Annotated in this window: 56 protein-coding genes (2 of these 56 running past the window's edge); 28 read left to right on the forward strand and 28 right to left on the reverse strand. The window is 67.5% G+C overall.

Annotated elements, in window-relative coordinates:
• The 6 genes from ACO07Z_RS01520 to ACO07Z_RS01545 all read right to left on the reverse strand — a co-directional run.
• Positions 1-761, reverse strand: partial view of a sugar-binding transcriptional regulator gene (locus ACO07Z_RS01520; RefSeq protein WP_421697088.1) — the 5' portion only. It extends 214 nt beyond the left edge of the window; the window shows 761 of its 975 coding nt (coding positions 1-761); it begins with the start codon at positions 759-761; the stop codon falls past the left edge of the window.
• 10 nt (positions 762-771) lie between these two features.
• Positions 772-1,686 (reverse strand): sugar phosphate isomerase/epimerase family protein, encoded by a 915-nt coding sequence (locus ACO07Z_RS01525; RefSeq protein ID WP_421697089.1) that lies wholly within the window; start codon positions 1,684-1,686, stop codon positions 772-774.
• Positions 1,683-2,501 (reverse strand): carbohydrate ABC transporter permease, encoded by an 819-nt coding sequence (locus ACO07Z_RS01530; protein WP_421697090.1) that lies wholly within the window; start codon positions 2,499-2,501, stop codon positions 1,683-1,685. The genes ACO07Z_RS01525 and ACO07Z_RS01530 overlap by 4 nt, the downstream gene beginning before the upstream one ends.
• Positions 2,501-3,418: a carbohydrate ABC transporter permease gene (locus ACO07Z_RS01535; RefSeq protein WP_421697091.1), complete on the reverse strand. Its 918-nt coding sequence runs from the start codon at positions 3,416-3,418 to the stop codon at positions 2,501-2,503. The genes ACO07Z_RS01530 and ACO07Z_RS01535 overlap by 1 nt, the downstream gene beginning before the upstream one ends.
• 43 nt (positions 3,419-3,461) lie before the next feature.
• Positions 3,462-4,016 carry an SIS domain-containing protein gene (locus ACO07Z_RS01540; RefSeq protein ID WP_421697092.1) on the reverse strand — a complete coding sequence of 185 codons (555 nt, stop codon included), beginning with the start codon at positions 4,014-4,016 and terminating at the stop codon, positions 3,462-3,464.
• Positions 4,017-4,299: 283 nt separating this feature from the next.
• Positions 4,300-5,649, reverse strand: coding sequence for an ABC transporter substrate-binding protein (locus ACO07Z_RS01545; protein ID WP_421697093.1), 1,350 nt, complete (start codon positions 5,647-5,649; stop codon positions 4,300-4,302).
• Between the two features lie 324 nt (positions 5,650-5,973).
• Here ACO07Z_RS01545 and ACO07Z_RS01550 point away from each other — a divergent pair, with 324 nt between their 5' ends.
• Together ACO07Z_RS01550 and choX are read left to right on the forward strand one after the other, a co-directional pair.
• On the forward strand, positions 5,974-6,750 hold the full coding sequence (locus ACO07Z_RS01550; RefSeq protein ID WP_421697860.1) for an inositol monophosphatase family protein: 777 nt from the start codon (positions 5,974-5,976) through the stop codon (positions 6,748-6,750).
• 133 nt (positions 6,751-6,883) lie between these two features.
• Positions 6,884-7,828: a choline ABC transporter substrate-binding protein gene (gene choX, locus ACO07Z_RS01555; RefSeq protein WP_421697094.1), complete on the forward strand. Its 945-nt coding sequence runs from the start codon at positions 6,884-6,886 to the stop codon at positions 7,826-7,828.
• On the opposite strand, the gene ACO07Z_RS01560 is transcribed toward choX, so the two are convergent.
• Complete coding sequence (locus ACO07Z_RS01560) at positions 7,829-8,794, reverse strand: GlxA family transcriptional regulator (RefSeq protein ID WP_421697095.1); 966 nt, start codon at positions 8,792-8,794, stop codon at positions 7,829-7,831.
• A gap of 92 nt (positions 8,795-8,886) precedes the next feature.
• On the opposite strand from ACO07Z_RS01560, the gene ACO07Z_RS01565 reads away from it, so the two are divergent.
• The 3 genes from ACO07Z_RS01565 to ACO07Z_RS01575 all read left to right on the forward strand — a co-directional run bounded on the left by ACO07Z_RS01565 (position 8,887) and on the right by ACO07Z_RS01575 (position 11,673).
• On the forward strand, positions 8,887-9,789 hold the full coding sequence (locus ACO07Z_RS01565; protein ID WP_421697096.1) for a 3-keto-5-aminohexanoate cleavage protein: 903 nt from the start codon (positions 8,887-8,889) through the stop codon (positions 9,787-9,789).
• A gap of 10 nt (positions 9,790-9,799) precedes the next feature.
• Positions 9,800-11,317, forward strand: a complete 1,518-nt coding sequence (locus tag ACO07Z_RS01570; RefSeq protein ID WP_421697097.1) for a carnitine 3-dehydrogenase — start codon at positions 9,800-9,802, stop codon at positions 11,315-11,317.
• Positions 11,318-11,421: 104 nt separating this feature from the next.
• Positions 11,422-11,673 (forward strand): GlsB/YeaQ/YmgE family stress response membrane protein, encoded by a 252-nt coding sequence (locus tag ACO07Z_RS01575; protein WP_244377614.1) that lies wholly within the window; start codon positions 11,422-11,424, stop codon positions 11,671-11,673.
• A gap of 60 nt (positions 11,674-11,733) precedes the next feature.
• Here ACO07Z_RS01575 and nikR read toward each other — a convergent pair whose 3' ends face one another.
• Entirely contained in the window at positions 11,734-12,207 is a 474-nt protein-coding gene (gene nikR / locus ACO07Z_RS01580; protein ID WP_421697098.1) for a nickel-responsive transcriptional regulator NikR, read from the reverse strand.
• 199 nt (positions 12,208-12,406) lie between these two features.
• Between nikR and ACO07Z_RS01585 the strand changes: the two genes are divergently transcribed.
• The 8 genes from ACO07Z_RS01585 to ACO07Z_RS01620 all read left to right on the forward strand — a co-directional run bounded on the left by ACO07Z_RS01585 (position 12,407) and on the right by ACO07Z_RS01620 (position 18,308).
• Positions 12,407-13,147, forward strand: a complete 741-nt coding sequence (locus tag ACO07Z_RS01585; protein ID WP_421697861.1) for a DUF4198 domain-containing protein — start codon at positions 12,407-12,409, stop codon at positions 13,145-13,147.
• Positions 13,148-13,151: 4 nt separating this feature from the next.
• Entirely contained in the window at positions 13,152-13,766 is a 615-nt protein-coding gene (gene cbiM / locus ACO07Z_RS01590) for a cobalt transporter CbiM (protein ID WP_421697099.1), read from the forward strand.
• The gene (locus tag ACO07Z_RS01595) at positions 13,763-14,314 is read left to right on the forward strand and encodes a cobalamin biosynthesis protein CbiL (protein WP_421697100.1); all 552 of its coding nucleotides are present in this window, start codon (positions 13,763-13,765) and stop codon (positions 14,312-14,314) included. Before cbiM ends, ACO07Z_RS01595 begins: the two co-directional genes overlap by 4 nt.
• On the forward strand, positions 14,311-15,036 hold the full coding sequence (cbiQ, locus tag ACO07Z_RS01600) for a cobalt ECF transporter T component CbiQ (RefSeq protein ID WP_421697101.1): 726 nt from the start codon (positions 14,311-14,313) through the stop codon (positions 15,034-15,036). Before ACO07Z_RS01595 ends, cbiQ begins: the two co-directional genes overlap by 4 nt.
• On the forward strand, positions 15,033-15,749 hold the full coding sequence (locus tag ACO07Z_RS01605) for an energy-coupling factor ABC transporter ATP-binding protein (protein WP_421697102.1): 717 nt from the start codon (positions 15,033-15,035) through the stop codon (positions 15,747-15,749). Before cbiQ ends, ACO07Z_RS01605 begins: the two co-directional genes overlap by 4 nt.
• 210 nt (positions 15,750-15,959) lie before the next feature.
• On the forward strand, positions 15,960-17,387 hold the full coding sequence (hydA, locus tag ACO07Z_RS01610) for a dihydropyrimidinase (RefSeq protein WP_421697103.1): 1,428 nt from the start codon (positions 15,960-15,962) through the stop codon (positions 17,385-17,387).
• 58 nt (positions 17,388-17,445) lie between these two features.
• Positions 17,446-17,970, forward strand: coding sequence for an ureidoglycolate lyase (locus ACO07Z_RS01615; RefSeq protein WP_421697104.1), 525 nt, complete (start codon positions 17,446-17,448; stop codon positions 17,968-17,970).
• Positions 17,971-18,041: 71 nt separating this feature from the next.
• Complete coding sequence (locus tag ACO07Z_RS01620; protein WP_421697105.1) at positions 18,042-18,308, forward strand: hypothetical protein; 267 nt, start codon at positions 18,042-18,044, stop codon at positions 18,306-18,308.
• A 76-nt stretch (positions 18,309-18,384) separates the two neighbouring features.
• Here ACO07Z_RS01620 and ACO07Z_RS01625 read toward each other — a convergent pair whose 3' ends face one another.
• Positions 18,385-18,942, reverse strand: a complete 558-nt coding sequence (locus tag ACO07Z_RS01625; RefSeq protein ID WP_421697106.1) for an AAA family ATPase — start codon at positions 18,940-18,942, stop codon at positions 18,385-18,387.
• A 14-nt stretch (positions 18,943-18,956) separates the two neighbouring features.
• Entirely contained in the window at positions 18,957-20,240 is a 1,284-nt protein-coding gene (locus ACO07Z_RS01630) for a PAS domain S-box protein (RefSeq protein WP_421697107.1), read from the reverse strand.
• A gap of 69 nt (positions 20,241-20,309) precedes the next feature.
• Between ACO07Z_RS01630 and ACO07Z_RS01635 the strand changes: the two genes are divergently transcribed.
• The 6 genes from ACO07Z_RS01635 (at position 20,310) to ACO07Z_RS01660 (ending at position 25,033) form a co-directional block, all read left to right on the forward strand.
• Positions 20,310-20,759 carry an RrF2 family transcriptional regulator gene (locus tag ACO07Z_RS01635; RefSeq protein ID WP_421697108.1) on the forward strand — a complete coding sequence of 150 codons (450 nt, stop codon included), beginning with the start codon at positions 20,310-20,312 and terminating at the stop codon, positions 20,757-20,759.
• Between the two features lie 105 nt (positions 20,760-20,864).
• Positions 20,865-21,920: an HPP family protein gene (locus ACO07Z_RS01640; protein ID WP_421697109.1), complete on the forward strand. Its 1,056-nt coding sequence runs from the start codon at positions 20,865-20,867 to the stop codon at positions 21,918-21,920.
• A gap of 170 nt (positions 21,921-22,090) precedes the next feature.
• Positions 22,091-23,260: a zinc-dependent alcohol dehydrogenase gene (locus tag ACO07Z_RS01645; protein ID WP_421697110.1), complete on the forward strand. Its 1,170-nt coding sequence runs from the start codon at positions 22,091-22,093 to the stop codon at positions 23,258-23,260.
• A gap of 11 nt (positions 23,261-23,271) precedes the next feature.
• Positions 23,272-24,066, forward strand: a complete 795-nt coding sequence (locus ACO07Z_RS01650) for an SDR family NAD(P)-dependent oxidoreductase (RefSeq protein WP_421697111.1) — start codon at positions 23,272-23,274, stop codon at positions 24,064-24,066.
• Positions 24,063-24,533 (forward strand): hypothetical protein, encoded by a 471-nt coding sequence (locus tag ACO07Z_RS01655; protein ID WP_421697112.1) that lies wholly within the window; start codon positions 24,063-24,065, stop codon positions 24,531-24,533. Before ACO07Z_RS01650 ends, ACO07Z_RS01655 begins: the two co-directional genes overlap by 4 nt.
• Positions 24,530-25,033, forward strand: a complete 504-nt coding sequence (locus tag ACO07Z_RS01660) for a hypothetical protein (protein ID WP_421697113.1) — start codon at positions 24,530-24,532, stop codon at positions 25,031-25,033. Before ACO07Z_RS01655 ends, ACO07Z_RS01660 begins: the two co-directional genes overlap by 4 nt.
• A gap of 17 nt (positions 25,034-25,050) precedes the next feature.
• On the opposite strand, the gene ACO07Z_RS01665 is transcribed toward ACO07Z_RS01660, so the two are convergent.
• The 4 genes from ACO07Z_RS01665 to ACO07Z_RS01680 form a co-directional block, all read right to left on the reverse strand.
• Positions 25,051-25,530 (reverse strand): DUF2269 family protein, encoded by a 480-nt coding sequence (locus ACO07Z_RS01665; protein ID WP_421697114.1) that lies wholly within the window; start codon positions 25,528-25,530, stop codon positions 25,051-25,053.
• Positions 25,530-26,822 carry an SDR family oxidoreductase gene (locus ACO07Z_RS01670; protein ID WP_421697115.1) on the reverse strand — a complete coding sequence of 431 codons (1,293 nt, stop codon included), beginning with the start codon at positions 26,820-26,822 and terminating at the stop codon, positions 25,530-25,532. Before ACO07Z_RS01670 ends, ACO07Z_RS01665 begins: the two co-directional genes overlap by 1 nt.
• Before the next feature lie 44 nt (positions 26,823-26,866).
• Positions 26,867-27,409: a DUF4142 domain-containing protein gene (locus ACO07Z_RS01675; protein ID WP_421697116.1), complete on the reverse strand. Its 543-nt coding sequence runs from the start codon at positions 27,407-27,409 to the stop codon at positions 26,867-26,869.
• 280 nt (positions 27,410-27,689) lie between these two features.
• Entirely contained in the window at positions 27,690-28,787 is a 1,098-nt protein-coding gene (locus tag ACO07Z_RS01680) for a DNA topoisomerase IB (RefSeq protein WP_421697117.1), read from the reverse strand.
• 114 nt (positions 28,788-28,901) lie between these two features.
• On the opposite strand from ACO07Z_RS01680, the gene ACO07Z_RS01685 reads away from it, so the two are divergent.
• Positions 28,902-29,228 (forward strand): DUF2934 domain-containing protein, encoded by a 327-nt coding sequence (locus ACO07Z_RS01685; protein ID WP_421697118.1) that lies wholly within the window; start codon positions 28,902-28,904, stop codon positions 29,226-29,228.
• Positions 29,229-29,278: 50 nt separating this feature from the next.
• On the opposite strand, the gene ACO07Z_RS01690 is transcribed toward ACO07Z_RS01685, so the two are convergent.
• From ACO07Z_RS01690 to ACO07Z_RS01705, 4 genes are all read right to left on the reverse strand, one after another.
• Positions 29,279-30,157: a manganese catalase family protein gene (locus ACO07Z_RS01690; protein WP_421697119.1), complete on the reverse strand. Its 879-nt coding sequence runs from the start codon at positions 30,155-30,157 to the stop codon at positions 29,279-29,281.
• A gap of 304 nt (positions 30,158-30,461) precedes the next feature.
• Entirely contained in the window at positions 30,462-31,268 is an 807-nt protein-coding gene (locus tag ACO07Z_RS01695; protein ID WP_244377581.1) for a DeoR/GlpR family DNA-binding transcription regulator, read from the reverse strand.
• Positions 31,269-31,404: 136 nt separating this feature from the next.
• The gene (locus tag ACO07Z_RS01700; RefSeq protein ID WP_421697120.1) at positions 31,405-34,803 is read right to left on the reverse strand and encodes an autotransporter domain-containing protein; all 3,399 of its coding nucleotides are present in this window, start codon (positions 34,801-34,803) and stop codon (positions 31,405-31,407) included.
• Between the two features lie 524 nt (positions 34,804-35,327).
• Positions 35,328-36,395 (reverse strand): GlxA family transcriptional regulator, encoded by a 1,068-nt coding sequence (locus tag ACO07Z_RS01705; protein ID WP_421697121.1) that lies wholly within the window; start codon positions 36,393-36,395, stop codon positions 35,328-35,330.
• 250 nt (positions 36,396-36,645) lie between these two features.
• Here ACO07Z_RS01705 and ACO07Z_RS01710 point away from each other — a divergent pair, with 250 nt between their 5' ends.
• The 8 genes from ACO07Z_RS01710 (at position 36,646) to ACO07Z_RS01745 (ending at position 44,454) form a co-directional block, all read left to right on the forward strand.
• Positions 36,646-37,608, forward strand: coding sequence for a dihydrodipicolinate synthase family protein (locus ACO07Z_RS01710; protein WP_421697122.1), 963 nt, complete (start codon positions 36,646-36,648; stop codon positions 37,606-37,608).
• Between the two features lie 8 nt (positions 37,609-37,616).
• Complete coding sequence (locus ACO07Z_RS01715) at positions 37,617-37,913, forward strand: UxaA family hydrolase (protein WP_421697123.1); 297 nt, start codon at positions 37,617-37,619, stop codon at positions 37,911-37,913.
• The gene (locus tag ACO07Z_RS01720) at positions 37,906-39,129 is read left to right on the forward strand and encodes a UxaA family hydrolase (RefSeq protein WP_421697124.1); all 1,224 of its coding nucleotides are present in this window, start codon (positions 37,906-37,908) and stop codon (positions 39,127-39,129) included. Before ACO07Z_RS01715 ends, ACO07Z_RS01720 begins: the two co-directional genes overlap by 8 nt.
• Positions 39,130-39,179: 50 nt before the next feature.
• On the forward strand, positions 39,180-40,190 hold the full coding sequence (locus ACO07Z_RS01725; protein ID WP_421697125.1) for an ABC transporter substrate-binding protein: 1,011 nt from the start codon (positions 39,180-39,182) through the stop codon (positions 40,188-40,190).
• A gap of 71 nt (positions 40,191-40,261) precedes the next feature.
• Positions 40,262-41,029: an ABC transporter ATP-binding protein gene (locus tag ACO07Z_RS01730; protein ID WP_421697126.1), complete on the forward strand. Its 768-nt coding sequence runs from the start codon at positions 40,262-40,264 to the stop codon at positions 41,027-41,029.
• Entirely contained in the window at positions 41,010-41,849 is an 840-nt protein-coding gene (locus ACO07Z_RS01735; protein WP_421697127.1) for an ABC transporter permease, read from the forward strand. The genes ACO07Z_RS01730 and ACO07Z_RS01735 overlap by 20 nt, the downstream gene beginning before the upstream one ends.
• Positions 41,850-41,873: 24 nt before the next feature.
• The gene (locus tag ACO07Z_RS01740; protein WP_421697128.1) at positions 41,874-42,926 is read left to right on the forward strand and encodes an Ldh family oxidoreductase; all 1,053 of its coding nucleotides are present in this window, start codon (positions 41,874-41,876) and stop codon (positions 42,924-42,926) included.
• Between the two features lie 28 nt (positions 42,927-42,954).
• Positions 42,955-44,454, forward strand: a complete 1,500-nt coding sequence (locus ACO07Z_RS01745) for an aldehyde dehydrogenase (protein WP_421697129.1) — start codon at positions 42,955-42,957, stop codon at positions 44,452-44,454.
• Positions 44,455-44,527: 73 nt separating this feature from the next.
• Here the strand turns inward: ACO07Z_RS01745 and ACO07Z_RS01750 are convergent, their stop codons facing one another.
• The 10 genes from ACO07Z_RS01750 to ACO07Z_RS01795 all read right to left on the reverse strand — a co-directional run.
• Positions 44,528-45,364 (reverse strand): sulfite exporter TauE/SafE family protein, encoded by an 837-nt coding sequence (locus ACO07Z_RS01750; protein ID WP_421697130.1) that lies wholly within the window; start codon positions 45,362-45,364, stop codon positions 44,528-44,530.
• Between the two features lie 49 nt (positions 45,365-45,413).
• Entirely contained in the window at positions 45,414-46,415 is a 1,002-nt protein-coding gene (gene dusA / locus ACO07Z_RS01755) for a tRNA dihydrouridine(20/20a) synthase DusA (protein ID WP_421697131.1), read from the reverse strand.
• A 539-nt stretch (positions 46,416-46,954) separates the two neighbouring features.
• The gene (locus tag ACO07Z_RS01760; protein WP_421697132.1) at positions 46,955-47,926 is read right to left on the reverse strand and encodes a carbohydrate kinase family protein; all 972 of its coding nucleotides are present in this window, start codon (positions 47,924-47,926) and stop codon (positions 46,955-46,957) included.
• Positions 47,927-47,992: 66 nt separating this feature from the next.
• Complete coding sequence (locus ACO07Z_RS01765) at positions 47,993-49,624, reverse strand: Na/Pi cotransporter family protein (RefSeq protein WP_421697133.1); 1,632 nt, start codon at positions 49,622-49,624, stop codon at positions 47,993-47,995.
• A 58-nt stretch (positions 49,625-49,682) separates the two neighbouring features.
• Complete coding sequence (locus ACO07Z_RS01770; RefSeq protein WP_421697134.1) at positions 49,683-50,351, reverse strand: HAD family hydrolase; 669 nt, start codon at positions 50,349-50,351, stop codon at positions 49,683-49,685.
• Positions 50,352-50,366: 15 nt separating this feature from the next.
• Complete coding sequence (locus tag ACO07Z_RS01775; protein WP_421697135.1) at positions 50,367-51,206, reverse strand: phosphodiesterase; 840 nt, start codon at positions 51,204-51,206, stop codon at positions 50,367-50,369.
• A 66-nt stretch (positions 51,207-51,272) separates the two neighbouring features.
• The gene (locus tag ACO07Z_RS01780; protein ID WP_421697136.1) at positions 51,273-52,553 is read right to left on the reverse strand and encodes an ABC transporter substrate-binding protein; all 1,281 of its coding nucleotides are present in this window, start codon (positions 52,551-52,553) and stop codon (positions 51,273-51,275) included.
• Between the two features lie 88 nt (positions 52,554-52,641).
• On the reverse strand, positions 52,642-53,457 hold the full coding sequence (locus tag ACO07Z_RS01785; protein WP_421697137.1) for a carbohydrate ABC transporter permease: 816 nt from the start codon (positions 53,455-53,457) through the stop codon (positions 52,642-52,644).
• A gap of 23 nt (positions 53,458-53,480) precedes the next feature.
• Positions 53,481-54,398 carry a carbohydrate ABC transporter permease gene (locus ACO07Z_RS01790; protein WP_421697138.1) on the reverse strand — a complete coding sequence of 306 codons (918 nt, stop codon included), beginning with the start codon at positions 54,396-54,398 and terminating at the stop codon, positions 53,481-53,483.
• Positions 54,398-55,282, reverse strand: the 3' portion of a protein-coding gene (locus ACO07Z_RS01795; RefSeq protein ID WP_421697139.1) for an ABC transporter ATP-binding protein. Its footprint extends 369 nt past the window's final position; only the last 885 of its 1,254 coding nucleotides appear in the window; its start codon lies beyond the right edge, outside the window — the gene reads right to left on this strand; its stop codon occupies positions 54,398-54,400. Before ACO07Z_RS01795 ends, ACO07Z_RS01790 begins: the two co-directional genes overlap by 1 nt.

Below are 55,282 nucleotides of genomic sequence, written 5' to 3' on the forward strand. Positions count from 1 at the left end.
CCGAGCAGGTCGCCTACCGCCCCGGCCGCCCGCAGGCTGTCGATGTTCTCGGAGACGGTCTGTGTCTGCACCAACAGGGAGCGGGTCGTCATGTCGCCGCAGGAGAGCAGCGCCACGTCGACCGTCCGCGCCCGGCGCATGGTCTCGCTGATCCCGTGGTGCGAGAGCAGCATGGTGCGGCTCTCCGGGGTGGGGAAATAGAGCGGGGCGGCGAGATAGTAGCATTCGGCCGAAATGGCGCGGGCATAGCCGGTGGCGACCTCGAAGGTGCTGGAGCCCGAGCCGCGCGTGAGCCCGCCCATGACCGAGGTCACCCAGCTCTCCGTCATCGGCCGGGCGGTGACGCGCTTCAGCCCGGCGGCGAGCGTCTTGCCCCAGCCGACACCGAGGCCCATGCCGTTCTCCAGCAGCGTGTCGAGCATGCCGCCGGCGGCTTCGCCGATGACGCGCTGCTGTTCGGCCTCGTCAGGCAGGGCAGGGACCACGGTGACCTGTTCCAGTCCATACTGCGCTTTCAGCTTCTGCTCGGCCTCGATGCAATCGGCCATGGGCAGGCGGATATCGATGAACACCGACCCGTCCGAGCGCACCTGGCCGAGGATCTTGTTGGTGCGCAGGCGCGTGAGGCCGAGCTGATCGGCGATCTCCTGCTGAGTCAGGCCGCCGATGAAATAGAGCCAGGCGACCCGCGCACGGATCTGCGCCGCCTCCATCTCCTGCGTGCCCACCGGCCTGCCGCGCTCGCGCCCGCCCCCGTTCATCACCCGTGCCTTATGCCAGAGCGTGCTTGAGGCGCGCGCAACTGGTCTCCAGCGCGGCGAGGATGGTGCGGCTGTCTTCTTCGAAGGGGTAGAACACTTCGAGTAACACCGGGCAGGTGTCGGTGCCGGTGCGGCGCAGCAGGGCGGCGGCCTCCACCGGATCGACCTTGCCGGGCACGGTGAAGTCCCAATGGCGGTCGAAGGCGAAGTCGGTCTGCTGGATGTGAACCGCGGTGGTGACGTCGGCGAGGTCCCGCAGCCAGGTTTCCATGCCGTCTGCCACGTCGCCATAGAGCGGCGCGAAGGTGGCGTGGCCCCAGTCGATGCAGAGGCGCCATGGCACCGCGCTGTCGGCCACGTCGTTCATCATCTGCCGGGCTTGGGCGATGGTCCACGGCCATTCGCGGCGCAGCGGCGTCGGCTCGACATAGAGCTCGCTCAGGCCCTCGGCGGCGGCGCGTTCGCCGAGCCGGTGCATGCGGGTGACGAGTTCGGCATAGTCGGCCGGATCGAGCGCCGCAGCCTCGGCTCCGTCCAGCCTCGCCGGCAGGGCGCCGAGAGGGCCGCCGACGCGGGGAATGCCCGCCAGCGCGGCGAAGCGATAGGCGCGGCCGAGCCAGTATTCGGCGTAGTTGCGCACCGCGGGATCGGGATGCAGCAGCTGGTTGAAGCTGTAATGGGCGAGGCCGATGAAGGCGCTGTGGATGGTGATGCCCGCCGCCTCCGCCGCGCGCCGCACCTCGGCGGCGTGGCGGTCGACGATGGCATCCGGCCACATCGGGTCGACCAGATCGAACGAGAACTGGACGAGGTCGAGGCCGAGCCGCTCGCGCACCACGCCCGTCCACAGTTCGGGCGTCACCCAGCGCTTGGTGCAGAAGCCGAGATTGATGCCGAAGCGGATCGGCGCCTGGGTCCCGTTCACTTGGTCGCTCCCATGGTCAGGCCGCGCACCATGTGCCGCGAGACGATGAGCGCGAAAATGGTGACGGGCAGGACGATGACGGTGCCGGTGGCCATGATCTTACCCCAGGGCAGCTCATAGCCGGACATGAAGCTGGTGGCGACGACCGGGGCGGTCTGCACGGCGCGGCGCGTCAGCACCAGCGCATAGAGCAGCTCGTTCCAGGAAAAGATGAAGGAGAAGATCGCCGACACCGCGATGCCCGGCGCGCCGAGCGGCAGATAGATCTTGCGGAAGATGGTGAACTGGCTCGCCCCGTCGAGCCGCGCCGCCTGTTCGAGGTCCGCCGGGATCGACTTGAACTGATCGGTGACGATCCACACCACGATCGGCAACTGGAAGGTGAGATAGATCAGGATCAGCACGAGATGCGTGTCGAGCAGCCCGGTCTGGATCGCCAGCAGATAGACCGGCAGCGCCAGGACGATGGGGCTGATCATGCGGTTGGAGATGAACCAGAACCACAAATCCGACTTGCCGCGGAACTCGTAGCGGGCGAGCGCGAAGGCCGCCGGGGCGCCGAGGACGACGGCGAGCAGGGTGGAGCAGGTCGCCACGATCAGCGAATTGATGATCGCGCCGCTGACCTTCGTGTCGGCGAAGATCTCCGCATAGTTCTGCAGCGTCGGGGTGAAGAACCACACCGGCGGCGAGGACAGGATGTCGGCCTGCGTCTTGAAGCTCGCCGACACCATCCAGAAGAACGGAAACAGCGTGAAGATGACAACGGCGGTCAGGCCGAGGGCGTGAAGCAGCTTGCCGGACGAGATACGCATCAGTGAACCTCGCGGTAGAGCAGGCGGATGTACAGCCGGCTGATGATGATGGTGAGGATCAGCAAGAGGATCGCCTGCGCCGACGCGGTGCCGAGATCGAAGATGCGGAAGCCCACGCGCTGGATGTAGATGGAGATGAGGTCGGTGGCCGAGCCCGGGCCGCCGCGCGTCATCACGAACACCATGTCGAACAGCTTCAGCACATCGGCCGAGCGCAGGATCATCACCGCGGTGAGGCCGGGCAGCAGATAGGGCAACTGCACATGGCGCAGCAAAGCAAGCTTTGACGAGGTTTCCAGCCGCGCCGCCTCCTCGATTTCGCCCGGCACCATGGAGAGGCCGGCGAGGAAGATGAGCGCGCAGAACGGCGTCCACTGCCACACATCCATGATGACGATGGCGGCGAAGGCGCCGTCGGGGGTGGAGAGCCAGTCGATGGGGCCAAGCCCCACAACGCTCAGCGCCTGGTTAGCCACACCAAAGTCTCGATTGAAGATGAGTCGCCCGATGAGGCCGACCACGGCATAGGTCGTGGCCAGTGGGACGACCAGTGTGACCCGCGCGAGCGATTTGAGCAGGCCCATGCCGGGCTTGTGCAGCAGCAGGGCGATGGCGAGGCCGAGCACCACCTGGATCGGCAGCACGGTGACGTAGAACTTGGCGGTGAGAAACAGCGAGGACCAGAAGGTGCTGTCGGTCAGCACGTTCACATAGTTCTCGAAGCCGATGAAGGGAAAGCCCTCGCGCGGCCGGGTGATGTTGTAGCGCCGGAACGAGGTCACCAGCGCGAAGATCGTGGGGTAGATGCCGATCACGAACAGCGTCAGCACGGCGGGCGCCAGGAACCAGAGCGGCGTCCAGCGTCCATAGCCCCGGTTGGGCCGGCGTTGTGCGGGGGATGTCGCGGTGTCGCTCATGGCGTCTTCCTGTGGTGCCTACCGGGAGAGGGGAGCCCCCCGGTCACTCCAGATTCGTATGGTTGGCGCGCATCTGCGCCGGGGTCACGCCGAGCCGGTCGCGCAGGCCGAGGATCAGGATCTCGAACAGCACATAGAGCGCGCCCTCATAGAGCGAGCCCATCGGCAGAACCGAGGTCGCGGCCGCGCCCTGGTCGCTGGCCATGGTCTGCGCGGGAACGGTGAGCACCCGGTCGGCGCGGGCGGCGGCGGCCCCGCCCGCCTCGGCGGTGACAACCAGCGTGCGGGCACCGGCCGCGCGCGCCTCGCCCATCAGCGCGGCGACGGTGGAGAAGTCCCCCGGCCCGGCGGACACTACCAGCACGTCGCCGCGGCCGACCGGCGGCGTGGTCATGTCGCCCACCACGGCCGCCTTGAGGCCGAGATGGAACAGGCGCATGGCGAGACCCTTGATCTGCAACCCTTCGCGGCCGACGCCGTAAAGCGCGATGCGGCTGGCGCCGGCCAGTTCCGCGATGGCGCCGTCCAGCTCGTCGGCGCTGACCTGATCGAGGCAGGCGCGGATCTCATCCAGGGCGCGGGCGTGAAGCGTGGTCATGGCATTGGCTTTCGCAAGGCTTGAGAGCCCGACATTCTTCCGAGCAACGTCATCCTGAGGTGCCCGGCGGCAGCCGGGCCTCGAAGGATATTCATCCCGGCGGGCCAGAAGGGTCATCCTTCGAGGCTCGCTACGCTCGCACCTCAGGATGACGCCGCTTCCGGCAAAACGCTTGGGGGATGGCGATGCGCGGGGCAAAGGGGGGGCGGATGCCGCTTCGCGGGTTGCAGCATCCGCCCGGAGGCCGGCGGCGCGGGAGAGAGGCCCCGCCGCCGGCTTCAACTCACTGCAGCAGCTTCTTCTTGCCGTCGTAATAGCCGTCCTTGCCGAGAATGGCCTCCATGCGGGTGCCGATCTCCTTGGAACCGCCCTCGACGGTAACTTCACCCAGCATCATCTTGGAGCCCCACTCGGCGACGATCTCGGAGATCGCCGGCCAGGCCGGGAAACGGGGACGATACTCGGGAACGCCGGCCTGCCAGGAGGCGACCATCGGCTCGACGAACTTGTACTTCGCCTTGATCTCCGGGTCGTTATAGACCGCCATGCGGCCCGACACGCCGCCCGCCTCGACATAGGCCTTGGCGATGGCTTCGGAGGTCGCCCACTGGATGAACAGCCAGGTGGCCTTCTGCTGCTCGGGGGTCGCCTGCGAAGCGACGGCGAGCGAGAAGCCGCCCAGCGCGGGCAGGCGGCCGGCCGGGCCGGCAGGCTCCGGCGCCACGGCGAGGCAATCGCCGAGCTTGGAGGTCGCGGGGTCGGCGAGGGTGGAATAGAAGGCCGACCATTCGGTGATCATCGCCACCTGGCCCTGCGCCAGCGCATTGACGGCCTCGGCATGGTCGAAGGAAACGACGCCCGGCGGCTGATACTTGAGCAGGTCCTGACGGAACTGCAGGCCGGCCTGGCTCTCCTTGCTCATCAGGTTGGACTTGAACTCCTTGTTGAGGAGCGAGCCGCCAAAGGGCCAGAGGAAGCGCATGAAGCTGTCCGCCGACTGGGTCTCGCCGCGGCGCGACTGCAGGGCGTAGGCGTACTGGTTCTTCGACTTGTCGGTGAGCTTGGGACCGTAAACGGTCATCACCTCTTCCCAGGTCGCCGGCGGCTTGTCGAAGCCCGCTTCCTTGAGCTTGCAGGAATTATAGAACAGCAGGCCGGAATAATTGTCGAAGGGCAGGCCGTAGACCGTGCCGCCCCAGGAGCCGAACGCTTCGAGCAGCAGCGGGAAGAAGCCGTCGAGCTTCAGGTTCGGGTCGGTGATCGCCTTGTCCTTGGCGAGTTCCTCGACCGGCACCAGCCAGCCATTCTCGGCGAATTCGCCGATCCACACGAGATCGACCAGCGCCATGGTGAGGTCGCCGCGCGAGGTGAAGTTCAGCACTTCCTTCTCGCGGGTGTTCTCATAGGGGACGATTTCGTAATTGACCTTGATGCCCGTCTTCTTCTCGAACTCGGGCAGCAGCTTGATGATGGCGCGGTAGCCCGGGCGGTCGAGGAAGATGCCGTTGACTTCGGTGCCCTTCAGAGGCTTGGCCGCCTCTTCGAGCCAATCGGCCATCGCCGCGACGGGCATGGCCGCCGTTGCCGCCGCAAGGGCGACGACGCTGGCGCAGATTCTCAATGCACGCTTCATGGTTTCCTCCTGAAATGGCGCAGCGCCACGGTTTAGGGCGAGGCCGGCATGCGGGACGGTTCAACCGTCTCTCGTCTTGGCGGCGGGGCGGGCCGTTACCGGCGCTGCCTTCCTCCGCGGAAATGCCGGACGGGCCGGCCTCAACCTTGCACCGGCACTTATCGTGAAGCCCGGCGACGGCGACGGGGGTAAAGCCATCGACGACGAAAGCGATACATTTGTAATCTGGAATATGCAATAGCATCGAGATCGGGCAAGGTGGCCGATGCGTGGCAGTCAACAAGCGTGGAGACGTGCAGAATGGCAGCGGAGCATGACGACGGAATGGACCCGCTCCACGCCCGGCACGCCCTCGCCGAGGCCTTGGCGCGCAAGGCGGGCGCGCGGGCGCGCGGCTTCTTCCTGCAGCGCGACACCCTGCATCCGGAGCTGAAATCCGCCTCGCAGGACCTCGTCAGCGAGGCCGACCGCAGCATCGAAGCGTGGCTGCGCAAGGCGATTCGCCGGCGCTTCCCGCAGGACGGCATTGTCGGCGAGGAAGAAGCGGCGAGCGCGGGCACCTCCGGCTTTGTCTGGGTCATCGACCCGATCGACGGCACGATGCCCTTCCTTGTCGGCCAGCCCAACTGGACGGTGTCGATCGGGCTCGCCCGCGACGGGGAGGCGGTAGCCGGCGTGATCTATGCGCCGATGCTGCGCGAGCTGTACTCGGCCGTTCGCGGCGGCGGCGCCCGGCTCAACGGGCGGGTGCTGACGATGAACCCGGACTGGACGGTGGCCTCCACCACCACCGGCTTCGGCGCCACGCAGAAGGCGCCGGCGCCCGAGGTGGGCGCCTTCGTCGAGGCGCTGTACCGCGCCGGTGGCGTGCTGTTCCGCGTCGGTTCCGGGGCGCTGATGCTGGCCTATGTGGCGGCGAACCGGCTGGCGGGCTATTACGACCCGACGCTGCATTGCTGGGACTGCTGGGCCGGCATGGTGCTGGTGCGCGAGGCCGGCGGCCTCGTGACCTTCGAGGGCGATTTCACCCGGCCGGGGGCGCTGTGGGCGGGCAATGCGACGGTGCATGCGGAACTGAGGCAGCTGAGCGGGCGCGACTAGGCATCCGGGAGGGGCTTCGGCTGCGCATTCGGTCATCTCAGCTTCGAGCACGGTCAATCAGCCGGCGGCTCCGGCGATAGGCTTTCCCCTGCGGTGCCGGTCCTGCGGCAGATCGCCAACAGAGGGAACAGCCATGATCTCACGCCTGCTCGTGACATGCGTCGCCTTGTCCGCCACGCTCATCTCCTCCTCCGCCTTCGCTGCCGACCCCGCTTCCTGCGCCAAGCCGCGCTTCTCCGATGTCGGCTGGACCGACATCACCGCCACCACGGCGGTCGCGAATGAGTTGCTGATCCATCTCGGCTATCAGCCGAACGTCGCCGTGCTCTCCGTCGCCATCACCTTCAAGGCGCTGGAGAATGGCGACCGCGACATCTTCCTCGGCAACTGGATGCCGTTGCAGGAGCCGACGCAGGTGCCGCTGGTGAAAGCCGGCAAGGTCGAGGTGGCGGCGACCAATCTCGAAGGCGCGCGCATCGGCTTCGCCACCTCCAAGGCCGCCTATGAGGCTGGGCTGAAGACCTATGCCGACATCGCCAAGTTCAAGGACAAGCTGCAGGGCAAGATCTACGGCATCGAGGCCGGCAGCGGCGCCAACGCCACCATCTCCAAGATGATCGCCGACAATAGCTTCGGGCTGAAGGGCTTCGATCTCGTGGAATCCAGCGAGCAGGCGATGCTCACCCAGGTCGGCCATCGCATCAAGCAGGGCGAGCCGGTGGTGTTCTTCGGCTGGCGCCCGCACCCGATGAACGTCAACCTGCCGATCGCCTATCTCACCGACGGCAAGGACGTGTTCGGCCCCAATGATGGCGGCGCCACCGTGCTGACCCTCACGCGCCCGGGCTATTCGAAGGAATGCCCGAATGTCGGCAAGCTGCTCAAGAACCTCGTCTTCGACGTGGCGATGGAAGATCGGCTGATGAGCGACATTCTCGACAAGGGTATGCAGCCCGATGCTGCGGTGAAGGCGTGGATGAAGCAGAACCCGGCGGCGGTGGACACATGGCTCGCCGGTGTCACCACGCTCGACGGCAAGCCCGGCCTGCCGGCGGTGAAGAGCGGCCTCGGCCTCTGATCACAAGCGCTTCTGGCGCGCCACCGAGGGTGGCGCGCCGAACTGCCGCCGGAACGCCCGCGACAGCGAGGCGATGGCGGAGAAGCCCGTGCGCTCGGCAATGTCGGCAATGGGCAGATTGGTATCGAGCACCAGCCGCCGTGCCGCCTTCAGCCGCAGCGTGACGTAATAGGCGCCGGGCGACACGTTCACCGTCTTGACGAACAGCGTCTCCAGCCCCCGCGTCGACACCCCCACCCGCCGGGCGATGGCGGCGATGGTGAGCGGGCGGTCGATATGGGTCTCCATCATGCGGATGGCGTCCGCGACGCGCGGCTCGTGCTGGCGGATGCGCCCGAGCGAGACGATGGGCTGCACGTCCGAACCGGTGCGCACCTCCTCATAAATGTACAGGCTCGCCACATCGAGCGCGGTGGAATAGCCGTGCCGGGCGCGGATCAGCGCCAGCATGCAGTCGAGCGCCGGCGTCGCGCCGCCTGTCGTGAAGACAGGCTCGTCGATGACGAAGCGGTCCGGCTGCACGTCCGTCTCCGGGAAGCGGGCGGCGAAATCCTCCAGATCCTCCCAATGGGTGGTGGCGCGGCGCCCGTCGAGCAGCCCGGCGAAGCCCATGAGCCACGAGCCGGATTCGATGCCGCCCGTCGCCGCCGCGCGCTTGGCGCCGGCGCGGATCGCCTTGAGGATGGGCGGCGTGGCGAAGCGGGAGGCCTCGAACGCCGCCACCAGCAGCAGCACATCCTGCCGCGCGCCGGCATCGAACGCGCCCTCGACCGGGATCGGCAGGCCGCAACTGGCGGTGGGCATCGCGCCGTCCATCGACACCAGTTTCCAGCGGAACGCGGGCCGTCCCAGCACGCGATTGGCGCCGCGCATCGGGTCCAGTGTGGCCGCCAGTGAGAGCAGCGACAGGCCGGGAAACAGCAGCAGGGTCACGTCGAGCGGGTCGTCGGCGGGGGCAAAGATCATCGCTGCGCAGAATGGAAAATGGGTTGCGCAAATAGTTGCGTCACGACTTCGCTTTGCCGTCAAGCTCCCTTCATGAGTTCAGGAGCCTTCCCATGCCCTTGTCGATGAATCGCGATGTCTTCATCACCTGCGCCGTCACCGGCGCCGGCGACACCACCGGCCGCTCGTCGCATGTGCCGGTGACCCCGCAGGAGATCGCCGTGAGCGCGATCGACGCGGCCAAGGCCGGCGCGGCGGTGGTGCATTGCCATGTGCGCGATCCCGAGACCGGCGCCGCCTCCCGCCGCCTCGATCTCTACCGCGAAGTCACCGACCGCATCCGCGCGGCCGAGGTCGACGTGGTGCTGAACCTCACCGCCGGCATGGGCGGCGACCTCGTCTTCGGTAATGTCGAGGCGCCGTTTCCGCTGAACGAGAAGGCCACCGATATGGCCGGTGCCACCGAGCGCGTCGCCCATGTCGCGGACTGTCTTCCGGAGATCTGCACGCTCGATTGCGGCACGATGAACTTCAATCTCGGCGACTATGTCATGACCAACACGCCCTCCATGCTGCGCGAGATGGCGCGGCAGATGACGGCGCTGGGCGTGCGCCCCGAGATCGAAGCCTTCGACACCGGGCATTTGTGGTTCGCCAAGCAGCTGGCGGAGGAAGGGCTGATCGAGGACCCGGTGCTGATCCAGCTGTGCATGGGTATCCCTTGGGGCGCGCCGGACGACCTCAACACCTTCATGGCGATGGTCAACAATGTGCCCGCCAGCTGGACCTTCTCCGCCTTCTCCATCGGCCGCAACGCCATGGCCTATCCCGCCGCCGCCGTGCTGGCGGGCGGCAATGTGCGTGTCGGGCTGGAGGACAATCTCTATGCCGGCAAGGGCCAGCTCGCCACCAATGCCCAGCTGGTGGAAAAGGCCGCGAATGTGGTGACGAATATGGGCGCGCGGATCATCGGCCCGGCCGAGGTGCGTGAGAAGCTGAAGCTGGTGAAGCGCTGAGGAGATGCCGATGCCCGCCCTTGCTCCCATCTCCCGCGCCGCCTGCATCGGCGGCGGCGTTATCGGCGGCGGCTGGATCGCCCGCTTCCTGCTCGCCGGCATCGACGTGAGGGTGTTCGATCCGCATCCGGAGGCCGAGCGCATCGTCGCCGAGGTGCTGGCCAATGCCGAGCGCGCCTATGGCCTGCTCACCGGTGCGCCGCTGCCGAAGCGCGGCACGCTCACCTTCTGCGCCAGCCTGGCCGAGGCGGTGGCGGGGGCGGAATGGGTGCAGGAGAGCGTGCCCGAGCGGCTCGATCTCAAGCGCCGCGTGCTGGCGGAAATCGACGCCGCCGCGCCCGCCGACGCGCTCATCGGCTCCTCGACCTCCGGCCTCAAGCCGAGCGAGTTGCAGGCGGGGCTGTCCCATCCCGGCCGGCTGTTCGTCGCCCATCCCTACAACCCGGTCTATCTGCTGCCGCTGGTGGAGATCGTCGGCGGGGCGGAAACCGCGCCGGAAACGATCGAGCAGGCGAAGGCCGTTCTCGACGCCATCGGCATGAAGGGTGTGGTGATCGCCCGCGAGATCGAGGCCTTTGTCGGCGACCGGCTGCTGGAGGCGCTGTGGCGCGAGGCGCTATGGCTGATCAAGGACGACATTTGCGATGTCGAGACGCTGGACGACGTGATCCGCTATTCCTTCGGTCTGCGCTGGGCGCAGATGGGGCTGTTCCAGACCTACCGCATCGCCGGCGGAGAGGCCGGCATGCGCCATTTCCTCGCCCAGTTCGGCCCCTGCCTGCAATGGCCGTGGACCAAGCTGACGGATGTAGTCGATCTTGACGACGCGCTGGTCGAGAAGATTGGCGCGCAGTCCGACGCGCAGGCGGGCGGCCTCTCCATCCGCGAGCTGGAGCGCATCCGCGACGAGAACCTCGTCGGCATCGTGCAGGCGCTGAAGGCCAGCCGGGGCGGGGAGGGCTGGGGCGCGGGGCAACTGCTGAAGGACTTCGAGCAGCGGCTATGGGCGCTGGCGGGCACGCCGCCCGTTGCTATCGACCGTGCCGCGCCGCTCGAACTGCTGGAGACGCGGGTCTCGCCGGCCTGGCTCGACTATAATGGTCACATGACCGAGTTCCGCTATCTCCACGTCTTCGGCGACACGACGGACGCGTTCTTACGGCTCATCGGCGTCGATCTCGCCTATGTCGAAGGCGGGCACAGCTACTACACGGTGGAGACGCATCTGCGGCATCTCGACGAGGCGAAGCTGGGCGAGGCGCTGCTGTGCACCACGCAGATCCTCAGCACGGACGAGAAGCGCCTGCACCTGTTCCACCGGCTGTTCGCCGGCCCGGAGCGTCGCGAAGTCGCCACCGGCGAACACCTGCTGCTGCATGTCGACAGCAAGGCCGGCCGTGCCTGCCCGGCGCCGGCGTCGATCCTGGCAAAGCTGGGTGCGCTCGCCGCCGCCCATGCCGGGCTGCCCCGGCCCGTTGAGGCCGGCTGGGCGGTCGGCGCCAAGGCGCGGGCCACTGCGCCGGAGTGACACACGCGCGCTAAAAATACCGGCGCCGGCCGCGCCACGCCGGGAACGGCCCGCCGGCCCATGCGTTTTCTCAGCGTTCCAATCGGGGTTCTGGGAGAAATCGCATGGAAGACGCACAGATTGGCTGGATCGCCGCCATCATCATTGGCGGTCTGGCGGGGTGGATCGCTTCCGCCATCATGAAGACCGGCACCGGCATCTTCATGAACATCGTGCTCGGCATCATCGGCGCGGCGGTGGCGAGCTTCCTGTTCGGCCTGATTGGCGTCGGCTTCGGCGGCTGGATCGGCTACCTCGTCGCCGGCGTGCTCGGGGCGTGCATACTGATCGGGCTGGTGCGCGCGATACGAAACTGACGCGCGACGGCCCGTTCCTTCCGTGGAAGGCGCGCTCGCAAGGGCGCGCCTTTTGCGCATCTAGAACCCGCTTTTCACCCGCACATGGGTGTGCGCGTGCGGGGAGCCGTGGTTGTGGACGTGGTGCGACGTTTCCTCGGCCACGGGGATGAGGCTGAGCGCGCCGTGCATCACCCCGCGCTCCAGAAACAGAGCCTGCGCATAGGCGGCGATGTCCCCGACCTCGCCGCGCATGACCGTGACATCTATCGAGGTCGTGTGGTCGAGCGGCACGGAGAGGGCGGCCACCGTCTGGTCGTGCCGCTCCAGCCGCCCCTGCGGTACGCGCGCGGCGAGGTTGCGCACCGACTGGTCGATGGTGCAGCTGACGACGCCGAAACAGGCGGCGGCGTCCGGCCCGTCCGGCCGGGTGGACAGGCCCCGCCGTACCATGTCGCGTATGGCCTCCGAGCGGCTCGCCGCGCCGCTCTGCTCGATGAACGCATCCAGCTGCGCGGCCAGATCGTCGTCGATTGCGATGGTGATCCGCTGCATGGAAGCGCCCCTCCCGGTGCGCTGGAAGCTAGGTTATCACCTTGATTTTCGCAAGACTTTTCGGTTCTCGCCTATTTTTTGTGCTTGCCGCGCGTCGTTACGGCTGTATGATTTTTTATCCTTTTATTCATACAGGAGGTGCCGCGTGTCCGCCCCCCACCGTTCCGGCCTCATCGCCGCTCTGTTCGCCCTGCCGCTGATGGGGCTGCCGGCGCAGGCGCATTTCCAGGAGATCATCCCCTCCGCCGACGTGCTGCCCGAGGGCGGCGCGGTGAGCGTGGAGATGGTGTTCACCCATCCTGTCGAGGGTGGGCCTGTCATGGAGATGAAGAAGCCGGCAAAGCTGGGCGTGCTGGCCGGAGGCAAGGCGACCGATCTTCTCGGGCGGATCACCGAAAAGCCGGTGGACGGCAAGAGCGCCTGGACGCTGGCCTATGAGCTGAAGGAGCCGGGCGCGGCGATCTTCTATGTCGAGCCGCAGCCCTATTGGGAGCCTTCCGAGGGCAAGTATATCGTCCATTACGCCAAGGTGACGGTGGATTCCTACGCGTCCGGCGAGGGCTGGGACGCGCTGGTGGGCCTGCCGGTGGAAATCCAGCCGCTCACCCGGCCGACCGGGTTGTGGACCGGCAATGTCTTCACCGGCGTGGTGCTGAAGGGCGGCAAGCCGGTGCCCTTCGCCGAGGTCGAGGTCGAGTTTATCAATGATGGCACGGTGATCCCGCCCAACGACGCCTTCGTGACGCAGGTGATCAAGGCTGACGCCAACGGTACCTTCACCTACGCCATGCCGCGCGCCGGATGGTGGGGCTTCGCCGCGCTGCTGGAAGGCGACACCCCGATGACCTCGCCCGAGGGCAAGGAGGTGCCGGTGGAAGAGGGTGCGCTGATCTGGGTGAAGGCCACCGACATGGGCGGCGCCGCGGCGGGTGGAAAATAGGCGCATGGCGCATATCCCGGACGGCCTCCTTTCCGCACCCGTGCTCATCGGCGGCGGTTTCCTCGCCGCCGGCGGCGTGGCGCTGGGGCTGCGGCGGCTCGATGAGCGGATGATCCCGCGCACGGCGCTGCTGGCGGCGGCGTTCTTCGCGGGCTCGCTGGTAGCGGTGCCGGTGGGGCCGTCCAGCGTGCATCTGCTGCTGGCCGGGCTAATGGGGGTGATGCTCGGGCCCGCCACCTTTCTCGCCGTGCTGGTGGCCCTGTTGTTGCAGGCGCTGCTGTTCGGTTTCGGCGGGCTGACGACGCTGGGGGTGAACACGGTGAACATCGCGCTGCCGGGTGTGCTGTGCGGCATGGCGCTGGGGCCGGTAATCCGTTCCACGCCGCGCGCCTCGCTGCGCTTCGCCGCCGGGGCGGCGGCGGGAGCGCTGGCGGTGCTCGGCACCGGGGGCATGGTGGCGCTATCGCTGTGGCTATCGTCGAGCGATTTCGCCCCGGCGGCGCGCGTGGTCATCGCCACCTATCTGCCGCTCGCGCTGGTGGAGGCCTTCGTCACCGGCGCCGTGGTGTCCTTCCTCGCCCGCGTGCAGCCCGAGGCATTGAGGCCCGTCACGTCATGATCCGCCTGCTGCTGCCGCTCCTGCTGGTCCTGGCCTTCGCCGGCCCGGCGCAGGCGCATAAGCTGAAGGTCTTCGCCACGGTGGAGGGCGGGGAGGTGACGGGCTACGCCTTCTTTATCGGCGGCGGCCGCCCGGCCGGGGCGGTGTGGACGGCGAAGGACCCCGCCGGCACGGCGCTCGCCTCCGGGACGACGGACGGGGAGGGGCGCTTCGCCTTCCCCGTGCCGCAGCCGCCCGTCGATGCCACGGTGACGGTCGACACGCGCGAGGGTCATATCGCCGCCGCCACCCTGCCGGCGTCGCGTTTCGGTGGCGCGGCCGCTTTGGCTCCGCCGCCCGCGGACGGTCCGGCGCCGGCCGTGGAGGCGGAAGGCGAGGCCCGGCTGGCCGCGCTGGTCGAGGCGGCGGTGCAGCGGCAGGTGACGCCGCTGATGGAGCGGATCGAGCAGATGGACGACCGCCTGCGCATCTCCGATGTGATGTCCGGCATCTTCCTCATCCTCGGCCTCGCCGGCATGGCGCTGTGGGCGAAGGGTCGGCGGGCATGAAGATGGACGCCGCCGCGACCGGCGATCTGCGCCTGCGCCTCGTCGCGGCCTTCGTCCTCATTGCCTGCCTGTCGCAATTGCACCGGCTGCCCGTCGCGGTGGCGGCGCTGGCGGTGGTGGTCCTGGCGGTGGCGTGGTCCCGGCCGCCGGCGAAGCTGTGGCGGCGGCTGCTGCATGTGGAAGGCTTCCTGCTGCTGCTTTTCGCCACCTTGCCGTTCACCTTGCCGGGACACCCGCTTTTTTCGCTCGGCCCGCTCACCGCGAGCGTCGAGGGGGTGGCGCGCGCGGCGCTCATCGCCGCCAAGGTCTCGGCCTCGGTGCTGGTCCTTGTCGGCCTGCTCGGGGCGGTGGAGCCGGCCGGGCTCGGCGGCGCGCTGCGCGGGCTCTATGTGCCGGAGACGCTGGTGCGGCTGTTCGTGCTCACGGCGCGCTATCTGGGGCTCATCAGCGATGAGGGGCGCCGTCTCCTGGAAGCGATGCGGGTGCGCGGCTTCCGCCCGGGCTCAAACCGCCACAGCTGGCGCAGCTATGGCCATCTCGTCGGCATGTTGCTGGTGCGGGCACTGGCGCGGGCGCAGCGCGTGGAGGAGGCAATGCTGTGCCGGGGCTATGAGGGCCGCTTTCCGCGCCTCGCTCTGCCGCCGCCGACACGCCGCGACTGGGCAGGGGTAACCGCCGTGCTGGCCTTCGGGCTCGCCCTCACCCTGGCGGACCGGCTATGAGTGCGCTGCTTTCGCTTGAAGAGATCACCGTCGTCCGCGACGGCGCCGCTGTGCTCAGCCGGGTGAATCTCGCTTTGGCAGAGGGGGAGCGGCTCGCCATTGTCGGGCCGAACGGCGCGGGCAAGACCACGCTGCTGCGCACGCTGGTCGGGCTGGAGCGTCCGAGTGCCGGGCAGATCCGTCTGTTCGGTACGACCTGCCACCGCGAGCGCGACTTTCGAGCCCTGCGCCCGCGCGTCGGCTATCTCTTCCAGGACAGCGACGACCAGCTGTTCTGCCCGAGCGTGATCGAGGATGTCGCCTTCGGCCCGCTCAATCTCGGCTGCACCCAGGCGGAAGCGCTTCGACGCGCCGAGGAGGTGCTGGCAATGCTGGGCATCGCCGCGCTGGCGCCGCGCATCAGCCATCGGCTTTCCGGCGGCGAGAAGCGCCTCGTCTGCCTCGCCGGGCTGCTGGCGATGAAGCCGGACGTGCTGCTGCTCGACGAGCCTACCAACGGCGTCGACGCGGCGAACGGAAAGCGCCTGCGAGCGGCCTTGCACGCCTTCCCCGGCGCCATGCTGCTGGTGTCGCATGATGACGCCTTCATCGCCGAACTGGCGACGCGGGCGATGGCGATCGAGGGAGGGCGGTTGATTCCGGCCGCGCTGCACAGCCACCCGCATAGCCATACCCATTCGCACCCGCACATCCATCCCGGGGCCGAGAGCTAGGGAAGGATGGGGTGCTGGCGTACCCCTGCCTAACCGGGAGGCGGAGGCTGCCCCTAAACGAGCGGAAGCCGTGCCCTCCGGCCAAGGCGCGGGCGATGGGCACGCTATGGATCGCGTCGCGCCCTTTGCTGTCGGGAGGTGGTGCGTGACTTGCAGGCGGGGCGCCTGCCGGCGGAGCCGCGTCCCCCCAACCCAGCCAGCGAGGCGTCCATGCACGAATTCGACACGGTCATACGCGGAGGCACGGTGGTCACCGCCTCGGACACGGTGCGCGCCGATGTCGGCATCCGCGACGGGCGCATCGTGGCGGTGGCGGAAAGCCTCGCCGACGGCGCGAAGGTGATCGACGCGGCGGGACTGCTGGTCATGCCCGGCGGCATCGACAGCCATGTCCACCTCGCACAGCCGGCCTTTGGCGGCCCGGCCATGGCGGATGATTTCGAGAGCGGCACGCGCTCCGCCATTGCCGGCGGCAACACCACGGTGCTGCCCTTCGCGCTGCAGCCGCGTGGGGCGAGCCTGCGCCAGAGCGTGATGGAGTATCACAAGGAGGCCGAGGGCAAATGCTATTGCGACTACGGCTTCCACCTCATCATCTCCGATCCTTCGCCGAGCGTTCTTGGGCAGGAACTGCCGGCGCTGGTGGGCGATGGCTACACCTCGTTCAAGGTGTTCATGACCTATGACGATCTGGTGCTGAACGACCGCCAGCTGCTCGACGTGTTCGACTGCGCGCGTGGCTGCGGTGCCCTCGTCATGGTTCATTGCGAGGGCTATGACGCCATCCGCTTCATGACGCAGAAGCTGGAGGCGGCCGGCAAGACGGCGCCCTACTATCACGGCACTTCCCGTCCGCAGTCGGTGGAGCGCGAGGCCACCCACCGCGCCATCAGCCACGCCGAACTGACCGACGTGCCGATCATGGTGGTGCACGTTTCCGGGCGCGAGCCGATGGAGCAGATCCGCTGGGCGCAGCAGAAGGGGCTGAAGGTCTATGGCGAGACCTGCCCGCAATATGTGGCGCTGACCGCCGAAGACATGAAGGGCCTCAACATGGATGAGAGCGGCGGCAAATATGTCTGCTCGCCGCCGCCGCGCGACCACGCCAGCTGGGATGCGATCTGGGAGGGCATCCGCACCGGCGTGTTCCAGACCTTCTCCTCCGACCACTGCGCCTTCTTCTACGAGGGCGAGATGGGCAAGCTGAACCCGAAGGCGCGCACCTCGTTCCGCTGGGTGCCGAACGGCATTCCCGGCGTCGAGACGCGGCTGCAGATCCTGTTCTCGAAAGGCGTGGTGGAAGGACGGATCACGCTGAACGAGTTCGTCGCGCTCACCTCCACCAACCACGCGAAGATGTACGGCCTCTACCCGAAAAAGGGTTCCATCGCCCCCGGCTTCGACGCCGACATCGTGCTGTGGGACCCCAACCGAAAGGAGACGATCCGCCAGGAACTGATGCATCACGGCGCCGACTACACGCCCTATGAGGGCATGGCGGTGACGGGCTGGCCGGTCATGACCCTGCTGCGCGGCAAGGTGATGGCCGAGGACGGCCGCATTGTCGGGGAGCCCGGCGATGGTGGCTTCCTTAAGCGCGAACTCTCGCCCTATGCCGTGCCGGCCGGGGGAGCCTGAACGTGCGGGCGCTCGGAGATGAGCCCGGCAGGGCAGGGGTGCAGTCTGTGAGGCAGGCGTGAACAACAACAGCGAGACTGAGCCGTGGCGGACGCTAGCCGCGGTCGCCGCTACCACGGCGCTTTTCCATCCCTACGGCCACCTCGTCGCTGCCGGCGGCGACGAGCCGCGCTCGGCGAATGCCGGCACGGCGCGGCGCCACGACATTACCCCGTTCGAGACCGACACGCGCTCGGGAAGCCGGCTGATCGCCTCGCTGTTCGAGACGGCGCCGCAGGCGCTGCCGCTCACGGTGAGGCTGTTGGAGCGCCATGCGTTTTCGCAGCAGGCCATCGTCGCCATGCAGGGGGAGAGTTTCGTCCTCGCCGTCGCTCTGGACGACGGGAAGGGATATCCCGACCTTTCCACGTTGCGGGCCTTCGCCTTCACGGGCGGCGGGGTGGTCTATGGGCGCGGCGTCTGGCACACGCCGATCATCGGGCTTGGCGGGGCGGGGCGTTTCTTCGTGCAGTCCTGGCAGGCCGGCACGGCTGAGGATTGCGAGGAGCGGATCGTCGGTCCCTTTGTCGTCCGCGCGGGGTGAAGGCGTCGCGGTGGGAACGCTCCTCGCGGGGCGGCGTTGTTCCGGCAGTTCATCTCAGCAGGAGCATTCCCATGGCCGACGCCAACAAGATCAACGAGAACCTTCCTTCCAGCGCCGACGCGCTGGTGCGCGAGACGGGTCGCAACGTTTCCGCCGCGACCGACACCGTGCGCGAAGGTGTGCATGAGGCCGCCGAGCGGGCCTCGGGCCTCTATGCCGCCGGTAACGCGGCGGTCGCCAACCGCATCGACGTGCTGCCGGGCATGGTGACGGCAGCGCTGGCGGGCGTCGTGGTCGGTTACTTCATCGGCCGTGATCGTCATACCAGCCGCTGGTGAGCGCAACGGCAGTCGAGAGCAAACGGCATAGAAGGGGCAGGCGGTGCGCGCCTGCCCCTTTTGCGTCGTGGGGGCGTCACGGTGGCGGCGGATCGGAGTCGGCGGTGGCGCCCAGCGTGGCGAGGAGGAAATCCGCCCGCGCCTCAACGGCCAGCTTGGGCAGCAGCGTGATCTCATAGCCGAGGGCCGGGTAGGCGGTGAGCAGGCGCTCATACTCGGCCGTGGCGGCGGCGAGGTCGTGTCGGCGTGCGTCATCGCCGGCATAGATTTCCGGCCAGGGCGGCGTCAGGAACACCTGCCTATGATAGCAATGTGCGTTGCAAAGCGCCGCGTCGAAGGGGGCTCCCGTTGCGAAGGCCAGGGCGGCAGCGGCGTCGACCAGCCCGCGATCGAAGAACACCCAGCCGCTCCGGTTTTGCGCCGCCACCTGGTCCTGCTGCGCGAGGCTGACGGCCCGGCGGGCAAAGCCGGCGAGGTCGACCCAGGGTAGGTCCGTCCCGCCCGCGCGCAATTCTTCGGCGACGATGCGGCGGCCGGGTTCCTCGACCGTCGCGAAGCCGCGACGCGCGAGTTCGGCGAGCAGAGTCGACTTGCCCCCGCCCGAGCAGCCGGAAATGACGACGAAACGATCCATCTGCCCTCCCGGCGTCAGGGCGTGCCCTGAAGCGCTGCCACCTTCTTCTTCAGCGCCTTCATTTCCTCGAAGCGGGGGGTGATGTCCCGCAGCACGGCGGCCATGCCGGTGACCGTGCCGGCCGGGTCCTTGATGAGGGCGATGGTGAATTCCAGCGAGATGCGTCGCCCGTCGCGGGTCAGCCCAGGCACGGCCAGCATGTCGCCGGCGCCGTAGCGGCTCTGGCCGGAGGCGACGGTCTCGCGATAGCCCTCCCAATGCCGGGCGCGGAACGGCTCGGGAATGATGATGTCGAGCGAACGTCCCAGCGCCTCCTCCTCGGTGAAGCCGAAAATCCGCTCGGCGCCGGGATTCCACAGCACGATCGCCCCCTCGGCATCGCTGACCACGACGGCGTCGGCGGCGCTGTCGAGCAGCGTGTCGCTGATCGCCGCGCGGGTGATGTCGCCGACCGTGCGCGAGTGACGCTCCGCCACGGTGGAGGGCGGGGAGGACGGGGCGGCGCTCGCCGCCGGTGGCTCCTCGAACAGGTCTTCCACCGCGCCGAAGAACTCGTAATGCAGCCGTTCCGGCGGAACCCCCGCCTTGGCGAGGGCGGGCACGAAGAGCCTTAGAAAACGGGTCGGGCCGCAGATAAAGTACTCCGCCTCCGCGACAGCGGAATGAGCCAACAGCCAGTCGGGCGTCAGGTGACCGGCGACGACATCGTCGTCGACCTCGCCCTCATTCGCCCTTGTGTGGAAGAAGGCGGTTTCGGCGCCCAGCGCGGCGGCGAGACCGCGCAGATGGCCGCCGAAGGCCTGGGTGGCGCGGCTCTGGGTGCAATGGATGAACTGCAGCCGGGGCCTGCGATGGTCGGCGGCCAGAGCCTCCAGCATTGCCACCATCGGCGTCAGACCGACGCCGGCGCTGAGCATGACCAGCGGGCGCGTATCGTCCGCCGGAAGCACGAAGCTGCCGGAGGGCGCGGCGATGTCCAGCGCCGTGCCCTCGCGCGCCACGTCATGCAGCCATCTCGACACTGTTCCTTCCGGCTCGCGCTTCACCGAGATGCGGTAGGTCTCGCCATTGGGCGCGGAGGAGATGCTGTAATTGCGCTTCTGCCGTCCTGCGCCGGGAAGGTCGGCGAACAGGGTCAGATGCTGGCCGGCACTATGCGGCGCGGGCGGGCGGCCATCACGCGGGCGCAGCACGAAAGAGGTGATGACATCGCTCTCCCGCTGGCGGCTCTCGATGACGAAGGGCCGCACGCCCGATTCCGGACCCCTCATCCCCGTCTGCCCGCTGCCGTCGGTCATCACTTGCCTCCCCTTAAATCATGTATACGCTATACATGTATCCTCCGACTGGAAAGCCTCCAGACAGCCATGCAGCTGACGCGCTATTCCGATTACGCCCTGCGCGTGCTGATCTACCTCGCGGCGCGGGACGACCGGCTCTGCGCGATTTCCGAGATTGCCGCGGCCTATTCAATCTCGCAGAACCACCTCATGAAGGTGCTGCACGACCTCGGCAAAGCGGGCTATGTCGCCAGCGCGCGGGGGCGCGCCGGCGGTTACCGGCTGGGCCGGCCTGCCGCGATGATCCGCGTCGGCGAGCTATTGCGTCATACCGAGGGGGATGACTGCCTGGTCGGCTGCGAGGGCTGCGCGCTCGCCGGCGGCTGCGGGGTCCTTCCCGTGCTCAACGAGGCCATGGACGCCTTCTTCGCCGTGCTGGACAGCTATAGCGTGGCCGATCTCGTGGAGCGAAAACCGGGCTTTCAACGGCTGATCCTGTCCCTCGGCATTCCCCCACCGGGTGTCGGAGCCAACTGATGGTGGAAGACCCGCCCCACGTCCTCGCCGTTTCGCCCCGGTCGGCATAGGGCCTACCCCTCGCGGCGCCGCCGCTCTGCCGCAACCCCTCGTCTGGAGGCCGCCTTGTCTGTCAATTCCCGCTTGAGACTGTTCCGCCCCATCCTCGCCGGCGCGAATTTGCGGGATCGCCTTCTCGCCTGCGGTGGTGCGCTGGTCGGCATCGCACTCACCGGGCTGATCTGTTCCTTCGCCGCAACCGAGCCGCACCATCTGCTCTGGCTGGTGCCGCCGATGGGCGCGTCGGCTGTGCTGCTGTTCGCGGTGCCGGCGAGCCCGATGGCGCAGCCCTGGCCGGCAATCGGCGGCAACACGCTTTCCGCGCTCATCGGCGTTCTGGTGGCGCATGTCATGCCGCTGTCGCCGCTCGCTGCCGGCATCGCCGTCGGCGGCGCTATCGCCGTCATGTCGCTGACACGCTGCCTGCACCCGCCGGGCGGTGCTGCGGCACTGGTCGGCCTGTTCGCAGGCGCGTCCTCCAGCTACGCCTTCCCCTTCTTGCCGGTGGGGGCGAATGCGGTGGTGCTGGTGGCGTCCGCCTGGGTCTATCATCGCTTTTCTGGCCATGCCTATCCGCATGTCCCCGTTCCGCCGGCCAAGCCGGCGAAGGAGATGCCGTGGACCTTCCGCAAGGCGGACCTTGCCGCCGCCCTGGAGCGCACGGGCGAGACCTTCGACATCGACGTGAACGATCTTGAGCGGCTGCTGCGCGACATGGAGCAGGGGGCGCTGGCGCGCTCCTACCGTGATCTCTCCTGCGCCGATGTCATGCATGCGGGCGTGATCGCGGCGCGTCTTTCCATGACGCCGGACGAGGCGCGCGCGCTGCTGGTCGAACACGATGTGCGCCGTCTGCCCATCCTCGACGATGCAGGACGGATCGTCGGTGCCGTGGGCCTGCGCGAACTGGCCGTGCCGGCCACGACCTTGGCGGAAACGACGCTGGCGGAGGCGATGACGCCGGCCAGCACGGCCGCGCCGGACACGCCGGCCATTACCCTGCTCGACCGCTTCGCCAATGATCGCGTTCATGCGGTCTTCGTTGTCGATGCCGCCGAGCGCCCGCTGGGCGTGGTGACGGAGGCGGACTGGCTCGCCATCCTCCGACGCGGGCTTGCCTGAGCAGTCTGCCGCGCGCAAACCGGGCTTTTCGCCCGGTTTGGGTAGGGTTTTGCCGGGAAATGGGTGTGGAGTACCGCGCCGGGATTTGACCGGGTTTCCGGCCCTGTAAGGCCGGAACGTCTAGCAGATTTGGGGATTAGCCCTCGCAATCAGAGGACGAGGAGCCCCCCATGAAAGCGCTGACCTGGCACGGCAAGGGCGACATTCGCTGCGAGAGCGTGCCCGATCCCACCATCGAGGATGCCCGCGACGCCATCATCAAGGTGACGGCCTGTGCGATCTGCGGGTCGGACCTGCATATCTATGGCGGCATCATCCCGGGCATGCAGCATGGCGATGTGATCGGCCATGAAACCATGGGCGAGGTGGTCGAGGTCGGGGCCGGCAACAGCAAGCTCAAGGTCGGCGACCGGGTGGTGGTGCCGTTCACCATTTCCTGCGGCGAGTGCTTCTTCTGCAAGCGTGGCTATTTCTCCGGCTGCGAGCGCACCAATCCCGACCGTGCCAAGGCGATGAAGCTGTGGGGCAATTCGCCCGGCGGGTTGTTCGGTTATTCGCATCTTCTGGGCGGCTATGCCGGCGGGCAGGCGGAATATCTGCGCGTGCCCTACGCCGATGTGGGCCCGATCAAGGTGCCGGACTCGCTCACCGACGAGCAGGCGCTGTTCCTCTCCGACATTTTCCCCACCGGCTACATGGCTGCGGAGTTTTGCGACATCCAGCCCGGCGACACCATCGCCATCTGGGGTTGCGGTCCGGTCGGGCAGATGGCCATCCGCTCTGCCTTCCTGCTCGGCGCCGAACGGGTCATCGCCATCGACACCGTTCCCGAGCGGCTCGCCATGGCGCGGGCGGGCGGGGCGGTGACGCTCGATTTCCATGAGGAGGATATCTATGACCGCCTTATGGAGCTGACCCATGGGCGTGGGGCGGATGCCTGCATCGACGCCGTCGGCACCGAGGCCGACGCCACCGCCAGCGCCGATTCCGTGGTCGACCGGGTAAAGACCGCGCTGTTCATGGGCACCGACCGCCCGCATGTGCTGCGTCAGGCGATCCATTGCTGCCGGAATTTCGGAACGGTTTCCATTGTCGGCGTCTATGGCGGCTTCCTCGACAAGGTGCCGATGGGCTCGGCGATCAATCGCGGGCTGCGCTTCCGCATGGCCCAGACGCCGGTGCAGCATTATCTCGCGCCGCTGATGGAGCGCATCGAGAAGGGCGAGATCGACCCCTCCTTCGTCATCACCCACCGCGCCTCGCTGGAGGACGGGCCTGACCTCTACCAAACGTTCCGCGACAAGCAGGACGGCTGCATCAAGGTCGTGCTCAAGCCCTAGGGGAGACCGCCATGGCCTATGTCACCCGGCCGCTTGCGGTCGTTACCGGAGCTTCTACCGGCATCGGGTTCGAACTCGCCCGCTGCGCCGCCGAACGCGGCTACGACCTCGTTATCGCCGCCGATGAGCCGCGCATCGAGAAGGCCGCGCAGGTGCTGCGCGGACTCGGCAGCCATGTGACTGCCATCGAGACCGACCTGGCCCGGCGCGAAGGGGTCGATGAACTCTATGAGACGGTCCGCGCACTCGGCCAGCCCGTCGACCTGCTGATGGCCAATGCCGGCCTTGGCCTCGGGCATGGCTTTCTTGACCAAGATTTCGAGGCGTGGAAGCGGGTGGTGGACACCAATGTCACCGGCACCGCCTATCTCATCCACCGCGTCGGCCAGGATATGCGCGCGCGCGATTCCGGGCGCATTCTCATCACCGGCTCGATCGCCGGCTTCATGCCGGGCGCATTCCAGGCCGTATATAACGGCACTAAGGCGTTCCTCAACTCCTTCTCCTTCGCCCTGCGCAACGAGCTGAAGGACACCAGCGTCACGGTCACCTGCCTCATGCCAGGCCCGACGGATACCGCCTTCTTCGCCCGCGCCGACATGCTCGACACCAAGGTCGGTCAGGACGACAAGGATGATCCGGCCGAGGTCGCGAGGGCCGGTTTCGACGCCATGATGAAGGGCGAAGGCGATGTCGTCGGCGGCTGGAAGAACAAGCTGCAGACCGCCGCCGCCAATCTCATGCCTTCCGGAATGCTGGCCGAGCAGCACCGCAAGATGGCCGAACCCGGCAAGGGGCGCCCATGAGCATGCCTTCCCACATTCTGCGCCTTCTTGCCGGCCGCACGCTCCGCTCGGGCAGCGCCGCCGCCATTGCCACCACGGTCGTGCTCGCATTACGGGCACGGGCGGAAGGGCAGGCTCTGGTGCAGCCGGTGAACGCCACCAGCCACTGGTTTCTGGGCGAGGCCGCCGGCCGCTCGCGCGCGGTAGACCTGAAGCACACGCTCGGCGGCTATGCCACCCATCATGCGGCCTCGCTGCTCTGGGCCGGCGTTTATGAGGCGCTGCGCCTCTGGCGTCCGCAGCGCAACCCGTTGGGCGACGCGGCCGCCGTGTCGGCCCTTGCCGCTGTCGTTGACTACGCCGTGGTGCCGAAGCGGCTGACGCCCGGCTGGGAGCTGGTGGTGCGCCCGCGCTCCATTGCGCTCGCCTACGCTGCCATGGGCCTGGTTCTCGCCACCGCCGCTGTCGGCCGGAGGAGCGCGCGATGAAAGCCGGCGACCGCCTGGTGCTGGGCGCCCTTGCCGGCGTTGCCGCGACGCTGCCGATGACCATGGCGATGCGCCGCCTGCATGGGCGCTTGCCCAATAAGGAGCGCTACCCGCTGCCGCCGCGCGAGATCAGCGCCAACCTTCCGCATCTCGGGCTCACCGCGCCCACCGCCACGCTTCTGCATCATTTCGCCTATGGCGGCGCGGCAGGGGCGGCTTTCGGCCTTCTGCGCCCACGTAGCGCGCGGTTGGCCGGCCCGCTTTTCGGCATCGGCGTGTGGGTGGCGAGCTATCTCGGCTGGATTCCCGTGCTGGGCATTCTCCGTCCTGCGACGCTTCATCCTGCTCGGCGCAACGCGCTGATGCTCGCCGTGCATCTGGTGTGGGGCGCGGGCTTGGCCACCGGCCTGCGCGAGTTGGAACAGGCACGGCGTACCAGTTTTTCCCGCGTCGCGAGCCCGGCACCGGTCTTGAAGGATCGCTTGGCGGAGGGTGGCTGAAAGCCTGTGTTGCAGCTTCAACCGAGCAAATGGATTTCCGGCCGGGCGATCATCAGCCACACTATGCCGAGAATGGCGCCAAAGGCTGGGAAGCCGAAGGCGAACCAGGTCCAGAACAGCCGGTGATAGGCGCGCGGCAGCGCTGCGCCGGCGGCTTCCGCAGCTTCGGCAAGGTCGCGCATCCGCATCTGCATATAAACTACCGGCAGCCAGAAGGCGCCGATGACGAGGTAGAGGAGGATCGACAGCACGATCCATCCCTCCGTCAGGGGGTAGCCGACATGTCGCGCCAGTAGCACGCCGGTCACGGGCTGGGCGACCACGGCGGTGGCGGTGAACAGGAAATCGGCCGTCACCACGATCCTCGCCACACCGGCGATTTTGGCGACATGGCCGGTGCGATGGGCCATCACCATGAAGAAAGCGATGCCGGCGCCGGTGCCGATCAGCACCACCGCGCCGATAAGGTGCAGGAATTTCAGGATAAAATAGGTCATCACCGGTCCCTCAGCGTGGCGAGGGCGACAAGATGCAGGGCGATCACCGGCGCGATCTTCAGCAAGGGCGCCAGCGGATCGAGCCACAGCCAGGGCGTGAGCACGCTGCCGGCCAGCGCGTAGAACAGCGCGAGGGCGATCCCGACGAGCAGGGCGAACGGTGCAGTGAGGTGGACGATGAGGCCGACGCCGACCAGAAGATCCGCCAGCCCGCCGCCGATCACCGCCAGCGGCGCGAGCGCTTCGGCGCCGCCCTCGCGCATCAGCGCGACCCCGCCTTCATAGCCCGGCCCCAGCGAGGCGACGCCCGAACCGACCCAGAACAGGGCGAGGCTGAGCAGGATGACCGGCTTGAGCAGATAGAGCCCGGCGAACCAGCGCTCCTGCACCGAGGCCGGGCGCGCCGCCAGCATGGCGGCGATCGCCTGCGGCGTGAGGCCGGTGACCCGCCGCCAGGCGGAGGTGTCGCCCACCGCCCCGCGCGCGATTTCCCGCTGCGCCGTCGAGCGCACCGGCGGGCGCCAGCCGAGCCGGCCGGCGAGGTCCCCCAGCCGGTAGAACAGCCCCGCCACCGACGCCGGCAGCGCGATCTCCCGCGCCGGCCGGTAGCCCAGCCAGCGCCGATAGAGCCCGATTGTCGCGTTGAAGGTGAGCCTGTCCGGCCCCGCCAGTTCCAGCGCGAGCCGGGCTGGGGCGTCGGGCGCGACGAAGAAGGCGACGGTGGCGACCACATCCGCCAGCGCCACCGGCTGCAAGGGCGCCGTCGCTGGCATGACGGGCAGGAGCGGCAGCGCCGCCAGTCCCCGGATCAGCGCGCTGGCGCCATAGGCGGCCGGCCCGAGCACGACCGAGGGCCGCAGGATCACCCAGTCCAGCGCGCTGGCCATCAGTACGTCGTCGCCCGCGCGCTTGCTGCGGGAGAACTCGGTCGGCGTCGCCCCGTCCACGCCCATGGCGGAGAAATGGAGGACGCGACGCACGCCCGCGCTTTCGCAGGCGGCCACGAGGGCGGCGAGGCCGCGCTCATGCGTCCCGGTCACGTCATCGGCGGGCCCGCTTTGCAGCGCGCCCGCACAATTGATCACCACGTCGATTCCCGCCAGGAGCGGCGCCCAGTCCGTGCTCGACGCACGAGCGAGATCGACCGCCCGCCAGCGCAGCGACGGCATCGCCCGCGCGGCCGCATCGACCCTTCGCGCGACCCCGGTCACATCATGGCCGGCGGCCGCCAGATCAGCCGCCACATGCGCGCCGATCAGCCCGGTGGCGCCGATGATGAGGATACGGGCCATGCTGCCTCACCCCTCACAGCGGCCCGGACCGGGGCGCGGCTGGCTCACTTGTCGAGCTTCTTGGCCATGTCGAGATGGTGCTTGAGTTCGGGGAGCATCTTCGCCGCCCACGCCTTCAGCGCGGCATTGTCGCCGCCCTCGGCATAGCGCTCGAACAGCGAGACGGCGTCTTCATGCGCGTCGACCTGCTCGTCGATATATTCCTCATTGAACTCGGCCCCCTGCAGCTTGCGCAGATCGTCCATCGTCTCCTGATGCGCGCTGTCGAGCGTCGCCGGCAGGGTGACGTTGATATTGGCGCTCGCCACCAATCCCTTCAGCTCCTCGGAGGCCTTGCGGTGCGCGGTGATCATCTGCTGCGCGAACGCCTTGGTGGCGGCGTCGCCGCGCTCAAGCGCCAGTTCGCTCGACTGGATCTCGAACATGCCGCTGATCGCCGCCTGGGTGACGAAATCGGTGGTGGAGGGGCTGACGCCGAGCACGGCATTCACCCCGGTCTGCTCGCCGACCGACTGCGCGGCGGCCGGAAGCACGGAAAGCGGGGCAGCGGTGATGAGCGCCACGGTGAGCAGCTTGAGGGTATTCATGGTCGTCTCCATTTCCTGGAAGCGCGGCGTGTGGCGCTGTGGCGCCAGCTCGCGCTCTACCCCTCGCTAAGTGGCAGTAACCCGTAAGGTTCCGTTGCGTGGCGGCAGCCTTCGCCGGCTCCGTAGGCAAATACTTTCGGCGATGTACCAGGTCACCGCCGTGTTCTTTTCTGAATAAGGGTCTTCGTTTTCTCTTGTGCTGCCATTTGCGCAGGCGTCCGCCATGCGCGGTGGCGCACGCGCGGCCCTGCAACAGGGGGTATTCGCTCGGCTGGGGCGACTAGGGCGCCGCCGCCACGGCCTCAATGGCGGCCGTCCGGCGGCGGGCAACGCTCTTTCCGGCGCAGGCCGGGCGGCAGCCTTTGCTGCGCAGGAGTTCGGAGAGCAATTGCATCCGCGCGAGGGGCGAGCGCGCTTCCGGGCCCGTCTTGGCGAGCTTTCCCGTCTCGAAAGCCGAGATCACGCTGTCATGCACATAGCTGGTGCGGCAGACCGTGAGCGTGTTGGCGAGTTCGTCGGCGAGGGGGGCGATGGCCTGACGGATCTGCTGCCGCCGGCCGCGCTCGCTGCCCGCCGGCTCCAGCCGCCCCAGCCGGTCGAGCACGCCCAGCGACGCCGTCAGGGTACGAAAATCCTTTAGCGATATGGCCTGCCCGCTGATGGCTTTGAGAAAGACATTCACGTCCGCGCCGCGCACCGCGTAAATGCCGCCATCCTCGCCCCGGTATTTGAACAGGCGCGCGCCGGGAATCTCCTTCAGCTGCGCCAGCGCGCGCGCGAGATCGGCGTCGCGGCACTGCTTGCGGATGGGTTTGCCGCCCTTGCCTTTGAAGGCCAGCGCCACCTCGTCATCTTTCAGCCGCAGATGCGATTTGAGCAGCGTCGTCGCCCCGCGCGTGCCGTGCTCCAGCGCATATTCCTCGCTGCCGGCGCGGATCGCGGTGAGCGCCACAAGCTGCACCACGGCTGCGAGGGCGAAGCGGCGGGGGGAGGAGGGCTGGCGCAGTTCCCGGCGCACGCTGCGCAGGATGCGGGGCAGCGCCTGCGCGAGGCCGGATAGCCGGTCCGCCTTCAGCGTCTCGCGCACCAGCGTCCAATCCGGGTGATAGCGGTATTGCAGCCGTCCGGCGGCATCCTCGCCGACGGCCTGGAGATGGGCGCGCGGATCGGCGGCGAAGCACACATTACGGTAGGCCGGCGGCACGGCGAGCCGCCGCAGCCTGGCCAGTTCCTCCGCATCCTTCAGCGCTGTGCCATCGGCGGTCTCATAGCTGAAGCCACGCCCGCGTCGCTTGCGGCGGATGGTGAGGCTGGTGGGTGAGACGATCTTGAGATCGAAGCGGCGCGCCAGGCGCCTTATGGTGGTTTTTTCGGCCATGTCGATGAACGCGCCTCCGGGGCAGTGACGCTCAACGTGCCGCGCTGTCGCCGGTTCCGGCCGGAACGGTCCGCCTCTCCGGCGCGTTCTGGCTCGACAAGCGGGAGGAACTCCATGGACGAACGAGAAGACACCATACGCGCGCGGGCCCACCAGCTGTGGGAGCAGGAAGGCCGCCCCGAAGGCCGGGCCGAGGACCACTGGGTGCAGGCCAAGGAGATTGTGGCGATTGAGGAAGGTCGCCCGGAGACCTTGCTGTCGGTAGAGGAAACGGCGTCGCCGCCGGTCGAGCCGATCGAAGCGCTGATCAATGCCGGCGAATTTCCCACCCTCACCGATCAGGGCGAGATGCAAATCCCCCACCGCCCGGACGCGGCGACCGCGCCGGCGGAAGCCGGGGCGGGCGGACGAGCTTCCGGCCGCAAGAAATCGCGCAACTGAGCGACGACATGGCGATGGAGAGCGGGGCGGCCATCGGCCGCCCCTTTTTCCTACAGCCGGCGCTCGATGGCACCTTCCACCTGGCCGAGCAGCCCGCCCATGCCTGATTTGGAGACCTGCCCGGTCTGCGCGCCGCTGTCGGGGCGCGCCGGCGCGAGGCTGGGCTCGTCGCCGAGCGGCTTCGACACCTGCCCGGTGAACTCGGAGCGCCCGTCCATGCTCGGCCCGGACGACCAGCGGCCCTCGGGAATGGTGCCGTCGGTCCTGTGGCCGAGATAGACATAGGAGAAATCGCGGTTCTCCTGCTCCTGCGGGAAACTGTCGGGGATCGGCAGCGCCGCTGCGCCGCCCAGTTCCTCGATGGCCGCCAGCCATTGCTGCTGGTGCATGGTGTCGCGGGCGATCAGGAAGGACAGCATGTCCTTCATGCCGGGATCGTTGGTCATGTTGTAGAGCCGCACCGCCAGCACGCGGCCGGAGGCTTCCGCCGTCACATTGGCATACATGTCGGCGGCAATGTTGCCGGAAGCGTAGACATGCGAAGCGCAGAACGGCACGCCATTGGCGTCGGCCGGCAGCGCGGCGAGGCCGGTGGAGAGAAGATGGCGGAAATCCATGCCGTTCAACACGCCCCCGCCCACCGCATCGGCGGAGATTTCCTCCTGCAGCGACAGCGGCGCGTTCTCAAGGTTCAGCGCCACGGCGGTCGCCAGCATCTCGATATGGCCCAGCTCTTCCGTCGCGGTGTTGAGCAGCATGTCGCGGTACTTCACCGGCCCACGCGCGCCGAAGGCCTGGAACATGTACTGCATGGCCACGCGGATTTCGCCTTCCACCCCGCCAATCGCCTGCTGCAGGGCGCGGGCGAAGACCGGATCGGGTTTCTCGACGCGCACCGGATATTGCAGCTTGCCGTCGGTGTAGAACATGTGAACCTCCAGGATATGCCGGGGCGGCCGGTCCCGGGTCGGGAGCCGCCGCGTGATGGCTGTAAATGTTGGCGTGGCGGCGCGCTGAAAGCAGGTGCACGCTTGTGGACCAACAGGCAATCCCGGCCATCGTTCCGATATGATGTCGGTATTCGACATCTGCGGCAGCCAAGTAGTGGGGTGAGGTAATTCTATGCGAAATCGCGCGTTTTACCTGTCGATCCCGGCGGATTGACCGTCTCGATGGCGTTCCTCGGCGTGTATATCGGGCGTTGTCGGGGAGCGACCCTTCGGTAAGGCGCGCTCAGGCCGGCTCCATCCGCGCGAGGTGGAGCTTGACCCCGCTCTTCTCGGCGACGCTGGCGAGGTCGCCGACGGGCGCGGCTTCGGTGACCAGCAGATCGATGTCGCGCAGCGATCCCAGTCGCACCAGCCCGCGCCGGCCGAACTTGCTGCTGTCGATGGCGAGGATCACCCGCCCCGCCTGCATCATCGCCGCGCGCACGGCGGCGACTTCGGCATAGTCGTCGTCGCCGATATCGCCATCCTCGTCGATGCCGCTGACCGAGATGACGACGAAGTCGAATTTGAACGCCTGGATGAACTCGGCCGAGGTCTGGCTGAACACGCCGCCATCCACCTGTCGGACGAAGCCGCCGGGCACGGCGATGGTGAAATCGGTGCGGTCGCTCAGCGTCGAGGCGACGCGCAGGCTGTAGGTGACGACGCGCAGCGCCGTGTGGTCGATGAGCGCGCGGGCCACCGCTTCGCAGGTCGTGCCGGTGTCGAGGAACACCGAGGCATTGTCGGGCACGAGCCGGGCGACGGCGGCGCCGATCGCCTCCTTGGCCTGCGCATTGGCGATGCGGCGCTGGCGGTAGACGGTGGGGTCGATCGGGGTCGAGGCGACCGCGCCGCCATGCAGCCGGCGCACCTTGCCCTCCAGCTCCAGCGCGACGATGTCGCGCCGGGCGGTCTGGGTCGTCACCGAAAAGCGGCTCGCGATCTCCTCGATCGAGATGTAGCGGTTCTGGTCGAGATACTGCACCAGAAAGGCGCGGCGGCGCGCCTTCTTGCCCTCGTCGTCCCGCTCGTCGTCGCGCATCAGCATGTCGGCTCTCGAAAGCACAGCGTCAGAATAGTCAGCGACCCATGCGGCGTCCATCAGGCGCCGCATGGGTCGAGACGGCTCGGGGCCGGCCGGACGCTTGTCCCGGCCGGCGGAGGATGAAGCGGAAGGCCGTGCGTCAGAACTTGACGCTCAGCGTCCCCGTGAGGCCGTTGTCGCTCTGGCCGGAGCCGAACTGCCCGTCATAGCCGATGCTGATGGTAGCATGTTCCGTGGCGGCGAACTCGATCCGCGCGCCGAGCACCGCGACATTTTCCGCGATCGGCGCGCCGGCGACCGAGAACACATCGCCGCCGACGAAGGCGAGCGACGCGTCGGGCGTGATGTCGCCCGAGGCGTGCTGCCAGCCGACCGTTCCGTGCAGCGTGGCCTGCATGCCCCCGACGGTGAAGCGGGTGGAGGCGCGCAGCCCCAGCGTGGTGAAGAAGGTGGCGAGGCTGTCACTCTGCCCGCCCAGCGCGGTGACGCCGCCCTGCTCGGCGAAGGCGTCGTTGCTGAAGTGGACATAGGCGAGATTGACGAAGGGTTCGAACACCGCCGCGCCGTTCTCGAAGCGGTAGCCGAGTTCACCGAAGACCTGCGAGGTCGCGGCATCGTAATCGCCGATGAGCCGCTCGCTGATGGTCGGAATGTTGACCTGACGCAGGCTGTCGATGGTGTGCCAGGTATAGGCGGCGCCGAGGCGCACGCCGACCGGGCCTGCCTGCGTGCCGGCATAGAGACCGAGATGCACGTTGTCGCTGTCCGCGCTGGCGGCGAGGTCGTCGAGGCTCACCGAGGTCTGGCTGTAGCCGGCCAGCATGCCCACGCGCCAGTTGCCGGGGAGGCCGGCATCGAGGCCGCCGAGGACACCGCCGGTGTTGCTGGTGAGGCCGTCGGCGTTGCTGTCGCCATCGACGTTGTTCCAGCTGCCGAAGCCGCGCATCCACATGGCGACGCCCTTGGTGTCCGCCGCCACCGGGCGGGGCGCCTTGGTGTCGAGGCTGGCCACGGCCATGTCGGAGATCAGCGTCTCGCCCGCCGAGGCACGCAGCCGGTCATCCATCGCGTCGCGGACGAAGCGGCTGGTGCTGACCAGCACGCCGGCGGTGGAGGCATGCACCTCGCCGCCGATCTGGCTGAAGATGCCCCGCGCCGTCGCCGCGTCCTGCATGACGATGGCGTTGTAGAGCGCATTGCCATAGCCGAGGCTTTCCGCCCCGCGCGCCGCCGCCTGCTGGTTGCGTGTATAGCCCACCTTGTCGAAGGCGGTGTCGTTGCGCGCCATGGTGAGCCGGATGTCGGTCGCGCCATAGCTCAGCGTCGGGTCGAGAAAGGCGAGGTTGGAGGTCACGTCGGCGAATGCCCCCTCGATGCCGCCGGCCGAGGTGAGGATGGTGTAGGCGGTTTCGGGCAGGTAGTTGCCGCCGGCCGCGATGCCGATGACGCTGCCGCCTTCGATGGTGGTGGCACCAGTGACGGCGACGAGGTCGCTCTTGCCCTCGGCGTTCAGCTCCACCTGATAGAGGGAGCCGGCGGCGAAGCTCAGATTGCCCGCCACGTTAAGCGTCCCGATGGACTGGCCGGGGGCGAGCGTGCCGCCGGAAGCGACGCGCAGATGGCCGACCGTGCCGGTGCCGGCCAGGGCGGCGCCGTCGAACACGGTGGTGAGGGACGAGGTGGCGATCGACCCGTTGAGCACCAGCAGGCCCGCTTCGACCTTGGTCTCGCCGGTATAGGTGTTCTGGCCGAACAGGCCGAGCGCACCCTCGCCCAGCTTCGTCAGGCTGCCGGTGCCGGAAATCACCCGGCCGATCGCTACCGCATTGTCCGCCGCGGCGACCTCGATGCCGCCGCCGCCGGCTTCCAGCACGACGGCGCGGTCGAGCAGCGTCATGGCCGTGCCGGCAATGCGCAGCGTGCCGTTGTCGAGATGCAGGCTGGCCGCCGAGGTGCCGAGCGCGGCGTCCTCGTCGACGATGAGCGTGCCGCCATCGGTCACCAGCGTCTGGCCGATGAAGCTGTGATCGTCGATGCAGTAGTCGCGGATCGCCTGCTGGAAGCGCGGGTCGGTGCTCGTGCAGTCGAGCAGCGTCTTCTTTTCTTCCAGCGTCAGGCCGGTGAGGATCGGATTGCCGTTCTCATCGGAGATCTGCCCGAGATAGACATCGGTGCGCATATTGTTGCGCGTGAGGTAGAATTCCTTGTTCTTCTCCGCGAACACGGTGGCCTCGGAGCCCCAGACGAGGCGGGTCTTCTCCACGTCCTTGCTGTCGACCGTCTCGGTATAGGTCTCCAGCGCCGGGCCGATCCATTTCAGCGTATGGGCCACCGGCTCATGGTCGGCGAGCGGGGCGCTGCCGTCATTGATGAAGCCGACATCGTCAAGCACGCCGGTATAGGCGTCCTTGGGATCGTCGACGATGGTGTACCACTTGCCGAACGGACGGGAGACCATGAAATGGTCGATCGTCACGCGGTCCCAGCTGGTCCAGGTGTTGGTGGCATCCTCGCCGGCCGAGGGCCAGGTGGTGGTGCCGTCCTTCAGTTCGTGCGGGGCGAAAGGCTCGCGCTCCGCTGCGGTGGTGAGCAGCATGTACTGCTTCTTCAGCACGTTCATCGTCACCGGCGTGTTCGAGGCCACCGGATAGGTCTCGTCCTCGAAGGTGATGCCGTTCTGCGCCATGTCCTTGGCGATGATCTGTTCCCACTGGCGCCAGCTGAGCTGTGAGATGCTGGTCTTGCCGGGGAACTCGCTGCGGTTTGCGTCGAAATAGGCCTGGATCACGTTGCGGTAATGCACCGTGCCGTTGCCGTCCACCACCTGCATCGAGGCAGCATAGGCCTCATACTGGCTCGCCTTGCCTTCCGGGGTGTATTCCTTGGCCAGTTGCTTCCACAGCGCCGAGGACCCGCTGTCGACGATGGTGCGGGCGAAGAGATAGGATTGCTGGTCGGCATTGTGCAGGCCGCGCTCGGAAACGTCGCCGGCATTGAAGTCACCGACAAGGATGATCGGCGTGTCGGAGCCGGCGGCCCAGCTGTTCATGCCCTTGACCTCGTTGAGGCGGGCATTGGGCTCGTCGTAATAATTGAGATGCACCGAGCCGATGATGGTCTGCGGCACGCCGTTCTGCGCGTCGATCTTCTGATAGGCCACCGCGTCGCCAAGCGTGCTGGAGCCGAAGCTGCCGGACAGCCGGCTGAGCACGCTGACATCGCTGATCTGCGTGCCGGCATAGGTGCCGACGCCGGCATCACCGAGAATCTGCGTCAGGCCGGGGATGTACTTGGTATTGGTGCGCGATTCCTGCAGGGCGATGATGTCGTAATTGCCGTTGATGAAGAAATCCGAGGTAACGCCGAGATTGTTGGCGTATTGGTCGCCCCAGGTGTTCAGCGTCAGGATGCGGAGCGTTCCGTCCTCCGCCTGGGCGGCAACGGTGCCGAGCACCGTCATCGCCGCCCCGCACAGGAGGCGGGAGGTGAGTGTGGCGAGGCTGAAGTCACGTCGGTGGCGGGTTTTCCCAAGAGTCATCATGCAGTCCCCATGCGCCCGGAGTGCCGCGCCCGGCCCGGAAAGCGACACTGGCTCCCGGATTTCGGTCGGCGTTGATCGAGGACTGTCGATTTGGCAGATCAGTATGTCACTTAGATTACATTTATCGGCAGCCTGACGAGGTTGCGGTGCTTGGGAACCGTTGGGTGAGGCGCCCGGTGCCCTGTGTGGTTTTTTTGCCAACACTGGGGCCGCCGAGCCTGACGCGTCATTGGGTCTCATCGCTGGCAGGGACGAAAGAAGGCCTCCGTGCAAGAAGTTATCTATCTGATAAAATTACTTTTTTGAGGCGGGAGCACATCGCGCGCCTCAGTGGGCAGGCCGTGCCGGGGTGCTCCCCCGGCTCGCTCCCAGCACCCGCATCATTCCTCGCGGCGCCCGGCGATATGTCTGTAGTGCTTCCCATCAAAGCGGTGCGATGTCGGGTGTGTGCATCACTTCTGAGCGTTTCTGTAAAAAAATGTCGATAAAGCGACATTTTAGCCATTCGCGGCACCGCGCGGTCAGGCGCGGTCGGGTATCCGGGCGGGCGGTGTGATGGACAGGCGCCGCACTTCCGGACGGTAGGTCTGGTTCTGCTGCCGGCGCAGCGAGGTGCGGAAGTCGCGCGGCGTCATGCCGAATTGTGCGTGGAACGCGCGCGACAGAACGCTGGGATAGGAAAAGCCGCAGGCGGTGGCGACATCCTTGATGCCGAATTCCTCATAGAACAGCATGTTGCGGGCGGCCTGCAGGCGAATGCGCAGGTAAAGCCGCATCGGGGTCTCGTCGAAGGAGCGGCGGCACTCGCGCTGCACCGTCTTCGGCGACACCGCCAGGGTTTCCGCGATCTCGTCGAGCGGCAGGGGGAAATCGAGATTGCGCTCCATGAGCGCCACGATCCGGTCGGACAGGGCGGGGGCGACCGCGGCGGCCGGCGTGTCGTCGAGCCGCTGCGGGGTGGCGGCGGGGCGGGGCGCGTAGACCAGCGCATTGGCGACCTCGCTCGCCAGCGTCGGCGTCTTCAGCCGCCCGATGAGATCGAGCATCATGTCGAGCGTGGCGATGCCACCGGCACAGGTGAGGCGCTGGCCGTCGATCAGGTAGATCTGTCCGTTGACGCCGACCCCGGGGAAACGCTCGCGGAAGGCCGGCACCGCCTCCCAGTGCAGCACGACCTCGCGCTTGTCGATCAGCCCGGCCTGGGCGAGGGCGAAGGTGCCGGTGTCGACCGCGCCGATGGAGGCGCCGAACCGGGCTGCGGTGCGCAACTGGCTGAGCAGCTTCGAGGAATTGCGCTGCATCGGCAGATTGCCCTCGAAGACGAGGTAGAAATCGGCGGCCGGCATGGACTGCAGGCTGTCATCGGCCGACATCCATAGCCCGTTGCTGGCCCGCACCGGCGCCCCATCCTCGGAGACGAAGCGCCAGCGGAAAATCTCCCGTCCGCTGTTCTGGTTGGCGATGCGCAGCGCCTCGCTCGCCAGCACCAGCGCGTTCAGCGGGAATTCCGGCTGCAGGATGAAATTGAACGCGGGCACGCCGCCCTCGCGCAGGCCGGGGGAGGCAGTGGCAGGCGAGGGGGTGGGCATGGCAGGTCTCACCGACATCGGGACTGACCAGAAACATCAAAAATGAGACCAGATATGTCAACTCGTTCGGCGTTTTACCGGCACTATGAGGCCACGGAATGATCCGGGGAACCGCTGGCGGGCCCCTCGGCACCGGGATTTGTTGACACGACATTTGAGTGGGCACGCGACGCTTTCGTCCGTGAACGTCTCCGGCCGTCGGCCGTGGGCGTGGGATGACGCGTGGCTGCCGCGAGCCGGGAGTGGTGACGTGCAGACGGAAATTCTCAAGAAAAAGCTCGAAGGCTGCTATGTCACGGTGCCGACGCCGTTCCGCGACGAGGAAGGGTTTCCCGTCGACGAGGCCGCGCTGCGCACCTATGTGCGCTTCCTCATCGATGGCGGGCTGACCGCCGAGACGGCCGTGTTCCTCGCCGGCGGCGCGGCGGGCGATTTCTCCACCATGACCTTCGACGAGCGGGTGCGGGTGGCGGAGATCGTCGTCGACGAGGTCGGCGGCCGGGTGCCGGTGGCCATGGGCGCGCAGACCACGAGCACGCTCGAACTCATCCGCCTCGCCAAGGCCGCGCAGCGCATCGGCGCCGACTTCATCCAGGTCTCGTGCCCGTTCTACTTCAGCCACACCGAGGCGGATTTCGAGGCCTTCGTCCGCGCGGCGGCGGAAGCGGCGCCCGAAATCGGCATCATCATCTACAACACCTTCTGGAACACGACGAACATCTCGTTCCGGATGGTGGAGCGGCTGGCGGAGATCCCGAATGTCGTCGGCCTGAAATGGGCGACCCCGCGCACCGACGCGATGGAATTCGAGAGCGTGGCGGCGCATTTCTCCCACCGCTTCACCATCATCGACAACAATCTGTTCTTCGCCTTCAGCGCCATGCCCGCGCTCGGCGCCAAGGCGTTCGAGGTGCATCTGTGCAATTTCTGGCCCGAATGGGGGCTGAAGCTGGTGCGCGAGATCGGCGCCGGCCACTACACCGAAGTGGCGCGCATGCTCGTGGAAGAGGCGATGCCGTTCTACAAGCTCTGGGTCGAGATCGAGCGCGATTTCACCAGCGGCGACGGCTATCTCGACAAGCTGTGCATGGAACTCGTCGGCCTGCCCTCCAGCCGCTGCCGTCCGCCGACCCGCGACGTCCGCCCGCTCTACCGCGCGGCGGCGCTCGACATGATGCGCCGCATCGGCACCCCCAACCTCGTGGCCGGCTGAGAGGCACCATGGCGGGCGCGGCGAACCTCATCATCCTGGCCGCCGGTGACAATGTCGGCATCGCGCTGCGCGACATCCGCGCCGGCGAGCGGGCCGCGACGCTGACCGGCGTTTCGCTACAGGCGCTGGAAGACATCCCCCAAGGCCACAAGCTGGCGTTGGTCGACATCGCCGAGGGGCAGGACATTGTGCGGTTCGCCATGAAGGTGGCGGTCACCCGGGCGGCGATCGGGCAAGGGCGTCTCGTGCACATTCACAACGTCGCCAGCCGCTACCTCACCAATGACGAGGACCATTATGAGTAGCCTCGCCACCTCTGCCCCGCTTGCCGGCATGCGCGGATTTTTGCGCCAGGATGGCCGCAAGGGTATCCGCAACTATGTGCTGGTCGCCTATCTCGTGGAATGCGCCCACCATGTCGCGCGCCTGATCGCGGCGCCGTATCAGGCGGAGGGCGCGCAGCTGATCGGCTTTCCCGGCTGCTACCCCAGCGACTATGCCGAACGGGTGATGACCGCCCTCGCCACCCATCCCAATGTCGGCGCGGTGCTGCTGGTCTCGCTCGGCTGCGAGGAGTTCCAGCGCAGCCGTCTCAAGGCGGCGATCGCCGCCAGCGGACGGCCGGTCGAACTGCTGACCATCCAGGCCTGCGGCGGCACCGCCGGCACGGTGGCGCAGGGGCGGGCCTGGGTGAGCGAACAGCTCACCGCCCTCGCGGCCATGGAGAGCGTGCCGCTGGCGCTCAGCGATCTCGTCATCGGCAGCAAATGCGGCGGTTCCGATGGCCTGTCCGGCGTCACCATCAACCCGGCGGTCGGCCATGCCAGCGACCTGCTGGTCGATGCCGGCGCGACCGTGATGTTCGAGGAGACCTGCGAACTGATCGGCTGCGAGGAGCATATGGCCCGCCGCGCCACCACGCCGGGCCTCGCCGAGGCGTTGCGCGGCGCGGTGCGCAAGGCGGACGACTATTACACCGCGCTCGGCCATGGCAGCTTCGGCGGCGGCAACATCAAATACGGCCTGTCGACGCTGGAGGAAAAGTCGCTCGGCGCCTATGCCAAGAGCGGCTCGCGGCCGATCCGCGGTCTGCTGAAGCCGGGCGTGCGCCCGCCCGGGCCGGGCCTTTATCTCATGGACACGGTGAATGACGGGCCGGTGCGCTTCGGCATTCCCAACATCAACGACACCCAGACCATCACCGAGATGGTGGCGAGCGGCTGTCATCTCATCCTGTTCACGACCGGCGCCGGTTCGGTGGTCGGCCAGGCGGTGGCGCCGGTCATCAAGGGCGTGTCGAACTCGCGCACCTATGGCCGCATGCAAGGCGACATGGACGTCAATGGCGGCACCATCGCCGATGGCGTGGAGACGGTGGAGGAGGTCGGCCGCCATCTGGTGGACGCCGTCATCGCCGCGGCTTCGGGCGCGCCGACCAAGTCCGAAGCGCTCGGGCACCAGGAATTCGTTCTGTCCTACAAGACTTACGAAGCGCTCGGTCCCGGCTGCCTGCCGGTCTGAGCGACCCCAGTATCGCACAAGCAATAACCAGAGCGGGGATCGCAATGATCATGTCTGCAACACTCGGAAAGCGACTTGCCGGCGCGGCGCTTCTTGCCGTCAGCCTGTTCGGTGCCGGTCAGGCCAAGGCCCTCGACGATGTGAGGCTTCGGCTCAACTGGATGTGGTACGGTTCGCACGCGGCCTTCGCCCTCGGCAAGGACCGCGGCTATTTCAGGGATGCCGGGATCAATCTCGACATCCGCTCCGGCAACGGCTCGGGTTCGGCGCACCGGCTGGTGGCCAATGGCGACAGCACCTTCTCCTATGGCTCCTGCGCCGGGCTGGTGAACCTCGCCTCCAAGGGCGCGCCGCTGATCTCCGTCGCGGTCATCGACGCGATGGGCACGGAAGCCATCATCGTGCGCCCGGATGCCGGCGTCTCCAAGATCGCCGACCTCAAGGGCAAGAAGCTGCTCACCACCTCCAATGCCGGCGTCAACACCTTCTTCCCGCTGGTGCTGAAGAATGCCGGCCTTGCCGAAGGCGATGTCGGCATCATCAACGTGCCGGATGGCGCGCTGGTGTCGAGCTATCTGCAGGGCGCGGGTGGCACGGTCGGCATGCTCGGCGGCCTTGACGACAAGCCGGCCGAGATCAAGGCGGCCGGCGGGGCGCAGCCCATCACCTTTCCCTATTCCGAATTCGGGGTGAATCAGGTCGGCTATTGCATCGTGACGTCGCGGGAAACGGTGGCGAAGAACCCGGATCTGGTGCGGCGCTTCCTCGCCGCGACGGTGAAGTCCTACAAGGCGGCGGAGGCCGACCCGCAGGCGGCGGTCAACGCGATGGGCGACATCGTCGGCGGCACCATGAACGAGGAAGCCGGAAAGAAGCAGGCGGCGGAGGTGCAGAAGGTCACGCTCGACGTGCTCTACTCCAAGGCCAACACCGGCAAAGTGCTCGGCATGAACGTTCCGGCCGACTGGAACGACATGATCGCGCTGATGAAGACGTATAACGGCCTTGAGACCAAAGAGCCGGCGAGCTTCTTCTACACCAACGATTTCCTGCCGAAATAGAGCCTTCCGACCCCGCGCGGGCGGGGAAAACCTCTCCGCCCGTTCCGTATCTCAGGGAGTGCAGACGCGTCATGGGAGCAACGATCGACATCCGGTCGCTGACAAAGACGTTCGGCGTCGGTCCGGCGGCGGTGCACGCCTTCGGACCGGTCGACCTGACCATCGAATCCGGCAGCTTCGTCTCGCTGCTCGGCCCGTCGGGCTGCGGCAAGTCCACCCTCATGCTGATGATCGCCGGCCTGCTGGACGCGAGCCGGGGCGAGATCTTCTTCGACGACCGCAAGGTCGAGGGGCCGCGCACCGATATCGGCATCATGTTTCAGGACAACACGCTGGTGCCCTGGCGCACGGTGGAGGGCAATGTCGCCCTGCAGCTCGAACTGCGCGGGCTCGACCCGCGCGACTATGCCGACCGCATCCGCGACCTGCTGCGTTCGGTGAAGCTGGACGGTTTCCAGCGCCGCCATCCCTATGAGCTTTCCGGCGGCATGCAGCAGCGCGCGGCCTTCTGCCAGGCGCTGGTGCACGAGCCGGACACGCTGCTGTTCGACGAGCCGCTGGGCAAGCTCGACGCCATGACGCGCGAAAGCATCCGCACCGACCTGCAGACGCTGTGGATGCAGAAACGGCCGACGGTGGTGTTCGTCACCCATTCCATCGAGGAGGCGGTGCAGCTTTCCTCCACCGTCTGCGTGGTGACGCCGCGGCCGGGAAGGATCGAGCGCCGCATCGACATCGACCTGCCCTGGCCGCGCAACCTCGAAGTGAAGGCGAGCGCCCGGTTCACCCAGTATGTCCGCGAGATTCAGGGGATCTTCCATGACTATGGTGTCCTCTAGCATGCCGCCCGAACCCGGCCTCGCCGCACGCCTCGCCACGCGGGCTGCCGCCCGGCTTGCCCTGGCGCTGCGCGCCTCCTGGCCGTTCGCCGCCTTCTTCATCGGCTTCTTCCTGGTGTGGGAATATTCCGTGGTGATCTTCAAGATCCCCGGCTACATCCTGCCCACACCCTCGCAGATCGCCGCCAATGGCTGGGCGGATATTCCCCGGCTGCTGGACTACACGCTGATCACCGGCGCGGAGAGCCTGATCGGCTACGCGCTCGCCATCTGCGTCGGCGTGCCGGTGGGGCTTGCCATCGCCTTCTGGAAGCCGCTGCAGCGCACCGTCTACCCGTTCCTCGTCAGCCTGGAGATGGTGCCGAAGATCGCTTTCGCGCCGCTGTTCATCGCCTGGCTCGGCTTCGGCCTGCTGCCCAAGGTCGTGATCGTGGTGCTGGTGTGCTTCTTCCCCGTCGCGCTGAATTCGATCCACGCCTTCGGGTCGCTGTCCGACGAGCTCACCCGCTTCTGCCGTTCCACCGGCGCCGGGGCGCTGCGCACCTTCTGGAAGGTGCGGCTGCCCGCCGCCCTGCCGCAGTGCTTCGTCGGCTTCAAATATGCCGCGCTGAACGCGACGGTGGGCGCCACGATTGCCGAGTTCATGGGCTCCGACCAGGGCCTCGGCTTCTACATCCAGATCGCGACCGGCAACATGCGGCCCGATCTCGCCTTTGCCGGCATCTTCTTCCTCACCTTGCTCGGCCTCGCCTTGTTCGGCGCGGTTTCGCTGGCGGAGAAGCTGCTGATCCCCTGGCACATCACGCTGCGCCGCCACTGAGCGCAGTCTCCCGAAGGGCCTTTCATGACGCCGCGTTTCGCGTATCGCGACCTTCTCTCCCTTGCCGAGGCGGTGCTGGTGCAGGCCAGCCTGCCCGCCGAGCCGGCCGCCTCGGTGGCGTTCGGGCTGGTGGAGGCGGACCTCCTCGGCCACACCACGCACGGGCTGGCGCTGCTCGCCGATTATGTCGAGGAACTCGACAACGGAACCATGGAGCGCGCGGGCCGGCCGGCGGTGATTGCCGATCAGGCCGCCGTCGCGACCTGGGACGCCCGGCGGCTGCCCGGCATCTGGACCACACGTCTGGCGGTTGAGGAAGCCGTGCGCCGCGCCGGCCTTTACGGCCTCGGCGCCATCGCGCTGCGGCGCAGCCACCACATCGCCTGCCTCGCGGCTTTTCTGGAGGCGCCGGCGCGCGCGGGAATGCTCACCCTCGTCTATTCCTCCGACCCCAGCGACGCCCATGTGGCGCCGTTCGGCGGGCTGACCCCGGTGATGACGCCAAACCCCATCGCCGCCGGCATTCCCGCCGAGCCCGATCCGATCCTCATCGACGTGTCGACCTCGATCACCACAGCCGCCATGTGCGGGCGGGTGCGGTCCGCCGGCGGGCGCCTCAACGGCGCGTGGCTCAAGGACAGCGACGGCAACGCCACCGACGACCCTGTCGCGCTCAAAGAGGGCGGCTCGATCCTGCCGATCGGCGGGCTGGACCATGGCCATAAGGGCTATGGCCTGTCGCTCATGGTGGAGGCGATGACGCAGGGCCTCAGTGGCTATGGCCGCGCCGACGCGCCGCGCGACTGGGGCGCCAGCGTGCTGGTGCTGGCCCTCTCGCCGGCGGCGTTTGGCGGGCTCGACGGCTTCACCCGCCAGACCGGCTGGCTTGCCGACGCCTGCCGCGCCTCCCGTGTGCTGGAGGGCGCGCCGCGCGTGCGCCTGCCCGGCGAGGCCGGCCTCGCCCGCAAGCGGCGGGCGCTCGACGAGGGCGTCGCGCTGCATGATGGCATCGCCGACGCCCTCGCCGGGCTGGCCGCGCGCTTCCGCCTGCCCGCCCTCGTTCCGCTTGCCGCCTGACCGCCCCCATCCCCCGGAGACCCGCCCGATGAGCGCCTATAAATCCGCTGAGCAGTACCGCACGATCGCCGGACGCCTCACCCTTCCCGGCCACGCCTTCATCGACGGCGACTGGACGGCGGCGGCCTCGGGCAAGGTGTTCGAGAATGTCGACCCAGCCACCGGGGCGCTGCTCGGCACGGTCGCGGCCTGCGACGGGGCGGATGTGGACCGTGCGGTCGCCTCGGCGCGCCGTGTGTTCGAGGCCGGCGACTGGTCGCGCGCCGCGCCGGAGGCACGCAAGGCGGTGCTGCTGAAGCTCGCCGATCTCGTGCGCGCCAATGCCGAGGAACTGGCGGTGCTGGAGAGCGTCGACAGCGGCAAGACCATCAAGGACTGCTTGAACGAGATCAGCCACGAGGTGCCGACCTTTTTCCAGTGGTATGGCGAACTCGCCGACAAAGCGTTCGGCAAGGTGGCGCCGACCGCCGAGAAGGTGGTGGCGATGATCGTCAAGGAGCCGATCGGTGTCGTCGGCCTCGTCCTGCCCTGGAACTTCCCGCTGCTGATGGCGGCGTGGAAGCTGGCGCCGGCGCTGGCGGTCGGCTGCTCGGCGGTGCTGAAGCCGGCCGAGCAGACCCCGCTCTCCGCGCTGCGCCTCGCGGAGCTCGCCATTGAGGCCGGCCTACCGCCCGGCGTGCTGAACGTGGTGCCCGGCTTCGGCGAAACCGCCGGGCAGGCCATTGGCCGCCACAACGACATCGACGCGGTGTCCTTCACCGGCTCCACCGAGGTCGGCGCCTATTTCCTGAAATATGCCAGCGAAAGCAATCTGAAGCCCGTCGGGCTGGAAATGGGCGGCAAGAGCCCGATGATCGTGCTCGACGATGCCGACATCGACGACACGCTGGTCTCCTCGGCCATCAATGCCGCGTTCTGGAATGGCGGGCAGAACTGCTCGGCCAATATGCGCCAGATCGTCGACCGCCGGGTGAAGGACGCCTTTCTCGATCGCGTGCTGGAAAAGACGCGGGCGCTGGTGGTCGGTGACCCGCTCGACCCGGCGACCGATCTCGGCTCCATGGTCAGCACCGAGCACAAGGAGCGGGTGCTCTCTTACATCGAGATCGGCAAGGCGGAGGGCGCGCAGACCCTTGCCGGCGGCGGCGCCAGCGAGGGGCTTGCCGGCGCCTTCGTCGATCCCACGGTGTTCGACAATGTCGACCCGGGCATGCGGATCGCCCGCGAGGAAATCTTCGGCCCGGTGCTCGGCGTGATCCCGGTCGATGGCGTGGACGAGGCGCTCACCATTGCCCGCGACACCGATTACGGCCTGCACGCCACCGTTTTCACCCGCGACATCGACAAGGCCTTCCACCTCGCCAAGCGCCTGCCGTGCGGAACGGTGGCGATCAACGGCTTCAGCGAAGGCAATGTGACCACCCCCTTCGGCGGCTATAAGCGCTCCGGTTCCATGGCGCGCGACAATGGCACCGAGGCCATCGACCAGTATCTGCAGACCAAGACGATCTGGCTGTCGCTGAAGTGAGGGGAGGGGTCCTGTCCTTTAGTCGGGGCAAAGGAAGCGGTGAGGCCGGCCCGCCCGGGAACGCCGGGCGGCGTCACCGCGCGACCAGCGCCACCACGAAGCGCAGCCCGACGATGAGCAGATAGAGGCCGAACCCGACCTCCAGCTGGCGCTTGGTGAAGCCATGCGCCAGCCGCGCCCCCAGCGGCGCCGCCAGCGTGGCGATGCCGCCCACCAGCACCAGCCCCGGCAGCGAGACATAGCCGAGCGAGAAGGGCGGCAGATCGTCGAGATGCGGCATACCGCTGATGATGTAGCCGAGCGTGCCCGGCACCGCGATCAGCGCCCCGAGCCCGGCCGAGGTGGCGATGGCGGTGTGGATCGGCACCCGGTAGAGGGTCAGCACCACGGTGGCGATGCCGCCGCCGGAAATGCCGATCAGCGGCGCCGACGCGCCTATGCCGAAGCCATAGAGCGTCATCGGCAGGCGGCCCGGCAGCGTCTCCGCCAGCACCCAGTGATCCCGGCCGAACAGCAGCTTCGACGACATCAGCGCCGCGAACAGCACGAAGGCGATCTTCAGCACCACATCCGGCGACACTGCCGCCAGCGCGGTGCCCGCGACCACGCCGGCGATCAGCGGGGCCGCCCATTGCCGCATGATGGAATTGTCGATCTTGGTGCGGCGCCGATGCGCGAAATAGGAGCGCAGCGCGGTCGGCACGATGATGGCGAGCGCGGTGCCGACCGAAAGATGCATGCGCTCGGAATCGTCGACCCCCACCGCGCCGAACACCTCGTACAGCACCGGCACGACGATGGCGCCGCCGCCAATGCCGAAAAGGCCGGCGAGAATGCCGGTGGCCAGCCCCGCCACCAGCAGCACGCCGGACAGCCACACCAGATGTTCGAGAGGAATCGCCTGTACCATCACGCCACCACGTCACGCCGTCGCATCGGGCTGCCGTGATGGCACGGATTCACGCCACAAGCGACCGGCGTTCTTCGGCCCGGCGGACCTCATTGACGGCAGTTCGCAGCACATCGAGCCCCGCTTCCGACTTGACACCCTCCATGGCGAGGTGGCGGCGATAGGCACGCGCGCCGGGACGGCCGGGAAACAGGCCGAGCATGTGGCGGGTGATGTCGTGCAGCCGCCCGCCCGTGGCGAGATGGGCGGCGATGTAGGGCTCGAACGCCTCCACCGCCGCGAAGGCGTCGGCATGTGGGTCCGGCTCACCGAAAAACAGGCTGTCGACCCGCAGCAGCAGTTCCGGCTGCTGATAGGCGGCGCGGCCCAGCATCACACCATCGACATGGGCGAGCTGTGCCTGCGCCGTCTCCAGCGTGGTGAGGCCGCCATTGAGGCTGACGGGCACGCCGGGCAGGCGGGCCTTGAGCCGGTACACACGGTCATAGTCGAGCGGGGGAATGTCGCGGTTCTCCTTCGGGGAGAGCCCTTGCAGCCAGGCCTTGCGGGCATGGACGATGAGCCCGTCCGCCCCCGCTGCAAGCACGGCGTCCGCGAGCGCATCGAGCGCCGTTTCCGGGTCCTGCTCGTCGACGCCGAGCCGGCACTTCACCGTGACAGGGATCGCCACCGCCGCCTTCATCGCCGCGACGCAGGCAGCCACCAGCGTGGGATCGCGCATCAGGCAGGCGCCGAAATTGCCGCCCTGCACGCGGTCCGAGGGACAGCCGACATTCAGGTTGATCTCGTCATAGCCCCAGTCGGCGCAGATCGCCGCCGCCTTCGCCAGCGCCTCGGGGTCCGACCCGCCGAGCTGCACGGCGATGGGGTGCTCCTGCGGGGAATAGCCGAGCAGCCGGTCGCGATCGCCAAAGATCACCGCATTCGCCGTCACCATCTCCGTGTACAGCAGCGCGCGGGCCGAGAGGACCCGATGGAACGCCCGGCAGTGCCGGTCGGTCCAGTCCATCATAGGGGCAACGGCAAATCTAAATGATTGATTTTTCGGCATTATTTTTGCAGCTTCAAGGAGTTGGGTCTCGTCGTGTGCACTCGATGTTTCGCCACGATACGCCCCAAATTCCGATTTTCGACGCGTGAGTGCACACGGAGCGCGCACGGATTGGCCCTTCACTAAACTAAAATCCGGCTCCTGGAGAGCCCAGATCGGTCGGAAGGGGCCGTAGGGCAACGCCGAGCTCGACCGCGAGCGCCTCATCAAATACGGCAAGGACCGCGCGAAGGACGGGGCTGGCCCGGTCACGGTCAGCATGGACTTTGGATATATCAAGACCGTGCTCTCCCACGCTGCGGCGGTCCACGGCGTGACCCTCTCGACCGAACCCCTCGACCTCGCGCGCATCGCCCTGAAGCGGCTCGGCCTGATCGGGAAAGGCAAGGAGCGGGATCGCCGGCCGACGCAGGATGAGCTTGACCGCATCATCAAGGCGCTGGACGAGAACCCTCGGCGGAACATTCCCGTCGGAAGGATCAGCATCGTTTTAGGAGTAGCCGCAGTCCAACCCGGATGGTCGGATCACGCTTGCAACCTCATGCACCCACCGTCCCATCCATCTCGTGTCGCCAAGGCGGGTTGGCCCCCGCGCGGGTGACCGACATTGCTGCGGCGCGTACCGCGAAGATGAGCGCGGCCTCGATCGCATCAGCGTCCAGCGCTGCGAGCCTGGCAGGGGACAGCGCGTCGCGCCGCGCCAGCGCCGCGAGGAAGGCCGCGTTGAAAGTGTCACCGGCACCCACTGTGTCGGCAACCGTCACCGTGGGCGCCGGCGCGGCGACATCGAGGCCAGCCCCGAAGGCACGCGCACCGCGCGATCCCTGCGTCACCAGAACGAGATGCGGACCCATCGCGTGCACCGCCCGCACCATCTCATCCATGTCCCGCTTCCCCATCAGCCAGACGAGATCGTCGTCGGAGAACTTCACCACATGGGCAAGGCCGATCAGCCGGCAGATGCGCGCGCGATAGGCCGCTTCGTCGCGAATGAAGCCGGGGCGAATGTTGGGGTCGAGCATGATCAGCCTCCCCAGCCCGTCGCCAGCGATGCGTGCCGCGAGCGCTTCCATGGTAGAACCGACCGGCTCGCCGACAAGGCTGATGCCGCCGACGAACAGCGCCCTGACGGAAGACGAAATCTCCGGCAGATCGGCCGGAGTGACCATGCGACCGGCCGTATTCTCGTCGACGAAGAGATAGCGCGCCTGCCCCTCGACCAGCGTGACGAAGGCGAGCGTCGTCGGCCGGTCGAATGGTCGGCACAGCGCGATGTCGACGCCCGCGCGGACCAGTTCCACGCGCAGCTGGTCGCCGAACAAGTCGGTGGAGAGGCCATACCAGAAGGCGGTCGGCACGCAGAGCCGGCCGGCCGCAATGGCGGTGTTGAACACCGCGCCGCCTGGCAGCGGCAGGAAGGCCGGCCCCTCTGCCGTCTCCCGCGGTACCATGTCGATCAGCGCTTCGCCCGCGCACAGCAGAACGGGCGTATTCGGAGAGCGTTTAGCCATATACCAGTCCTGCGACCGACGGGGTCCGGTCGGTGAGAGTGAGGGGCGGATCCTCCGGCACGGCTTCTAGCCAGGATGTTCGATTATCCGGCTCTCGCGCAGCGCGCCCTGTTGCTCGAGAATGGGATAGGCGACCGAGGCGATATGGGCGTTGATGCGCTTCAGATCGCGCAAGATGTCGAGATGCAGCGCGCTGGTCGAGACGCTCTCAACCCGCCCATCGCGCAGGCGCTCATAGTGGCTCTGGGCAGAATTCTGTTCGAAGCGCCGGACGTCGACTTTCAGTTCGACGAGCTGACGGGCGAGCTCGGGATCGCGAGCCAGAAACAGGCTTTGGGCGAGGCGCAGATTGGCCAAAGTGCGTTCGTAGAAAGCCTCGATCTCGGCCCGCCCCTCGGCGGAGAAGCTGAGATGGTGGCGGATTTTCTTCGAGACGATCTGGCGCAGGTTGCGGTCGATGATGTCGCCGATATGTTCGAGATTGACCGCGTAATCGGCAATTTCGCTCGCGCGGGCTGCATCGGTCTCGCTGAGTGTGGGGCGCGACAGGCGCGCGAGATAGAGCTTCACCGCCTCATTGAGCCGGTCCACCTCGTCATCAAGCGTGGCGGCCGCGGCGCAGAGCCTGGCATCGTCGCGGCGCAGCGCTTCTAGATTTCCTTCCAGCATGGTGGCGACCCGATCGCCGATGCGCAGCGTCTCGCGGGCCGCGTTGGCGAGGGCGATCGCCGGGGTGTCGATGCCAGCGGGGTCGAGATGGCGCGGGCCGTCCGGCGCGGCCGGCGCATCAGGGACCAGCCGCAGCATCACGGCGGCCATAGGGTCCAGCAGCGGCAGACCGACAATGGTGAGAGCGAAGTTGAACAGAATGTGCGCATCGACCACGAACAGGCCGGCGTCACCCACGTGTGGGGCGAGCCACGTCGACAGCGGCCCGGCGATAGGGAGCACCAGAGCGCAGCCGGCAAGACGCATCGCGAGATTGCCGAGGGTCACGCGCCGCCCGGCCGGCGTGCCCTTGAGGGTGGCCAGCACCGGCGGCACGGCGCCGCCGAGATTGGCGCCGAGAACAAGCGCGACTGATAGCGGCGGCGCAAGGCTGCCGCCATCGGCCAGCGCCATCACCAGCAGCACCACGGCAAGGCTGGAGGAGGCCGCGCAGGCCAGCACGGCCGCGACGAGCAAAGCCAGCACCGGCACGGCCCCGAGTGCCGCCATTAGCGCGGCGAGCATCGGCGCGTGGCGCATCGGCTCCGTCGCCTGACCGAGCAGATGCAGCGCCAGCAGCATCAGCCCGGCGCCGAGTATGGCGCGCGCAGCCGAGCGCCATGCGCGCGTGCTCGTCAGCGTGAAGGTGGCGACGCCGACGGTAATCAGCATCGGCGCCAGCATCTCCATGCCTGACGACAGCAGGCGGGCGACGAGGCTGGTGCCGAGATTGGCCCCGAGCATCACCCCCTGCGCCATCGCGCCGCTCATATAGCCGCTGCCGGCGAAGGCGGCGGTCATCAGGGCGGTCGCCGTGCTGCTCTGCAGGGCGAGCGTGGCGACCAGCCCGATGCCGCAGGCGAGGAAGCGATTGCGCGTGCCGGCGCCGATCCAGCGCTGCAGACGTGTGCCGAACGCCCGCTCGACGCCGGTCTTCACCATGCGCAGGCCCCACAGGAGCAGCGCCACCGCGCCTAACAGGTTGAGCATGGTTGACCTCGCAGTTTCAAGCGATAGCGGCGGGCGGCTGCCTGATCCGGTTGCCGGATCAGTTCGCCAGCCTCTCCAGCGCGGCGGGCACGTCGGTCCAGCGCTCGACCGTTGTGGACGCGCCGTGCTCGCGCAGCCGCTCGGCGTGATTTGGCCCGCAATGCGCCCCGCCCGTGAAGCCGATGACCTCCATCCCCGCCGCCCGGGCTGCCTTCACGCCGGCAACGCTGTCCTCAATGACGCAGCAGCGCTCCGCCGGCGTCTCAAGCGCGCCGGCGGCGTAGAGGAACAGATCGGGAGCCGGCTTGCCGTGCTCGACGAGAACCGAGCTGAAAATGTGCGGCGCAAACTGGTGCTTGAGCCCGGTGACGGTGAGCGCGAGATCGAGCTTGGCCGGCGCGCTGCTCGACGCCACGCATTTTGCCAGCGGCAGCGACGCCAGAACGGTCCCGGCGTCTGGCAGGGGCTGCAGTTCCGTCCGTAGCAACTCCTTGACGCGTGAGGCCACGGCCTCGGCGAAATCCTCGCCTAGGGAGCGGCCGGTCTCCTGCTCCACCGTGGCCATGAAGTCCGCTTGCGAGACGCCGGTGAACCGCCGGAGCACGGTTTCCAGCGTGTAGTCGGCAAAGCCACGTCGGGCGAGTTCTTCCGCGTCCACACGGCAAGCCAGCACTTCGCTGTCGACCAGCACTCCGTCGCAATCGCAGATGAAAAGGGAAAAAGGCATCGATGCACTCATGACTTAGACGTTTCTGAAGATGTCGAGGGTGCCGGGTCCGCCGTCGAGATCGGCGACTTCGCGGGCAACCGGTGTCTCGCCAGGCTGGACCTGCATGTGATGGAGAATGACCGTCTCGCCCTCGAACAGGATCAGTTCGTAGGAGGGAGGGCGGTCAACATAGTCGGTCGCCAAGCCGGTGAAGGGCGGGAGCATCGGATGGCAGGTGCCGCGCGCCGCGGAGAAGGAGCGGCCGCGCCGGCGCCCGAACACAGGAACATGGACGTGGCCGAAGGCGAGATGGATGACCTGCGGGTGCCGGTCTAGCAGCGCCTCCAGCTCCGCCCCCTCGGCGAGGAGCATGTAGCGGAAATACTCCATGCCGAGATCGAAGGGCGGGTGATGCAGCGCGAGCATGGTCGGCGTGGTCGGCTCTGCTTTGAGCGTTTCCTCAAGCCAGGCGAGGCGACGCGTGCACAGACGCCCGGCGCTTGGAAACGCCTCGTCCAGCGTGTCGAGAAAGACCAGCCGCTGATCGCCGAGGTCGATCACACCCTGCACGAAGCCCGCCCCGTCGTCGTGCGTCCGCGGAAACACGCGGCGGAAAGGGGTGCGACTGTCGTGATTACCCAGCATCAGGCAGAGCGGGATCGGGAAGTCTGCCAGAAACGCCCTCAGTCGCAGATAGGAGGCCTCGTCCCCACGATCGGTGAGATCGCCGCTGACAAGGCACAGGTCGGCATCCGCATGCTCGCGCCGCACCGCATCGAGAACCGCCCGGAGCCGTGCTTCGGGATCGAAACCCACGACGCGCTCGCCCTCCGGGCAGAGATGGAGATCCGACAGCTGGATGATCTTGCTCATTGGTGGCTCCTGCATCCGAAGAGGCGCGCGAGCGTTTGCGCTCGCGCGCCGTATCGCTAGGGAACGTCAGTTCTTGGAAAGCGCGAGACGGCTCGTCAGCTCGACAAGCGAGGCAAGGCCCTCGTCCGGCGTCACCTGGCCGCGCATGATCTTCGAGAGCACGACCTTCTGCTCGTCCCAGATGCGCGGGCCGGAGCCGCCGGGATAGCCGAACCAGGGCTTGGCGATCGGCCATTGCTTGAGGCTGGTCGTCCAGTCCGGGTTCTCTTTGTAGAAAGCGCCGAGATAGTCGGTCTCGGTCGTGCGAAGGTTGGTGGGCATGTAGCCCGAGCCCAGCACGACGATCTTCTGGCCTTCCGGGCCGGTGACGAACTTGATGAACTCCCAGGCCGCGCGCTGCTTGGCGGCGTCCTTGGTCAGAACGACCGCCGCGCTGCCGCCGGTCGGTAGTCCGCCCTCGCCCTTGACGGCCGTGGGGTAAGGCGCCGTGCCCAACTGGAACTTGCCGCCGATGGTCTGGCCCATGACGCGGACTTCGGCGGTGGAGCCGATGAAGATGCCCAGCTTGCCGGAGGCGAACTGCTGGATCGCCTGATCCTCGTCAAGGAAAGGCATGCCGGTCTCGACCACGAAGCGGCGCAGCAGCGTCACGGCGCTCTTGCCGCTGTCGTCGCCGAACGTCACCTTGGTGCTATCGGCGTTCATGATGTGGCCGCCCGCATTCAGGATGAGCGCCTGCCACAGCCAGTCGTCGCCCCATTCATTGGCGGCATAGGACATGCCATCCGCCTTGCCGGCGGCAGAGATTTTCTTTGCGGTCGCGACGATGCCGTCCCAGTTGCTCAGCGCATCGGCGGAGGTGCCAACGGAGTCGAGCAGGTCCTTGTTGTAATAGACGATCGCGGTAGAGGCGGTGAAGGGCAGCGCCCACTGCTTGCCCTGAACCTGGCCGAGACGCAGCGTCTGCTCGGAATAGTTTGCCTTCACCCAGTCGCCGCTTTCCTTGCCGAGGAAGTCAGCAACGGGAAAGATCTCACCGCGCGGCTCCAGCGTGCGGACCAGTTCGTTCAAGTAGCTGTAGCCGGAGTACCAGACATCCGGCAGGTTGCCGGTGACGGCGCCGCGCAGAATGCGCTGCTGGCCATCGGTGTAGCTCGCCGCCGGCGCCAGATAATTGATCCGGATATCCGGGTGCGTCTTCATGAAGGCTTCCGCCAGCGGATCGTGAAAGCGCTTATGCGAGGGCCACGCATATTGCACATTGAGCGTGATCGGCTCGGCCAGCGCCGGGCCAGCCACGGTGGCCGCGAGGCAGCCCGCCGCAAGGAACTGCATCCATTTGGACATGGTGGATCGTCTCCTGAGCAGAAGATGAAGAGGAATGTGGGAAGGATGGGGCAGGGGCAGCCGCCTCCGCGGGAGGCGGATGTCTAGGTCATTTGAGGCCCGTCATGGTCAGCCCCTTGATGAACTGACGCTGGGCGATGAGGAAGATCACCATCACCGGGGTCACGGTGACGATCGCTCCCGCCATCAGGGCACCGTAGTCGGTGCCGAGGTCACCATCGCGGAAGTACAGCATGCCGAGCGGCGGCGTTGCCATATCCTGCGACGAGACGACGATCAGCGGCCAGTAGAGATCGTTCCAGTGCGCCGTTATCGAGAACACCGCGAAGGCGGCGATGACGGGGCGCGCGCTCGGCACGATAAGCTTGAGCAGGATCTCGATCTCGCTGAAGCCATCGAGCCGCGCCGCCTGGATGATCTCGTCCGGGAACGCCTTGAACTGCTGCCGAAGCATGAAGATCGCGAACGGCGAGAAGAGGAAAGGAAAGATCAGGGCGAAATAGCTGTCCAGCGCTCCGGCATAGGCAAGAGCGATGTAGATCGGCAGCATCGGCACCTGAATGGGCACGCAGAGCGCCGCGACCACCAGCCCGAACAGCAGATTGCGACCCGAGAACGGGAACTTCGCCAGCGCATAGGCGGCAGGTATCGACACAGCGAGCTGCAGGAACAGCAGAACCGATACCACGATGGCGCCGTTAAACAGGAAGCGCGCCATCGGCACCGTGGTGAACGCGCGGTGGAAATTCTCCACGACGATGCCGAATCCCTGCGGCAGGCCGAACGGATCGCTGAAGATCTCCGCGGGCGACCGCATGACCGTCAGCATCATCCAGGCGAAGGGCAGCAGTATGATCGCGGCAATAACAATGAGAACTGCATTGGCGCCGGCACTGCGCAGCATATCTCTTGAAGCATTTGGCGCGCTCATGAGTAGTGCACCTTCTTCTCCGCGACGAAGATCTGGAACATCGACAGCGCCGCGATGAATGCGAGGAAAAGGATCGACAGAGCCGAGGCGTAACCCATGTTGGTGTACTGGTAGGCCTCAAGATAGATCTTATAGAGCAGCGTTTCCGTCGAACCGGCGGGTCCGCCCTGCGTCAGGGCCGCGACGCCGTCGAAGGCCTGGAACGAGGTGATCGTCGTGGTAACGACCACGAACAGCGTCGTTGGCCCCAGCATCGGGAAGGTGATGCGGATGAATCGGTCCCAGCCTGCCTCCATCCCGTCGAGGGCGGCCGCGTCGTAGATATCGGACGGCACGGAGGAAAGGCCGGCGAGGAACAGGATGGTCGTCTGGCCCACCAACTGCCAGGCGCCGATGACCGCCAGGGTCGGCAGGGCCGTTGCCGGGTCAGTGAGAAAATCGACCCTGCCCAGGCCGACCCACACCAGCCAGTCATTGATCGGTCCGATCCGCCCATGCAGCAGGAATTGCCAGACCAGCGCCATGGCGACGAACGTGCTGGTGGCCGGCAAGAAGAACAGCACCTCATAAGTGTGCCGCAGCCGCCGGCGCTGCTGGATCATGAGCGCGAGGAACAGGCCGAGCAGCACGGCAATCGGCACCACGATCGCGACATAGACCAGCGTGTGGCCTATCGCCCCCAGCGCGCGGGCATCGCTGGCGATCTGGAGATAGTTGCCCAGGCCGATGAAGGACACGTGGATGGCGCCGAGGCTGTAGTCGGTGAAACTCAGCCCGAACACCACGAAGATCGGGGCGACCATCAGCAGGGAAAGAAAGAGGATGGCGGGCCCGGCCAGCCAGAGACCATGGACGGCGGACCGGTTCACGGTCGGCCGGCGGCCGGAAAGCGGAAGCACAGAGGTGGCGCTCATCACGACGCCTCCGCGATAGATGGCACCGTCGCCCCGTCGCGGCCAGTGGCGATGTGGTTCAGCCGCGCGCCGCTCGCGTCGAACAGCTTGAGGGCGGCGGGATCGAACCCGATCGCCAGGCGGGCATCGGCGGGCACCGCGAAAGCCGCGAGTTGCGGGCCGGACAGGCGGACGATGACGCGTGGCCCGTCATCCATGCGTGCATGGATCAGTGTCTCGTGTCCGATCGGCTCCAGGCGTTCGACCGTCGCGATCCATGACGGGGCCATGGCGCTTCCCTTCCCGCCGACGTGGATCGCCATGTCCTCCGGTCGCACGGCGATCTGCACCTGACGGTCGGCAGGTTCGGCCGTGGTAACGGGCAGTTCGCGGCCAAGGCACCTGACCCGACGCCCCGCCATGTCCCCCGGCAGGATGTTGATCGCCGGCGTGCCGAGAAACTGGGCTACGGCGATGTGGCGCGGATCATGAAAAATCGTCGTCGGCGTGCCGATCTGCAGCGCCCTTCCATCCATCATCAGCACGATACGGTCGGCCATGGTCATGGCCTCGGTCTGGTCATGCGTGACATAGATCGTGGTGATCCCGAGGCGGCGCTGGAGGTCGACGATCTCGCCGCGCATCTCGGTCCGCAGCGCGGCGTCGAGGCTGGAGAGCGGCTCGTCCATCAGGAACAGCCGCGGTTCGCGGATCAGGGCACGGCCGATGGCGACGCGCTGTTTCTGCCCGCCGGAAAGCTGGCCGGGCTTGCGCGCCAGCAGATGCGAGATACGCAGCTGCGCCGCGACGCGCTCCACAGCACTGGAAATCTCGCCGCGAATGGCACGGCCGCGCGGCAGGAGGGCGCCCAGCAGGGGTTGCCTTTGCGCCCACGACATCTGCCG

It is taken from the genome of Ancylobacter sp. (genome assembly GCF_965229075.1).
Classification (GTDB): Bacteria; Pseudomonadota; Alphaproteobacteria; order Rhizobiales; family Xanthobacteraceae; genus Ancylobacter.

Coding starts and splice junctions, on each gene's coding strand:
- ACO07Z_RS01740 (WP_421697128.1), top strand. CDS start 41,874: ATGACGCCGCGTTTCGCGTATCGCGACCTTCTCTCCCTTGCCGAGGCG.
- choX (WP_421697094.1), top strand. CDS start 6,884: ATGATCTCACGCCTGCTCGTGACATGCGTCGCCTTGTCCGCCACGCTC.
- ACO07Z_RS01745 (WP_421697129.1), top strand. CDS start 42,955: ATGAGCGCCTATAAATCCGCTGAGCAGTACCGCACGATCGCCGGACGC.
- ACO07Z_RS01595 (WP_421697100.1), top strand. CDS start 13,763: ATGATCCGCCTGCTGCTGCCGCTCCTGCTGGTCCTGGCCTTCGCCGGC.
- ACO07Z_RS01540 (WP_421697092.1), bottom strand. CDS start 4,016: ATGACCACGCTTCACGCCCGCGCCCTGGATGAGATCCGCGCCTGCCTC.
- ACO07Z_RS01790 (WP_421697138.1), bottom strand. CDS start 54,398: ATGAGCGCCACCTCTGTGCTTCCGCTTTCCGGCCGCCGGCCGACCGTG.
- nikR (WP_421697098.1), bottom strand. CDS start 12,207: ATGCAGCGGATCACCATCGCAATCGACGACGATCTGGCCGCGCAGCTG.
- ACO07Z_RS01750 (WP_421697130.1), bottom strand. CDS start 45,364: ATGGTACAGGCGATTCCTCTCGAACATCTGGTGTGGCTGTCCGGCGTG.
- ACO07Z_RS01550 (WP_421697860.1), top strand. CDS start 5,974: ATGGACCCGCTCCACGCCCGGCACGCCCTCGCCGAGGCCTTGGCGCGC.
- ACO07Z_RS01725 (WP_421697125.1), top strand. CDS start 39,180: ATGTCTGCAACACTCGGAAAGCGACTTGCCGGCGCGGCGCTTCTTGCC.
- ACO07Z_RS01690 (WP_421697119.1), bottom strand. CDS start 30,157: ATGTTCTACACCGACGGCAAGCTGCAATATCCGGTGCGCGTCGAGAAA.
- hydA (WP_421697103.1), top strand. CDS start 15,960: ATGCACGAATTCGACACGGTCATACGCGGAGGCACGGTGGTCACCGCC.
- ACO07Z_RS01620 (WP_421697105.1), top strand. CDS start 18,042: ATGGCCGACGCCAACAAGATCAACGAGAACCTTCCTTCCAGCGCCGAC.
- ACO07Z_RS01535 (WP_421697091.1), bottom strand. CDS start 3,418: ATGAGCGACACCGCGACATCCCCCGCACAACGCCGGCCCAACCGGGGC.
- ACO07Z_RS01585 (WP_421697861.1), top strand. CDS start 12,407: ATGGGGCTGCCGGCGCAGGCGCATTTCCAGGAGATCATCCCCTCCGCC.
- ACO07Z_RS01670 (WP_421697115.1), bottom strand. CDS start 26,822: ATGGCCCGTATCCTCATCATCGGCGCCACCGGGCTGATCGGCGCGCAT.
- ACO07Z_RS01645 (WP_421697110.1), top strand. CDS start 22,091: ATGAAAGCGCTGACCTGGCACGGCAAGGGCGACATTCGCTGCGAGAGC.
- ACO07Z_RS01625 (WP_421697106.1), bottom strand. CDS start 18,942: ATGGATCGTTTCGTCGTCATTTCCGGCTGCTCGGGCGGGGGCAAGTCG.
- ACO07Z_RS01660 (WP_421697113.1), top strand. CDS start 24,530: ATGAAAGCCGGCGACCGCCTGGTGCTGGGCGCCCTTGCCGGCGTTGCC.
- ACO07Z_RS01785 (WP_421697137.1), bottom strand. CDS start 53,457: ATGCTGCGCAGTGCCGGCGCCAATGCAGTTCTCATTGTTATTGCCGCG.
- ACO07Z_RS01700 (WP_421697120.1), bottom strand. CDS start 34,803: ATGACTCTTGGGAAAACCCGCCACCGACGTGACTTCAGCCTCGCCACA.
- ACO07Z_RS01530 (WP_421697090.1), bottom strand. CDS start 2,501: ATGCGTATCTCGTCCGGCAAGCTGCTTCACGCCCTCGGCCTGACCGCC.
- ACO07Z_RS01695 (WP_244377581.1), bottom strand. CDS start 31,268: ATGCTGATGCGCGACGACGAGCGGGACGACGAGGGCAAGAAGGCGCGC.
- ACO07Z_RS01760 (WP_421697132.1), bottom strand. CDS start 47,926: ATGGCTAAACGCTCTCCGAATACGCCCGTTCTGCTGTGCGCGGGCGAA.
- ACO07Z_RS01730 (WP_421697126.1), top strand. CDS start 40,262: ATGGGAGCAACGATCGACATCCGGTCGCTGACAAAGACGTTCGGCGTC.
- cbiQ (WP_421697101.1), top strand. CDS start 14,311: ATGAAGATGGACGCCGCCGCGACCGGCGATCTGCGCCTGCGCCTCGTC.
- ACO07Z_RS01565 (WP_421697096.1), top strand. CDS start 8,887: ATGCCCTTGTCGATGAATCGCGATGTCTTCATCACCTGCGCCGTCACC.
- ACO07Z_RS01715 (WP_421697123.1), top strand. CDS start 37,617: ATGGCGGGCGCGGCGAACCTCATCATCCTGGCCGCCGGTGACAATGTC.
- ACO07Z_RS01705 (WP_421697121.1), bottom strand. CDS start 36,395: ATGCCCACCCCCTCGCCTGCCACTGCCTCCCCCGGCCTGCGCGAGGGC.
- ACO07Z_RS01630 (WP_421697107.1), bottom strand. CDS start 20,240: ATGACCGACGGCAGCGGGCAGACGGGGATGAGGGGTCCGGAATCGGGC.
- ACO07Z_RS01560 (WP_421697095.1), bottom strand. CDS start 8,794: ATGATCTTTGCCCCCGCCGACGACCCGCTCGACGTGACCCTGCTGCTG.
- ACO07Z_RS01605 (WP_421697102.1), top strand. CDS start 15,033: ATGAGTGCGCTGCTTTCGCTTGAAGAGATCACCGTCGTCCGCGACGGC.
- ACO07Z_RS01775 (WP_421697135.1), bottom strand. CDS start 51,206: ATGAGCAAGATCATCCAGCTGTCGGATCTCCATCTCTGCCCGGAGGGC.
- cbiM (WP_421697099.1), top strand. CDS start 13,152: ATGGCGCATATCCCGGACGGCCTCCTTTCCGCACCCGTGCTCATCGGC.
- ACO07Z_RS01675 (WP_421697116.1), bottom strand. CDS start 27,409: ATGAATACCCTCAAGCTGCTCACCGTGGCGCTCATCACCGCTGCCCCG.
- ACO07Z_RS01655 (WP_421697112.1), top strand. CDS start 24,063: ATGAGCATGCCTTCCCACATTCTGCGCCTTCTTGCCGGCCGCACGCTC.
- ACO07Z_RS01735 (WP_421697127.1), top strand. CDS start 41,010: ATGACTATGGTGTCCTCTAGCATGCCGCCCGAACCCGGCCTCGCCGCA.
- ACO07Z_RS01685 (WP_421697118.1), top strand. CDS start 28,902: ATGGACGAACGAGAAGACACCATACGCGCGCGGGCCCACCAGCTGTGG.
- ACO07Z_RS01680 (WP_421697117.1), bottom strand. CDS start 28,787: ATGGCCGAAAAAACCACCATAAGGCGCCTGGCGCGCCGCTTCGATCTC.
- ACO07Z_RS01635 (WP_421697108.1), top strand. CDS start 20,310: ATGCAGCTGACGCGCTATTCCGATTACGCCCTGCGCGTGCTGATCTAC.
- ACO07Z_RS01665 (WP_421697114.1), bottom strand. CDS start 25,530: ATGACCTATTTTATCCTGAAATTCCTGCACCTTATCGGCGCGGTGGTG.
- ACO07Z_RS01770 (WP_421697134.1), bottom strand. CDS start 50,351: ATGCCTTTTTCCCTTTTCATCTGCGATTGCGACGGAGTGCTGGTCGAC.
- ACO07Z_RS01575 (WP_244377614.1), top strand. CDS start 11,422: ATGGAAGACGCACAGATTGGCTGGATCGCCGCCATCATCATTGGCGGT.
- ACO07Z_RS01650 (WP_421697111.1), top strand. CDS start 23,272: ATGGCCTATGTCACCCGGCCGCTTGCGGTCGTTACCGGAGCTTCTACC.
- ACO07Z_RS01545 (WP_421697093.1), bottom strand. CDS start 5,649: ATGAAGCGTGCATTGAGAATCTGCGCCAGCGTCGTCGCCCTTGCGGCG.
- dusA (WP_421697131.1), bottom strand. CDS start 46,415: ATGCCGAAAAATCAATCATTTAGATTTGCCGTTGCCCCTATGATGGAC.
- ACO07Z_RS01780 (WP_421697136.1), bottom strand. CDS start 52,553: ATGTCCAAATGGATGCAGTTCCTTGCGGCGGGCTGCCTCGCGGCCACC.
- ACO07Z_RS01720 (WP_421697124.1), top strand. CDS start 37,906: ATGAGTAGCCTCGCCACCTCTGCCCCGCTTGCCGGCATGCGCGGATTT.
- ACO07Z_RS01765 (WP_421697133.1), bottom strand. CDS start 49,624: ATGCTCAACCTGTTAGGCGCGGTGGCGCTGCTCCTGTGGGGCCTGCGC.
- ACO07Z_RS01570 (WP_421697097.1), top strand. CDS start 9,800: ATGCCCGCCCTTGCTCCCATCTCCCGCGCCGCCTGCATCGGCGGCGGC.